Annotated in this window: 48 protein-coding genes and 1 pseudogene (1 of these 49 running past the window's edge); 21 read left to right on the top strand and 28 right to left on the bottom strand. The window is 64.7% G+C overall.

Translation table 11 applies throughout. The features are described from left to right. Nucleotides 1-1,687, bottom strand: the 5' portion of a protein-coding gene (locus FDW84_RS09305; protein ID WP_138608765.1) for a nitrite/sulfite reductase. 59 nt of this gene lie to the left of the window's left edge; the window shows 1,687 of its 1,746 coding nt (coding positions 1-1,687); the start codon lies at nucleotides 1,685-1,687; the stop codon falls past the left edge of the window. Nucleotides 1,688-1,741: 54 nt separating this feature from the next. Continuing rightward, nucleotides 1,742-2,647 (bottom strand): sirohydrochlorin chelatase, encoded by a 906-nt coding sequence (locus FDW84_RS09300; protein ID WP_138608763.1) that lies wholly within the window; start codon nucleotides 2,645-2,647, stop codon nucleotides 1,742-1,744. Nucleotides 2,648-2,707: 60 nt separating this feature from the next. Between FDW84_RS09300 and FDW84_RS09295 the strand changes: the two genes are divergently transcribed. Together FDW84_RS09295 and FDW84_RS09290 are read left to right on the top strand one after the other, a co-directional pair. After that, nucleotides 2,708-3,361, top strand: coding sequence for a trimeric intracellular cation channel family protein (locus FDW84_RS09295; RefSeq protein ID WP_138608761.1), 654 nt, complete (start codon nucleotides 2,708-2,710; stop codon nucleotides 3,359-3,361). A gap of 62 nt (nucleotides 3,362-3,423) precedes the next feature. Further along, on the top strand, nucleotides 3,424-3,849 hold the full coding sequence (locus FDW84_RS09290; RefSeq protein ID WP_138608760.1) for a hypothetical protein: 426 nt from the start codon (nucleotides 3,424-3,426) through the stop codon (nucleotides 3,847-3,849). A gap of 457 nt (nucleotides 3,850-4,306) precedes the next feature. Here FDW84_RS09290 and FDW84_RS09285 read toward each other — a convergent pair whose 3' ends face one another. Genes FDW84_RS09285 through FDW84_RS09275 form a run of 3 tightly spaced genes read right to left on the bottom strand, consistent with a single transcriptional unit; the run spans nucleotide 4,307 to nucleotide 7,517 of the window. Beyond that, nucleotides 4,307-5,407, bottom strand: coding sequence for a polyprenyl synthetase family protein (locus FDW84_RS09285; RefSeq protein WP_138608758.1), 1,101 nt, complete (start codon nucleotides 5,405-5,407; stop codon nucleotides 4,307-4,309). Then, nucleotides 5,404-6,735, bottom strand: a complete 1,332-nt coding sequence (locus FDW84_RS09280) for a geranylgeranyl reductase family protein (RefSeq protein ID WP_138608756.1) — start codon at nucleotides 6,733-6,735, stop codon at nucleotides 5,404-5,406. Before FDW84_RS09280 ends, FDW84_RS09285 begins: the two co-directional genes overlap by 4 nt. A 5-nt stretch (nucleotides 6,736-6,740) precedes the next feature. After that, complete coding sequence (locus FDW84_RS09275; RefSeq protein ID WP_240721473.1) at nucleotides 6,741-7,517, bottom strand: demethylmenaquinone methyltransferase; 777 nt, start codon at nucleotides 7,515-7,517, stop codon at nucleotides 6,741-6,743. A gap of 145 nt (nucleotides 7,518-7,662) precedes the next feature. On the opposite strand from FDW84_RS09275, the gene FDW84_RS09270 reads away from it, so the two are divergent. From FDW84_RS09270 to FDW84_RS09255, 4 genes are all read left to right on the top strand, one after another. Then, nucleotides 7,663-9,054 (top strand): isochorismate synthase, encoded by a 1,392-nt coding sequence (locus tag FDW84_RS09270; protein ID WP_138608752.1) that lies wholly within the window; start codon nucleotides 7,663-7,665, stop codon nucleotides 9,052-9,054. Nucleotides 9,055-9,215: 161 nt separating this feature from the next. Continuing rightward, nucleotides 9,216-10,019, top strand: coding sequence for an ABC transporter substrate-binding protein (locus FDW84_RS09265; RefSeq protein ID WP_138608750.1), 804 nt, complete (start codon nucleotides 9,216-9,218; stop codon nucleotides 10,017-10,019). Nucleotides 10,020-10,168: 149 nt separating this feature from the next. Then, nucleotides 10,169-10,960, top strand: a complete 792-nt coding sequence (locus FDW84_RS09260) for an amino acid ABC transporter permease (RefSeq protein ID WP_138608748.1) — start codon at nucleotides 10,169-10,171, stop codon at nucleotides 10,958-10,960. Between the two features lie 12 nt (nucleotides 10,961-10,972). After that, entirely contained in the window at nucleotides 10,973-11,773 is an 801-nt protein-coding gene (locus tag FDW84_RS09255; RefSeq protein WP_138608746.1) for an amino acid ABC transporter ATP-binding protein, read from the top strand. Nucleotides 11,774-11,919: 146 nt separating this feature from the next. On the opposite strand, the gene menD is transcribed toward FDW84_RS09255, so the two are convergent. The 3 genes from menD to FDW84_RS09240 form a co-directional block, all read right to left on the bottom strand. Then, complete coding sequence (menD, locus tag FDW84_RS09250; RefSeq protein ID WP_171046737.1) at nucleotides 11,920-13,692, bottom strand: 2-succinyl-5-enolpyruvyl-6-hydroxy-3-cyclohexene-1-carboxylic-acid synthase; 1,773 nt, start codon at nucleotides 13,690-13,692, stop codon at nucleotides 11,920-11,922. A 185-nt stretch (nucleotides 13,693-13,877) separates the two neighbouring features. Further along, nucleotides 13,878-15,953, bottom strand: coding sequence for a PhoX family protein (locus tag FDW84_RS09245; protein WP_138608744.1), 2,076 nt, complete (start codon nucleotides 15,951-15,953; stop codon nucleotides 13,878-13,880). 219 nt (nucleotides 15,954-16,172) lie between these two features. Beyond that, complete coding sequence (locus FDW84_RS09240) at nucleotides 16,173-17,180, bottom strand: o-succinylbenzoate synthase (protein WP_138608742.1); 1,008 nt, start codon at nucleotides 17,178-17,180, stop codon at nucleotides 16,173-16,175. A gap of 87 nt (nucleotides 17,181-17,267) precedes the next feature. Between FDW84_RS09240 and FDW84_RS09235 the strand changes: the two genes are divergently transcribed. After that, nucleotides 17,268-18,173 (top strand): phosphatase PAP2 family protein, encoded by a 906-nt coding sequence (locus tag FDW84_RS09235; RefSeq protein WP_138608740.1) that lies wholly within the window; start codon nucleotides 17,268-17,270, stop codon nucleotides 18,171-18,173. A 56-nt stretch (nucleotides 18,174-18,229) separates the two neighbouring features. On the opposite strand, the gene FDW84_RS09230 is transcribed toward FDW84_RS09235, so the two are convergent. From FDW84_RS09230 to FDW84_RS09195, 8 genes are all read right to left on the bottom strand, one after another. Then, the gene (locus tag FDW84_RS09230; protein WP_138608737.1) at nucleotides 18,230-20,008 is read right to left on the bottom strand and encodes an N-acetylglutaminylglutamine amidotransferase; all 1,779 of its coding nucleotides are present in this window, start codon (nucleotides 20,006-20,008) and stop codon (nucleotides 18,230-18,232) included. 206 nt (nucleotides 20,009-20,214) lie between these two features. Beyond that, nucleotides 20,215-21,366: a glutamate--cysteine ligase gene (locus FDW84_RS09225; RefSeq protein WP_138608735.1), complete on the bottom strand. Its 1,152-nt coding sequence runs from the start codon at nucleotides 21,364-21,366 to the stop codon at nucleotides 20,215-20,217. 238 nt (nucleotides 21,367-21,604) lie between these two features. Further along, nucleotides 21,605-22,528 carry a gamma-glutamyl-gamma-aminobutyrate hydrolase family protein gene (locus tag FDW84_RS09220; RefSeq protein WP_240721461.1) on the bottom strand — a complete coding sequence of 308 codons (924 nt, stop codon included), beginning with the start codon at nucleotides 22,526-22,528 and terminating at the stop codon, nucleotides 21,605-21,607. 407 nt (nucleotides 22,529-22,935) lie between these two features. Further along, entirely contained in the window at nucleotides 22,936-23,628 is a 693-nt protein-coding gene (locus FDW84_RS09215) for a class I SAM-dependent methyltransferase (RefSeq protein ID WP_138608730.1), read from the bottom strand. A gap of 37 nt (nucleotides 23,629-23,665) precedes the next feature. Then, nucleotides 23,666-24,589, bottom strand: a complete 924-nt coding sequence (locus tag FDW84_RS09210; RefSeq protein WP_138608728.1) for an LssY C-terminal domain-containing protein — start codon at nucleotides 24,587-24,589, stop codon at nucleotides 23,666-23,668. Further along, the gene (locus FDW84_RS09205; protein WP_138608726.1) at nucleotides 24,586-25,290 is read right to left on the bottom strand and encodes an esterase/lipase family protein; all 705 of its coding nucleotides are present in this window, start codon (nucleotides 25,288-25,290) and stop codon (nucleotides 24,586-24,588) included. Before FDW84_RS09205 ends, FDW84_RS09210 begins: the two co-directional genes overlap by 4 nt. A 26-nt stretch (nucleotides 25,291-25,316) precedes the next feature. Then, on the bottom strand, nucleotides 25,317-26,534 hold the full coding sequence (locus FDW84_RS09200) for an MFS transporter (protein ID WP_138608724.1): 1,218 nt from the start codon (nucleotides 26,532-26,534) through the stop codon (nucleotides 25,317-25,319). Nucleotides 26,535-26,603: 69 nt separating this feature from the next. Continuing rightward, on the bottom strand, nucleotides 26,604-27,224 hold the full coding sequence (locus tag FDW84_RS09195; protein ID WP_240721460.1) for a PAS and ANTAR domain-containing protein: 621 nt from the start codon (nucleotides 27,222-27,224) through the stop codon (nucleotides 26,604-26,606). A 197-nt stretch (nucleotides 27,225-27,421) separates the two neighbouring features. Between FDW84_RS09195 and FDW84_RS09190 the strand changes: the two genes are divergently transcribed. Next, the gene (locus FDW84_RS09190) at nucleotides 27,422-27,784 is read left to right on the top strand and encodes a hypothetical protein (protein WP_138608722.1); all 363 of its coding nucleotides are present in this window, start codon (nucleotides 27,422-27,424) and stop codon (nucleotides 27,782-27,784) included. Nucleotides 27,785-27,957: 173 nt separating this feature from the next. Further along, the gene (locus tag FDW84_RS09185; RefSeq protein WP_138608721.1) at nucleotides 27,958-28,293 is read left to right on the top strand and encodes a hypothetical protein; all 336 of its coding nucleotides are present in this window, start codon (nucleotides 27,958-27,960) and stop codon (nucleotides 28,291-28,293) included. Nucleotides 28,294-28,450: 157 nt separating this feature from the next. Here the strand turns inward: FDW84_RS09185 and FDW84_RS09180 are convergent, their stop codons facing one another. Beyond that, nucleotides 28,451-28,642, bottom strand: a complete 192-nt coding sequence (locus FDW84_RS09180; protein ID WP_138608719.1) for a hypothetical protein — start codon at nucleotides 28,640-28,642, stop codon at nucleotides 28,451-28,453. Between the two features lie 462 nt (nucleotides 28,643-29,104). On the opposite strand from FDW84_RS09180, the gene FDW84_RS09175 reads away from it, so the two are divergent. The 3 genes from FDW84_RS09175 (at nucleotide 29,105) to FDW84_RS09165 (ending at nucleotide 31,327) form a co-directional block, all read left to right on the top strand. Further along, nucleotides 29,105-29,869 (top strand): SDR family oxidoreductase, encoded by a 765-nt coding sequence (locus FDW84_RS09175; protein ID WP_138608717.1) that lies wholly within the window; start codon nucleotides 29,105-29,107, stop codon nucleotides 29,867-29,869. Nucleotides 29,870-29,966: 97 nt separating this feature from the next. After that, the gene (locus FDW84_RS09170) at nucleotides 29,967-30,722 is read left to right on the top strand and encodes an ANTAR domain-containing protein (protein WP_240721459.1); all 756 of its coding nucleotides are present in this window, start codon (nucleotides 29,967-29,969) and stop codon (nucleotides 30,720-30,722) included. A gap of 410 nt (nucleotides 30,723-31,132) precedes the next feature. Next, complete coding sequence (locus FDW84_RS09165) at nucleotides 31,133-31,327, top strand: three-helix bundle dimerization domain-containing protein (RefSeq protein ID WP_138608715.1); 195 nt, start codon at nucleotides 31,133-31,135, stop codon at nucleotides 31,325-31,327. A 399-nt stretch (nucleotides 31,328-31,726) separates the two neighbouring features. On the opposite strand, the gene FDW84_RS19710 is transcribed toward FDW84_RS09165, so the two are convergent. Then, nucleotides 31,727-32,212, bottom strand: coding sequence for an acyltransferase family protein (locus tag FDW84_RS19710; RefSeq protein WP_240721458.1), 486 nt, complete (start codon nucleotides 32,210-32,212; stop codon nucleotides 31,727-31,729). A 100-nt stretch (nucleotides 32,213-32,312) separates the two neighbouring features. Here FDW84_RS19710 and FDW84_RS09155 point away from each other — a divergent pair, with 100 nt between their 5' ends. The 8 genes from FDW84_RS09155 to FDW84_RS19325 all read left to right on the top strand — a co-directional run bounded on the left by FDW84_RS09155 (nucleotide 32,313) and on the right by FDW84_RS19325 (nucleotide 42,555). After that, the gene (locus tag FDW84_RS09155; protein WP_138608713.1) at nucleotides 32,313-33,074 is read left to right on the top strand and encodes a GAF domain-containing protein; all 762 of its coding nucleotides are present in this window, start codon (nucleotides 32,313-32,315) and stop codon (nucleotides 33,072-33,074) included. A 23-nt stretch (nucleotides 33,075-33,097) separates the two neighbouring features. Next, nucleotides 33,098-33,976, top strand: coding sequence for a F510_1955 family glycosylhydrolase (locus FDW84_RS09150; protein WP_138608711.1), 879 nt, complete (start codon nucleotides 33,098-33,100; stop codon nucleotides 33,974-33,976). 273 nt (nucleotides 33,977-34,249) lie between these two features. After that, nucleotides 34,250-35,986 (top strand): putative bifunctional diguanylate cyclase/phosphodiesterase, encoded by a 1,737-nt coding sequence (locus FDW84_RS09145; protein ID WP_138608708.1) that lies wholly within the window; start codon nucleotides 34,250-34,252, stop codon nucleotides 35,984-35,986. Nucleotides 35,987-36,219: 233 nt separating this feature from the next. Beyond that, entirely contained in the window at nucleotides 36,220-37,719 is a 1,500-nt protein-coding gene (locus FDW84_RS09135; RefSeq protein WP_138608704.1) for a sensor histidine kinase, read from the top strand. Continuing rightward, complete coding sequence (locus FDW84_RS09130) at nucleotides 37,697-38,368, top strand: response regulator (RefSeq protein ID WP_138608702.1); 672 nt, start codon at nucleotides 37,697-37,699, stop codon at nucleotides 38,366-38,368. The genes FDW84_RS09135 and FDW84_RS09130 overlap by 23 nt, the downstream gene beginning before the upstream one ends. A 192-nt stretch (nucleotides 38,369-38,560) precedes the next feature. After that, nucleotides 38,561-40,546: an APC family permease gene (locus FDW84_RS09125; protein WP_138608700.1), complete on the top strand. Its 1,986-nt coding sequence runs from the start codon at nucleotides 38,561-38,563 to the stop codon at nucleotides 40,544-40,546. Between the two features lie 422 nt (nucleotides 40,547-40,968). Then, nucleotides 40,969-42,243 carry a glycoside hydrolase family 26 protein gene (locus tag FDW84_RS09120; RefSeq protein WP_371419156.1) on the top strand — a complete coding sequence of 425 codons (1,275 nt, stop codon included), beginning with the start codon at nucleotides 40,969-40,971 and terminating at the stop codon, nucleotides 42,241-42,243. Between the two features lie 144 nt (nucleotides 42,244-42,387). Then, nucleotides 42,388-42,555: a hypothetical protein gene (locus FDW84_RS19325; RefSeq protein WP_171046736.1), complete on the top strand. Its 168-nt coding sequence runs from the start codon at nucleotides 42,388-42,390 to the stop codon at nucleotides 42,553-42,555. 36 nt (nucleotides 42,556-42,591) lie between these two features. On the opposite strand, the gene FDW84_RS09115 is transcribed toward FDW84_RS19325, so the two are convergent. From FDW84_RS09115 to FDW84_RS09085, 7 genes are all read right to left on the bottom strand, one after another. Then, complete coding sequence (locus FDW84_RS09115; protein WP_138608698.1) at nucleotides 42,592-43,524, bottom strand: lipid kinase; 933 nt, start codon at nucleotides 43,522-43,524, stop codon at nucleotides 42,592-42,594. Nucleotides 43,525-43,644: 120 nt separating this feature from the next. Then, nucleotides 43,645-44,460, bottom strand: coding sequence for an MBL fold metallo-hydrolase (locus tag FDW84_RS09110; protein WP_138608696.1), 816 nt, complete (start codon nucleotides 44,458-44,460; stop codon nucleotides 43,645-43,647). 109 nt (nucleotides 44,461-44,569) lie between these two features. Beyond that, nucleotides 44,570-45,310 (bottom strand): glycoside hydrolase family 16 protein, encoded by a 741-nt coding sequence (locus FDW84_RS09105; protein ID WP_240721457.1) that lies wholly within the window; start codon nucleotides 45,308-45,310, stop codon nucleotides 44,570-44,572. Between the two features lie 646 nt (nucleotides 45,311-45,956). After that, a complete protein-coding gene (locus FDW84_RS09100) occupies nucleotides 45,957-46,460 on the bottom strand; it encodes an SRPBCC family protein (protein ID WP_138608694.1) in 504 nt (167 codons plus the stop codon). A gap of 266 nt (nucleotides 46,461-46,726) precedes the next feature. Continuing rightward, nucleotides 46,727-48,268, bottom strand: coding sequence for a dihydrolipoamide acetyltransferase family protein (locus FDW84_RS09095; protein WP_138608692.1), 1,542 nt, complete (start codon nucleotides 48,266-48,268; stop codon nucleotides 46,727-46,729). A gap of 2 nt (nucleotides 48,269-48,270) precedes the next feature. Further along, nucleotides 48,271-49,398 carry an alpha-ketoacid dehydrogenase subunit beta gene (locus FDW84_RS09090; RefSeq protein WP_138608690.1) on the bottom strand — a complete coding sequence of 376 codons (1,128 nt, stop codon included), beginning with the start codon at nucleotides 49,396-49,398 and terminating at the stop codon, nucleotides 48,271-48,273. After that, nucleotides 49,395-50,639: a thiamine pyrophosphate-dependent enzyme gene (locus FDW84_RS09085; protein ID WP_138608688.1), complete on the bottom strand. Its 1,245-nt coding sequence runs from the start codon at nucleotides 50,637-50,639 to the stop codon at nucleotides 49,395-49,397. Before FDW84_RS09085 ends, FDW84_RS09090 begins: the two co-directional genes overlap by 4 nt. 160 nt (nucleotides 50,640-50,799) lie before the next feature. Here FDW84_RS09085 and FDW84_RS09080 point away from each other — a divergent pair, with 160 nt between their 5' ends. Further along, nucleotides 50,800-51,264, top strand: a complete 465-nt coding sequence (locus FDW84_RS09080) for an Lrp/AsnC family transcriptional regulator (RefSeq protein ID WP_138609028.1) — start codon at nucleotides 50,800-50,802, stop codon at nucleotides 51,262-51,264. Between the two features lie 60 nt (nucleotides 51,265-51,324). Here the strand turns inward: FDW84_RS09080 and FDW84_RS09075 are convergent, their stop codons facing one another. From FDW84_RS09075 to FDW84_RS09065, 3 genes and pseudogenes are all read right to left on the bottom strand, one after another. Further along, nucleotides 51,325-52,545, bottom strand: a complete 1,221-nt coding sequence (locus FDW84_RS09075) for a MinD/ParA family ATP-binding protein (RefSeq protein ID WP_371419155.1) — start codon at nucleotides 52,543-52,545, stop codon at nucleotides 51,325-51,327. Between the two features lie 989 nt (nucleotides 52,546-53,534). Continuing rightward, nucleotides 53,535-54,643, bottom strand: a pseudogene (locus FDW84_RS09070) (IS30 family transposase). Nucleotides 54,644-55,229: 586 nt separating this feature from the next. Next, on the bottom strand, nucleotides 55,230-57,383 hold the full coding sequence (locus tag FDW84_RS09065) for an acyltransferase family protein (RefSeq protein ID WP_138608684.1): 2,154 nt from the start codon (nucleotides 57,381-57,383) through the stop codon (nucleotides 55,230-55,232). Between the last annotated feature and the right edge of the window lie 288 nt (nucleotides 57,384-57,671).

Genomic DNA, 57,671 nt, shown 5'->3' with positions numbered 1-57,671 from the left:
CCCGGTCGGCGACAAACCGGCGGACCACGCGCTCCACGTAGTCGGGCAGGTCGTCGACGTAGACCTTGAGTCCGCGGACGGTGCGGCCCAGCCCTGCCTCCTCGCGGTCCTTCGACGCCAGCCCGCCGCCCAGGTGGACCTGGAAACCCGGGGAGGGGTCGCCGTCGGGCGTTGGCAGCATCATGCCCTTGAGGCCGATGTCCGCCGTCTGGATGCGGGCGCAGGAGTTGGGGCAGCCGTTGATGTGCAGGGACAGCGCCTGCGGCAGTTGACCGGACTCAGTGAGGTCAGCCAGGCGGCGCTCCAGCTCTGCGACCGCGGTGGCGGCGGTGTGCTTGGTCTCCACGATGGCCAGCTTGCAGTACTCGATGCCGGTGCAGGCGATGGTGCCGCGGCGGAACACGGACGGGCGGGCGGACAGGCCCAGGGCGTCCAGCTCGGCCACCAGCGGCTCCACCTGGTCCTTTTCGACGTCCAGGACCACGAGCTTCTGGTGCGGCGTGGTGCGCAGCCGGTAGGAGCCGCGGGCCTCCAGGGTGTCTGCGAGCTTGACCAACGCGGCGCCGGACAGGCGGCCGGCTACGGGGGTGGCGCCGATGAAGAACTTGCCGTTTTTCTGCTCGTGCACGCCTACGTGGTCGCCGGGGGTGGTGGGCTTGGGCGCGGCGGGACCGTCGGACAGCTTGTAGCCCAGGTATTCGTCCTCCAGGATCTGGCGGAACTTCTCCGGACCCCAGTCGGCCATCAGGAACTTCAGGCGGGCCTTGGTGCGCATGCGCCGGTAGCCGTAGTCGCGGAAGATGCTGGTGACGCCGAGCCATACGTCGGCGGCCTGCTCCGGCTTAACGAATGCGCCGAGGCGCTTGCCGAGCATCGGGTTGGTGGACAGTGCGCCGCCGGCCCAGAGGTCATAGCCAATCCCGAGTTCGGGGTGGCGGACGCCCACCAGGGCGAAGTCGTTGATCTCGTGCACCACGTCCTGGCTGGGATGCCCGGTGATGGCGGTCTTGTATTTGCGCGGCAGGTTGGACAGCAGCGGATTGCCGATGAACCGCTCCCCCAGCTCCTCGATCAGCGGGGTGGGGTCGATGATCTCGTCCTTGGCGATGCCGGCCACGGGCGAGCCAAGGATCACGCGGGGAACGTCACCGCAGGCTTCGGTGGTGGACAGGCCAACGCCTTCCAGGCGGTTCCAAATCTCGGGGATGTCCTCCACGCGGATCCAGTGCAGCTGGATATTCTGGCGGTCGGTGAGGTCGGCGGAGTCCCGGGCAAAGTCCACGGAGATCTGGCCGATGACGCGCAGCTGCTCGGTGGTGAGGGCACCGCCGTCGATCCGCACGCGGAGCATGAAGTATTTGTCCTCGAGCTCGTGCGGCTCAAGGGTTGCGGTCTTGCCGCCGTCGATCCCGGGCTTGCGCTGGGTGTACAGGCCCCACCAGCGGAAGCGCCCGTGCAGGTCCTGGCCGGGGATGGCGTCGAAGCCCTCTTTGGCGTAGATGGTTTCGATACGCTCGCGCACGTTGAGGCCGTCGTCTTCCTGTTTCCAGGTTTCGTTGGCGTTCAGGGGCGTCTTGCCGTCCACTTTCCACTGCCCGTGCGGCTTCGCGGCGGGGCGGGACGGGCGGGCCGGGCGCTTGGCGGCAGCGGAGTCCGCGGACGCTCCGGCTAGAGCTGTATCAGTCATGCATCGACTGTAGGTCCCGCCCGAATTGCGTCACAAAGGCCCGGAAACGCTAAGTCACCAAGGGAAATATTTCGTCACGAAACGCCGGACGGCCTTGAACAAGCCACCCTGCTGTGCATTTGCCGACGGTCCTGAGGGGGCGTCCTGAGGAGCCTCCGACGGTGTCCGCGGCTCCGCTTCAGCCCGTACCTTCCCCGGTTCCCCGGCTGATGCGCGGGCCGCCGATTCCCGGGCCTTTTCGACGGCGGCGTCGTACCGTTCCAGCGCGATCTCGGCGAGCACCGGGGACGGCAGGAGCGGCTCGGTGACGAGGTCAGCGCCGGCCTTGGCCAGCTGGTCGTGGAAGTAGCCCGGTGCCAACAGGTAGGAGGCAATCACCACGCGCCCGCCGACGTCGACCGCCCCGGCGGACTCCCCCGCCCCGGCACCTCCGGCAAGTTCCTCCCGAAGCATCGCGACGGCGTCGGGCACCGAAGGCGTGGCCGAGGCGCCATAGGCGGCCACCATCCTGTTGGACCGCAGCTCCCCAAGCTGGCCCAGCAGCTCCTCCACGCTCTTGGCCGCGTTGGGGTTCGAGGAGCCGGCGGCCGCGAGCACCACCACGTCGTTGTCCGTGACGCCGGCCTCGCGCAACCGCTGGTCAAGCAGCGCGGCCAGACGCGGATCGGGGCCAAGCGGCGCGGCTGCGGCGCTGCCCGGCCTGCTCTTCACGGCCCGCGCAATGTCCACCTTCACGTGGAAGCCGACGCTCAGCAGCAGCGGAACCACGACGGCGGACTCCCCCTCCGGCAGCCCCGCCATCACGTCCACCAGGTCCGGCTGCTGGACATCCACATATGCTTCGCGGACGTCGAGGCCGGGGCGGAGGGCCGCGATGTTCTCACGCAGTGCATTGACCTCGGCGGCTCCCTGTGTGCTGGACGTCCCATGGGCGCAGGCGATCATGATGGGGCTGTTCATAGGGGCTAGCGTAACGTTGGAGCCGCCCTGTCCGCCCTCTTTGAATTACCGGGACGCCCCATGACATTCGCCTTTGACAACGCGCCGGTATGGCTGGATCTGCTGGGCGTGTTTTTCTTTGCCGTCTCGGGTTCCCTGCTGGCGGCGAGGAAGCAGATCGATATCGTGGGCTCCCTGCTGCTGGCCTCACTGGTGGGCCTTGGCGGAGGCGTGATACGGGACATCATCCTGGCCGTTGTCCCCGCCGCTTTCTCCAACCCGGCCTACCTGGTCCCGCCGGTACTCGCCACCGCCCTGGTGTACTTTCTGTTCTCCAGTGTCCAGCGCTTCACGTCGCTGCTGACCCTGTTCGACGCCGGCGGGCTGGCCCTGTTCTGCATGACGGGCACGTTGAAAGCACTCTCGTTCGGGGTTAATCCGGTTGCATCGGTGCTGCTGGGCGTGACCACTGCCGTGGGCGGGGGCCTGCTGCGGGACATTACCGCCAACGAGGTTCCCGAACTCTTCAACCAAAAGGACATCTACGCGCTGCCCGCGTTCGTAGGGGCTGCCATGACTGCCGTGCTGTGGGTGCTCGGGATGTTCAACGCGCTGACCGCGGCCGCCATCGCGGCTGTGGTTTTCGCCTTCCGGGTCCTGGCGTGGCGGCGCTCCTGGCAGGCGCCCCTGGCCGTTCGCGGGTGGCACCGGCGGGGTGACGAACCCGGGCTGTGAGGTGGTTCCCGGCGGGTGTCCCGTGGCATTTTCCGGCCCCCGCAATTGGCTAGGATATGAGCATGACTGACATGTTCCTCGAGAAGTTCCGCGCGCTTGTTCCGAAGTATCTCGAGGATGAATGGCAGGAAGAGGACGGGCTGTCCCCCGAGGAGCTGGACAAGGCCCTGGCCGACCACCAGTTTCAGATTCCCCTGGTCCTCCGTGAGTTCTACCTTGCCCTCGGCGGCTGCGAGGACCTGATGGAGGCGTACCACTACTTCTGGGATCCGGACGAGCTCGAAGTCGATGACGAAGGCTTCCTAATGTTCCTCGAGGATGAGGAAGAGGAATACACCTGGGGCTTCCGGGTGGGAGACCTCAGCATTCCGGACCCCATCGTCTACCGCCGCAACAACGTCCGCGGCCAGTGGAAATCCGAAGAGGGCACGTTCTCGGAGTTCGTGTTCGACATGTTTGAGTGGGCCTTCGGGGAAGACGAAGACTAGGAATCTCCTGCTTCGCTTCCAGCCTTGTGCTGAAACGGGGCACTTTGGCGCGGACTCGCCGGACATCGCGCCCGACCCAGGGCTCCCACGACCCGAAGTGTCCCACGACGGCGGCCCTCACCTTCCGCTGAAGGCTCCCCGCCTGCTCAATACAGTCCAGCCAGGCGGGCGAAAGTGCCTCAAGAAGGAAGTGAAACTCTATGACAAAACTGGTAATTGCCACTTGCGGGTTGTGACAAACCTGTCATAGACTGTTTCCGGATCCGCTAAACGCCTCCGGCGGGTCTGATGCGAACGGAGAGACAACCCCGTTTCGAAGCAGCGTATGACTCGTATCGTTGCCGAGAACCGGGGTTGTCCCGTTTAACGGGCCCGCACCGGCAGTCACCCAACCTGGAGCAGCACAAAAAGGAGAAGCCCGGCACCTTCGAGGCACCGGGCTTCAGGCAAGCAGCAGTCAGCTGGCGCGGTCCACCACGGCCAGCGCGAAGTTGGACAGCGACTCCTTGACCACGCCTTCCGGCAGCGGGGCAAGGGCGGCGATGGCTTCGTTGGCCCACTCGCGCGCCACAACCCACGACTCCGCCGTGACCGGGTGCTCGCGCAGGCCCGCGACTGCCTCAGCCAGTGCCTCGTCGGAGGTCAGGTCGCCGTCAATGAGCTTGAGAAGGTCGACGGCGGACTGGTCACCTTCAGAGGCAGCGCGGCGCAGGAGCAGGACAGGCAGGGTGGGGACGCCTTCGCGGAGATCCGTGCCCGGCGACTTGCCGGACTTGACCTTGATGCCGGTGACATCGATGACGTCGTCGGCCAGCTGGAAAGCAACACCCACCTTCTCGCCGTACTCCACCAGGACCGCCTCATACGCGGGATCGGCCTCGGCGAAGATCGCGCCAAGCTGGCCGGAGGCAGCCACCAGCGAGCCGGTCTTGTCGGCAATAACGGACAGGTAGTGCTCCACGGGGTCCTCATCCGGGCGCGGACCCACGGTTTCGTGCAGCTGGCCCAGGCACAGCCGCTCGAAGGTGCGGGCCTGGATGCCCAGCGCGCGCGAGCCCAGCTCGGACACGAGGATGGAGGCGCGGGCAAAGATCAGGTCGCCCGTGAGGACCGCCACCGAGTTGCCCCACACCTCATGGGCGGTGGGGGCGCCGCGGCGGAAAGGTGCGGAATCCATCACGTCGTCGTGATACAGGGTTGCCAGGTGCGTCAGTTCCACCACGACGGCGGCCTGCACCACGGCGGGCAGGGAGGCGTTGCCGAGGTGTGCGCAGAGCAGGGTCAGCAGCGGGCGGATGCGCTTGCCGCCGGCTTCCACCAGGTGACGCGACGTTGCGTCGGCCAGCGGGTCCGAGTTGGCAATGGCTTCGCGGAGTTTTTTCTCCACCTTGGCCAGGTTGTTGGTAATGGCAGGCCCCAGCTCTGCATCCCCGGCGATGGCCGCGAAGCCAGCGGGCAGCTGGAGGCCGGTGGCTATGGCGGTGGTATTGAGGCTGGGTTCGGAGTCCGGCAGGCCGTGCCCGGCGTGCGTCCAGCTGTGGTCTGCGGGGGTGTTCACTGGTTAACCCTAACTTTTTGTTGCGGATACCGCTGATTCGAAGCCGAGAGGGTGTTGGATGTAGCCGGTACCAGTGTCTCCAGCACCCGGATCACCCGGTCCTCGAAACCCTTCGCCGAGGGGTCGGTGAGGTTGGCCAGCAGCCGGACCACGAACCGCATCAGCACCGGAACGGGCATGCCGGTCCGCAGCGCGAGCTTCATGACCGCCGGCTTCCCGATCAGCGCCGCGAACGCGCGACCCAGGGTGAAATGCGATCCCCACTGTTCGCGCACATAGTCCGCATACCGCCCAAGATGGGCATCGGCGTCGTACGTTCCACCCGAAGAAGCCGAGCGGGAGGAGGCGTCGATAATGAACTCGGCCGCGAACCGCGCCGATTCCATGGCGTAGGAAATGCCCTCCCCGTTGAAGGGGGAAACCATGCCGCCCGCATCGCCGAGCAGGAGCAGTCCGGGTGAATAGTGCGGGGTGCGGTTGAAGCCCATGGGCAGTGCGGCACCGCGGATCTCGCCCACCTGGTTCTCGGGAGTGAAGCCCCACTCTGCGGGCATCCCGGCGGTCCATTCGCGCAGGACCTGCTTGTAGTCCAGCTTGCCGAACTCCTTGGACGAGTTGAGGATGCCCAGGCCGACGTTGGAAGTGCCGTCGCCCACGCCGAAAACCCAGCCGTAGCCGGGCAGCAGTTTGCCGTCCCGGCCGGGGAGCTCCAGCCAGCCCTCCATCCAGTCGTCGTCGGTGCGTGGCGACGTGAAGTAGGTGCGGACGGCCACGCCCAGCGGGCGGTCGTCGCGCTTCTGGATGCCAAGGGACACGGCCGTGCGCGTGGAGTTTCCGTCCGCGGCGAGGACGACGTCGGCGCTGAACTCGCGCGTCTCGCCCGTCTTGCGTCCGGACGCGTCCAGGAGCGCTGCGCGGACTCCGGTGACGCGGCCGTCGTCGTTGTGCAGGGCGTCGGTGACGCTGTGCCGCTCCAGGATGGTGGCGCCGGCGGACTGCGCGTGCCGGGCCAGTTCCTCGTCGAAGCCCAGCCGGGTGCGGATCAGGCCGTACTGCGGAAAGTCCGAAACTTCAGGCCAGGGCAGTTCAATGGTCCGGCCGCCTGCAATCAGGCGCAGGCCCTTGTTGCGGCGCCATCCGTCGTTTTCGGGATGCGGCAGGCCGAGCTTCTGGATCTCGCGCACCGCGCGGGGGGTCAGCCCGTCGCCGCATACCTTCTCGCGCGGGAAGCTGGTCTTTTCCAGGACGGTGACTTCGATGCCGCCCTTGGCGAGGTAGTAGGCGGCGGTGGATCCGGCCGGGCCCGCCCCAACAATCAGTACCTTCACGCGGGTCAGCGGACGATGTTGCGGCGCAGTTTGGCCACCGGGCCCTTGTGGGCGGCGATGGCGGCAGCAGCGCCGTCGGGCGTTGTGTCGGCAGGTTTGAACGCCCGGTGCACGGCGACGATGCCGCCGGTGAGGTTGCGGTAGGTCACGTTTTCCCAGCCGGTTTCCTGCAGCCATGCGGCGAGGTGGTCCTGGTCCGGCCAGGCGCGGATGGATTCGGCGAGGTAGACGTAGGCGTCCGGGTTGGAGGCGACCTTGGTGGCAATGGCCGGAAGCGCGCGCATCAGGTACTCGGTGTACATGGTGCGCCAGAGCGGAACGACGGGCTGGGAGAACTCGGCGATGACCAGGCGGCCGCCGGGCTTGGTGACGCGGAGCATCTCGGCCAGCGCCTTTTTCGGCTCATTGACGTTGCGCAGGCCGAAGGAGATGGTGGTCGCCTCGAAGGTGTTGTCCGCGAACGGCAGGTTGGTGGCGTCACCGGCGATGAAGTCGATGTCCGGGCGGCGGCGCTTGCCTACCTTTAGCATGCCGAGGGAAAAGTCGCAGGCCACCACATCTATGCCCGCATCAGCATATGGCTCGCTGGACGTGCCGGTACCCGCAGCCAGATCCAGGACGCGCTGCCCCTTGGAGACCTCCATGGCTTCCACCACGACTTTGCGCCAGCGGCGGGTCTGCCCCATCGAGAGGACATCGTTGACGACGTCGTATTTCGGTGCGACGTCGTCAAACATCGTGGCTACTTCGTCCGGACGCTTATCCAAGGATGCTCGGTTCACCATGACATTGTCTCAAACGTTCGGCAGGGCCCCGACCACGAGGCGTTGAACCTCCAGCCACCTGCAAGGGACTGCGCACCGATGCCCACTTGTACCCAGTTCGCAGGGTATCTTCGGGTACTTTTCGGGTAGCGTTGGGGCAATCATGACGAGCACGCTCCGCACCTTGACAGTTCCCTTGGATGGCGAAAAATTCCCCGGGGGGCTGCCTGCGTTTCTGGTGCGGGACGACGTTCTTTGCTGGACCCGCCGCGAGTCCGGGCTGGCCGGCTTCGGCCAAATTGCACGCTTCACCGCCTCCGGCCCGGAACGCTTTTTGGAGGCGGACATCTGGTGGCGCCACCTGGTCCTCGAGGCCGAGATCACAGATGCCATTGAACTTCCCGGCACGGGCCCTGTGGCATTCGGTTCTTTCGCCTTTTCCAAAACGTCAGCGCATGAGTCCCGGCTGATCGTGCCCGAGATCGTGGTGGGCGTCCGTGACAACCAGGCCTGGCTCACCCAACTGGCGCTCAACGACGGCCTCCTCACCGAGGAGGGCGCCCACGCGGCTCTTGCCCGCTGGCTGGGCATGAGTTTCACCTCAGCTGAAAGCACGACGGCGGCAGCGGACTCCGCCGGGGACCCCGGCCAAGGTACCGTGCCCGCCAAGGCGGGCGGCGCCGTCGTACGTCCCCTTCCCCTTGCCGCCGGGGCCACCCTGCACACCGGCTCGCTCAGTGAGGAGGCCTGGATGGAAGCCGTGGCAGCGGGGGTGGCGAAAATCCGGACCGGGGCGCTGGAGAAACTCGTGCTCGCACGGGATGTGGTTGCAAGCATTCCCACGGGCGTACACGCGGCGACGGTGCTGCGTGAGCTCGCTGCCCGGTACCGCGAGTGCTGGACGTACGGGGTGGACGGGCTGGTGGGCGCCACTCCCGAGATGTTGATCCAGGTGGAGGGCCGCACTGCCCAGGCACGAGTACTGGCGGGAACACTTGACCGCCGCGACGCGCACGGCGAGGACGGCCTGCCGATGGACTACGCCACCCGGGTGCTGGCGGGCTCCGAAAAGCAGCGGCACGAGCATGAAATCGCGATCCAGTCGCTGACGAGCCAGCTGGCACCGTTCTCCGAGGCGATGAATGCGCACGATGAGCCCTTCATCCTTGAGCTGCCGAATGTGTGGCACCTGGCGTCCGACGTCAAGGCTGAACTCACGGAGGTGGAAGGACATGTCCCCACCTGCCTTGCCCTCATCAACGCACTGCATCCAACTGCAGCCGTTTGTGGAACGCCTACCCAGGTGGCCGGCGCGCTGATCCGCAAGCTGGAGCACCTGGACCGCGGGCCGTATGCCGGGCCAGTGGGCTGGCTGGACGCGGCGGGAAACGGCGAATGGGGTATTGCGCTGCGCGGCGCAGTAATCGAAGCCCCGGACACCGTTCGGCTGTATGCCGGGTGCGGAATTGTGGATGGCTCGCAGCCGGAGACGGAACTCGCTGAGACCTGGGCCAAGTTCCGTCCGATGCTGGAGTCACTGGGTATCAGCAGCTGAGTCCCAAATCAGAGACATCGGCTTCCTCGACACGCTTGATTTCTTCTGTGGTTTAGTTATCCAATATTGAAACTAAGTTTCCTGTGATGCACCTCTCATAATCGGCGCTACACTATGAACCGATTAAGTACCGCATACTCCTGCAACAAAAGGTAAGAAAAATGCAGCTCAAGTCCCTGGCCACGGCCAAAATGACCGCCAAGGCAGCAGCACTCTTCGCCGTCGGCGCCCTCACCCTCACGGCCTGCGGCGGCGGGGGCTCCACCCCGGCCGCGCCTGAAGGCGGCATCCAGCTCATCAACGCCGGCAAGCTCACGGTGTGCTCCGACATCCCCTACGAGCCGTTCGAATTCGAGAAGGACGGCCAGACGGTCGGCTTCGACGTGGACATCGCCAAGGAGCTCGCCAAGGACTTCGGCGCCGAACTGAGCATCGTGGACAGCTCCTTCGAGGCCATCGAAACCGGCACCGCCCTTACCCAGTGCGACCTGGGCCTCTCCTCCATCTCCATCACGGACACCCGCAAATCCGTCATGGACTTCTCCAACCCGTACCTGGACGATGACCTGGCCCTGGTGGCCAGCGAGGACTCCGGCATCAGCAGCCTCGACGACGCGAAGGGCAAGAAGGTGGGAGTCCAGCAGGCCACCACCGGCGCCGACTACGCCGAGGAGCAGGGCCTTGACGCCCAGCAGTTCGAGGACACCGGCCTCCTGGTCCAGGCACTGCAGGCCGGCACCATCGATGCCGCCCTGGGCAACCAGTCGGTCCTGGGCTACGCCATCAAGGACAACCCCAAGTTCAAGAGCGTTGAGGAATTTGCCACGGGCGAGCAGCTGGGCATTTCCGTGAAGAAGGGCAACACCGCGATGCTGGAGAAGGTCAACGGCACGCTCGAGCGGCTGCAGGAAGACGGCTCCCTCGAGAAGTTCAAGACCACCTGGTTCGGCGAAACCGCCAAGTAGCCAAGACCGTCCAGTAGTTGCCGGGAAGGCCTGAGGCTCCCCCGCCTGGTTACCTCCCAGCCCTGAGAACTACCCAGCCGGGGCCCCGGACGAGCTGTACCGCAGTCCGTTCGGGGCCTCTGCCACGCATAACGAATGTGAGCACCCCCATGGCAATGACCGCACGTCAACGAGCCAGAGTAAGCCTCTACGTCCAGGCCGGAATCTTTGTGGTGGCCGTCGCCGCGCTGATCCTGGCCACCGACTGGCAGGCCATCGGCAACAGCGTCTTCAACTTCGCCAAGATCGGCCCCATGTTCCCGGGCATTTTCGCCACAGGCCTCGTGAACACCCTGATCTACACCTTCCTCGGCTTCATCGTCGGCCTTTCCGGCGGCCTGCTGCTGGCCCTGATGAAGCTCTCCAGCTTCCCGCTGTACCGCTGGATAGCCACCGGTTACATCGAGTTTTTCCGCGGCATTCCCGCACTGCTGGTCTTCATCGCCTTCGGTTACGGCGTGCCCTTGGCCTTCGGTGTCTCGTGGAACATCACCGTAATCGTGATGATTTCGCTCGGCATCGTAGCCTCGGCCTACATCGCCGAAACCCTCCGCGCGGGCCTGCAGGCAGTACCCAAGGGCCAGTTGGAAGCCGCCCGCTCCCTGGGCATGCCGCAGTGGCGGGCCATGGTCACCATCGTGATCCCGCAGGCTTTCAAGATTGTCCTGCCACCGCTGACCAACGAGGTCATCCTGCTCACCAAGGACTCCTCGCTGATCTACGTCCTGGGCCTCACCGCTTCCCAGTACGAACTCACCAAGTTCGGCCGCGACGGCATCTCCAGCCTGGGCGCGGGCCTGACCCCGCTGCTGGTGGCCGGCGCCTTCTACCTGGTGATCACCATCCCGCTGAGCCTCCTGGCCAGGAAGTTCGAAAGCCGCACCGCGCGGACCAAGCGATAGGCAGGGAAGACCATGAACGACGTCGTAAATTCCTCCGGCAGCACCAGCACCATCCACGCCGCGGGCGTAGCCATAAAGGACCTGCGCAAGTCCTATGGCTCCAACGAAGTCCTGAAGGGCATCAGCCTGGACGTGGCGCCCGGCGAAGTGGTGTGCCTGATCGGGCCCTCCGGTTCCGGCAAGTCCACCCTCCTGCGCTGCGTCAACCTCCTGGAACAGCCCAACCAGGGCAGCATCCACGTGGGCGGTTTCGAAGCCACTGACCCGGACGTGGACATCGATAAGATGCGCCGCAAGGTAGGCATGGTGTTCCAGCAGTTCAACCTGTTCCCGCACCTCGATGCCAAACGCAACTGCTCCATCGCCCAGACCAAGGTGCTCAAGCGCTCCCAGGCCGAGGCGGACAAGGTGTCCATGCACAACCTGGAGCGTGTGGGGCTGGGACACCTCGCGGACCGTTTTCCGGACCAGCTCTCCGGCGGCCAGCAGCAGCGCGTGGCCATCGCCCGTGCGTTGAGCATGGATCCGGAGCTGATGCTCTTCGATGAGCCCACTTCCGCCCTGGACCCGGAAACTGTGGGCGATGTCCTTTCCGTCATGCGCCACCTCGCCCAGGAGGGCATGACCATGCTGGTGGTGACGCACGAGATGGGCTTCGCCCGTGAAGTGGCGGATCGTGTGGTGTTCATGGACGGCGGTGTGGTGGTGGAGGAAGGCCCTGCCGAAGAGGTCATTGGCTCCCCCTCGCAGCCGCGCACCAAGGAGTTCCTGCGCCGCGTACTGGATCCGACGCACATCGATATCGAGCAGTAGGCGCCGCCCGGACGCGTTTGGTCGCCGGCGGGGCACAGATGCGTCAGGGACACGCAAATGCCCTGGCGCTACCGGAATACCGGTAGCGCCAGGGCATTTGCGCGTCGAGGGTTGCGCTGCCCATCCGGCTGCCGTCCCCCACCGGATTACCTGGCCAGCACTCCCGCGACAGCCGCTGCCACGGCTTCCTTGATCCGGGCGTGAAGGCTCCGCAGCGAACGCCTGTCCGTACGGACCTCCACGATGTTGCGGCCCTCGTTCGGCTGGGCGAGCGCCTCGGCGAGTCCCGCCGTCGTACTGACCAGCGAATGCCGGACGCCGTATGCTGCGGCGAGAGCCGCGATGTCCACAGTGTGCGGGGTGCCGAAAAGGCGCTCGACGGCGTCCCCGTACGTTCCGGCCTCGCGCACCGCCCCGTGCTCGAGCAGGTCGAAAATGGCCCCTCCGGAATCGTTGAGGACCACCATCCGCAGCTGCGGCTGCTCCTCTCCGGCGCCCAGGAGCAGTCCGCCGGCGTCGTGCAGGAACGTGACGTCGCCCAGGAGGACTGTGGTTTCTTGGCGTCCACCGAGTGCGATGCCTGTGGCGGTGGAAATGGTGCCGTCAATTCCTGCCAGGCCGCGGTTCGCATAGACCGTGGCGGCAGGATCGGGCGCAGGAAGGCCGGCCAGGTCAACGTCACGGATGCCGTTGGAGGAACCAAGCAGCAGCTGGCCGCGGGCATGTTTCCAAACCAGTGACGCAACAGAGGGGCCGGTCGCAGCTGCATCGGCCGAAAGTATTCCGTCCATGGCATGCTGGGCAGCACTGCCTGCCAGCAGCCAGGTATCCAGCCAATCGGGTGTCCCCCGGCCGGCGAAGTCAGCGAGGTCGGCGAGGTTTTCCAGTGGCAGTTCGGTGCGCCGCCCCGGCTCGTACCAAGCCACCGGAACAGGCTGGTACAGGGCGGAGGGGACTTCGGCGCGCGCCAGCAGGGCTGCCACCGGCCTGGACAGGGTGGGTCTGCCGAACAGCACCACGCGTTCAACGGGCTGTTCGGATTCAGGGCCGAAGTGCTCCAGCAGCAGCCGGTACGGACCTACCGCGTTCGGCCCGAAGCGCGCATTGGAGGACGGTTCGGCGAGCAGCGGGAGGTTATGGGCGCGGGCGAAGGCTTCGGCCACAGGGCCGGCGTCGTGCCCGGCGAGTACCACGGTGCGCCGCTCCGGCAGCTCAGCCGGTGCCGGCGGCAGGTTCATGATGAGCGGCTCGGTGCCGATGCGGTAGCGCTGCCGCTCGGCCGCCGTCGGGAGCTCCTCGCCTGGAGAGGGCACCAGCGGATCGCGGAAGGCGAGGTTGAGCTGGACCGGGCCGGGTGGAATCTCGGTAAACGCCCCGGTCGCGGCCGACAGCGCCGTCTGCACGGCACGTTCAGGGTTGCTGCCGGCAGGAATGTCGACGGCGAAGCGCACCTGTTCACCGAAGAGGTCCGGCTGGATGGTGGTCTGGTTGGCGCCGGTTCCGCGGAGCTCGTCGGGCCGGTCTGCGGACAGGACGATGAGCGGGACGGCGGCGTGGTTGGCCTCCATCACGGCCGGCATCAGGTTCCCGACGGCAGTCCCGGACGTCGTGAGCACCGCTGCGGGGGAACCGGTGGACAGCGCGAGGCCCAGTGCGGTGAATCCGGCGGAGCGCTCGTCAATCCGCACCAGCAGCTCAACCTTGCCTTCAGTGGATGCCTCGGCCAGGGCGTAGGCCATCGGAGCGGAACGGGAACCTGGCGACACCACCACGTGCTGCACGCCGCCGTCGAGCAGGACTCCGACGGCGATCCGCGCCGCTGCCAGGGCAGTCAGCTCAGGTGCCGTCCCCCGATCGTCGGTCCCGGAAGAATCTGCAGGGGCGGTGTGGGAGGCGTCAGGTTCGTTCAACGAGGTCACGAATCCAGTCTGCCACCCCCGGACGCCGCACCACCTCCCGAGCCAAAACAACCGACGCTCTCTCACTTAATGCAACAAAACGGCGGACGCTCTCTCACCGCTGCCGCAAAAGTAGCGGAAGGTGAGAGAGCGTCCGGTCAACCCCCCCCATCAACTGAGAGAGCGTCGCAGGGGGCGTCGGCAGCTTAGCCGTCGGTGCGGAACACCTGGATCACGGACGGGCGGGGCGCGCGCGCCTGGCCTGCCGCCGGCGTCGTGCCTGCCGCAACGTAGTCCGGGAAAAATGAGACCTGGTTTTCGAACGTGCCGTCCTCGCCCGGGTGCTGTACGGCGACGAACACTGTGCGCTCTTCATCGTGGATGATCGGACCGCACGTTTCGCCGTCGCGCGGAACGGCGAGGAACTGCTCAACCTTGCCGCGTTCTGCGCCTTCCAGGGTGACCTTGAACAGGCCGTCGGCACGGCCGATGCCGGAGGGGGCGCCGTCCGTTGAGATCCACAGGTTGCCCACGGAGTCGAAAGCCAAGTTGTCCGGGCAGGAGATGGGCGAGACCTTGTCCACCGGGAAGCCGGAGAAGTAGGTCACGTCGCCCTGGGCCGGATCACCGCAGACCATCAGCAGGTTCCAGGTGAAGGAGGTGGAGGTCTGGTCGCCAATTTCGGTGATTTCCACGATGTGGCCGTCGCGGTTCTGGTTGCGGGGGTTGACCTCGGTGGCGCCCTCGTTGGAACCCGTGCCGCGGTTGGAGTTGTTGGTGCAGGCTACGTAAACCTTGCCCGTGTGCAGGCTGGGCTCCACGTCCTCGCAGCGGTCCATCTTGGTGGGGCCCACCTTGTCGGCGGCAAGGCGGGTGTACACGAGTACTTCCTCAACGGACATCCCCGGCACGGCAGACTTGCCGTCCACAACCAGGGGCAGCCACTCGCCGATGCCGTCGAAGGCGCCGTCGGAGGGAACAGCGCCGGTGCCGGTAATCTCGGCGGCCGGGGAGTTGCCGGTGAACCGGGCCACGTAGAGGCTGCCGGCGGACAGCAGTGTCATGTTGTGCTTGCGGTCGCCCTCGCGGTACTTGTCCTTGGAGACGAACTTGTACAGGTAGTCGAAACGCTCGTCGTCGCCCGAGTAGGCCACCACGTGACCGGACTTGGCGATGATGACGTTGGCGCCCTCGTGCTTGAAGCGGCCGAGCATGGAGTGCTTCTTTGGAGTGGACGCGGGGTCGAACGGGTCGACTTCCACAATCCACCCGAAGCGGTTCGACTCGTTCTCGTAGCCGGCGTTGCGGGTGTCCCAGCGATCCTCGTCCAGTTCCCACTGGCGGGCGGTGGGCTTGGACGTGATGCCGTAGCGCTTGTCGCCGGCAGAGGTGCCGTTGCCCACGAAGTAGCCCTGGAAGTTCTCCTCGCCCGAGAGGATAGTGCCCCACGGGGTGGTGCCGCCGGCGCAGTTGCCCAGGGTTCCCTTGATGAAGCGGCCGTCCTTGTCCTCAACCGTCTTCACCAGGGAAGAACCGGCGGCCGGTCCCGTCAGCTCGTACACGGTGGAGTTCAGGAAGCGGCGGTTCAGCGGCGCACCCTTAACGTAGGTCCACGGCTTGTTCTTGTTCTTGCGCTCCAGTTCCACAACCGACAGGCCATGTGCGGCTGCCCCCACGGCACGCATCTGCTCAGCCGGCATGGTGGGAGGGAACATGATGTTCTCGTTCGTGTACTCGTGGTTGGAGAACAACACGGCGCGGCGGCCCTTGCTGCCCGGGAGTTCCAGGATGTCCGTGTAGTCGTTGTTGTAGCCGAACTGCTTTTCCTGGGCGGCAGCGGTCTGGTTGTTCAGGTCGAACTCCGGGGCACCGTTGAAGATGGGGTCACCCCAGCGGATGACCGGCTGCCAGGTGAAGCCCTCCGGGACGGTGACGGCGTCCACCATGGCGTCAATGGACGGTATGGCCGTGAACTGGAGCTTGGACTTGCCGAAGCCTTCCTTCGCTGCCTTGGAGAGCCCGGTGGCGGAGGCGGGTTCGGCGGAGGTCACTGCAGAACCGAGGACGACGGCGAGGGCACCGGCGGTGCCGAAGCCCAGGGCGGCACGGCGGGACATGGTGGCCGAGGCGATATCGCGGAAGTAGCTGTTCGAGCTGGTGTTGCAGACGTCGCCGGCGCACGCGTTGTCGCATTTAAGGGCGCAGGTGACGGCACTGCGCTTGCCCTTGGTATGGCCGAGCATCGGCAAAAGAGTGAACTTGCGGGCAGTCGTTTCAGACATGGGGGCCTTCCAGGGAAAATCGATGCGGTTCACACACCCTGTCAAGCACTTCCTACGGGCAGTCATCCATGAAGTGAAGTTCGGGTTAACCGCTCGTGACGTGCAGTTATGTGCGAGAGGGTCTGGGGGAAACCGACATCGAGTGAGAGAGCGTGCCGGAAAACCCCGCATCGAGTGAGAGAGCGTCCCAGGAAACCCCGCATCAAGTGAGAGAGGGTGTCAGCGGGGCAGCAGCGCGTGGACGCGTCGCAGCCGGGCCAGCCACCACTCCCGCCGTTCCAGGGAAGCGGCATACTGCTCCAGCAGCCCTGCATCGGCGGCCACATCGCGCATGCGGATGGCGCCGTCGTCTGCCACCAGGGGATCCAAGGTGACGTCCTGCTCGAACAGGGACACCGTCCCCAGCCCGCATGCGTACGGAAGTTCCGGCAGGGATGCTGCCAGCGCGAGCCCGGCGCGGATGCCGACCGAGGTGTCCAGCGCGGAACTGACGACGGCGGGCAGCCCGGCCTGGGCCACGATGTCCAGGGCGCGCCGCACTCCCCCGAGCGGCGCCACCTTGACCACGATCAGGTCGGCAGCGCCCGCCCGGGCAACCCGGAGTGGATCAGTTTCCTTGCGCACGCTCTCGTCCGCCGCGATCAGCACCGGACTGCCGGCGGCGCGAAGCTGCGAGCGCACCTCGGCAAGCCCATCGATGGTGGGAGCAGGTTGCTCCGCGTATTCGAGCCCGACGGCGGAAAGCCGGGTGAGTGCCGCCACTGCGGCGGGGACGTCCCAGCCTCCGTTGGCGTCAACGCGGAGGGCTGCGTCGGGGAGGGCGGAGCGGACGGCGGCCAGGCGGGCGGCGTCGTCGTCGAGCGTCTGGCCCGGCTCGGCCACCTTGACCTTGACGGCGTCCACCCGGCCGAAGCGGGCCAGGATCTCCGGCACGCGGCCAGCGGGAACGGCCGGGACGGTGGCGTTGACAGGAATTACTGACCGCAGCGGCGGAGGAAAGCCAGCCCAGGCGGCCTCGACGGCGGAGGCGAGCCAGCTGGAGGCCTCCTCATCCCCGTACTCGGGGAACGGACAGAACTCGCCCCAGCCGGCAGGGCCGCGCAACAGCAGCGATTCACGCTCCATGATGCCCCGGAACCTCACGCGCATGGGCAGGCTGACCACGTGCGCATTCGCCAGAAGCTCGTCCAGCGGAGGGAGCAGCGGCGGCGCGGTTTCCGGGGGCATGGGTTCACTGTACCGGCGGCCCGGACGCCCCGCCGCCGCGGCCCGGCTTGAAGCAGCCTTCCAGCTTTCTGTGCCACCCTTTAACCGATGACTTTTCAACGGCAGGCACCAGGCAGGACGGCAGCCCGACCCGCACCGGGCTCAGGCTTCCTCTTCGTGCTTGCCACCCTGGCCTGCGTGGCGGGGTTGATCGCCACCTATTACTACTTCGTGCAGACCACCACGGGCCAGTTCATCGACGAGTCGGCGCTGGTGGAAGCCGTGGAACTGCATGGTCCTGCAGGCAAGGCGAGCACCAAGTTCCTGGACCTGCTGCCCACCATCTCGCTGGTGATGGCCGCCGTCGTGGTTCTGTTTGTCACGGTGATCCGGAAACACTGGGCGGAGGCCGGGATAGCAGTGGCCGCCTGCATCGGCGCGAACATTGCCACCCAGGTGCTCAAGGATCTGCTGCCCGCCCGCCCGGACAAGGGCGTGATAACCCTGGAGATGAATTCCCTGCCGTCCGGCCACACCACGCTGGCGGCGTCGGCCGCAGCCGCGGTGTTCCTGATGGCCTCGCCGCGCTGGCGCCCGATGGCCGGCTTTGTGGGTGGGACGTTCGCCATTGCGTCCGGCGTGTCAACGCTGATCAACCAGTGGCACCGGCCGGCAGACGTTGTGGCGGCGTTCCTGCTGGTGGGCGCGTTCATGGTTCCCGCGGGCTGGCTCATCATCAAGCGCGGCTCCTGGAATGCGTGGGACGGGTTCGGCGGGCATATTGGCTCGGCCCGGATCTGGCTGACGCTGCCGGTGGTCATCGGCCTAGCCTCGGCAGCCGTGGCCGCGTATTCGCTGATCCGGATTGCGCCGAGCCCCTGGCAGGAGGCCAGCACCACCCACTATTTCTGGGCCGGGATCTCGCTGATCGTTATCTCCGGGTACCTGGCCACGGTGGCCACCACCTCGCTGTTCGCCTTCGCAGCACGACGGCGCCACCCACTAGGGCGCTGACAGTTACGTCTATTGCCGGAGCAGGCCGGCCACCTCGGTGGCTTTGTCGCCGGTGGTCAGCCCACCCCGTGCCGCTGCAGCCACATCTCCAGCAGGGCAAACTGCCACAGCACATTGCTGTTCACGGGCGTCCGCTGGGTGTTCGGGTCTGACAGCAGCCCGTCGATGTACCCGGGCCGGAAGAGTCCCCGCTGCTTGGCCTCGGGCGCGTGGAGGGCGTCACGGACCATGGAGGTGAACGGTTCCTCAAGATGCCGGAGGGTGGGGACGGGGAAGTACCCCTTGGGCCGGTCCACGACGGCGGCGGGCAACATCTGGCGGCCCAGGTCCTTCAGGATTGCCTTGCCGCCCTGTGAGGCCTTGAACTCCGGCGGGCAGGCTGCGGCAAGCTCCACCAGTTCGTGGTCCAGGAAGGGAACACGGGCCTCGATGCCCCAGGCCATGGACATGTTGTCCAGCCGCTTCACGGGGTCGTCCACCATCAGCAGATGGGTGTCGAGCCGAAGCACTGCATCCAGCGCCGTTTCGGCACCAGGGGCCGCCAGGTTCGAGGCCAGGACCTCGCGGCTGACATCTGCCCCGGTAAACCATTCAGGCTCCAGAATACCGACCAGGTCCTCATGGGTATGGTCAACAAAGGAGGCGGAAAAAGCTGCCAAAGCGTCCTGCCGGCCGACCGATGCCAGCGGCTGGTGGTAGCCGTAGCCGCCGAAGACCTCGTCCGCACCCTGCCCGCACTGGACCACCTTCAGATGCTGGGTAACGGTCCTGGAGAGCAGGTGGAATGCCGTGACGTCATGGCTGGACATCGGCTCGGACATCGCGTCCACGGCGTCCCCGATGGATGGCGCGAACTCGGACGTACTGACGTGCAGGCGCTCATGCCGCGTGCCGAACTCCCGGGCCACCAGGTCCGAGTACTCGAACTCGTTTCCGATATCGCCGCCGGCACCGTCGAAACCGATGCTGAAGGTGGACAGCCCGTGCTGGCCCTCCTCGGCGAGCAGGGCAACCAGCAGGCTCGAATCCAGTCCCCCGGACAAAAGGACGCCTACCGGCACATCGGCAACCATCCGCCGTCGTACTGCGGTGTGCAGCGAATCCCGCACCGCTTCCTGCCAGTCACGGGCGGACCAGCCGGCATGCTCGGCCCGGCGGGTGTAGGTAGGTTTCCAGTATTCGCGGTCGTGCCAGCTCCCGTCAGCGCGGACGGTGCGGATGGTAGCGGCGGGGAGCTTCCGCACCCCGCGAAGGATGGTCCTGGGCGCCGGAACGATCGAGTGCCAGCTCAGGTAATGGTGCAGCGCCACCTCGTCGAGGCTGGTGTCGATGCCGCCCGAGGCCACCAAAGCCGGCAGGGACGAAGCAAAACGCAGCCTTCCCTGGAGCTCAGCCATGTACAGCGGCTTGATGCCCAGCCGGTCACGGACCAGCAGGACTTCACCCCGCCGGGCGTCGTACAGGGCGATCGCGAACATGCCCACGAGGTGGTGGACAAAGTCGTCTCCCCATTTCCGGTACGCCTTGAGGATCACCTCGGTGTCGCTGGTGGACCGGAAGCTGAACTCGGGCTCGAGTTCGCGCCGCAGTTCCTTGTAGTTGTAGATGCAGCCGTTGAAGCTGATGGCCAGGCTGCCGTCATCCAGCATCGGCTGCGTACCGGCTTCGGAAAGGTCGATGATGCTGAGCCGCTGGTGCCCCAGCGCCACCCAGCCGCCGTCCCATGTCCCCCGGCCGTCCGGCCCGCGCGACGTCATGGCCCCCATCATTTTCAGCACCGGCTCCCGGGAGGCTGTTCTTCCGTTGAAGGCGATTTCGCCTGCTATTCCGCACATGGTGACTTCCTCGTTCCTTTGCGGCTGGGGTCTTTGCAACGTGGGCTGCTGCGCGTCGGGACCCGGTGGTTGCATCGGCCTCCAGGACGTGCAAGCCGGACGGAGCATGCTGGGATGCTGCCCAGCAGGCCGCGGGCCAGTCCGAGCGGCAGTGCGTCCAGCACCGGCGTTTCATTCTGGTCCATGTGCCCTCCCTGTCCCGCTCTTCAGATCGTCTGGTCGGTCGCGATCTGGCCGGTGGTCACCAGCGGCGAACCGGCGGAGTCAGCCAGCGGTGTGACCGGCAGGTTGGTCACATGCACGGCATCGGCCACCGTTTCGCCTAAGCTCCCGGTGCGGACGTAGACCTCCCGCTGCCGGGCCGCGCCGGTCCCCCTGGACAAGACCTGGAAGAGCAGGAATTCCACCGTGGCCAGCTCGCCCTGGTCTACCAGCACGGACCGGATGTGGTCCACCAGTGCTGTCACTACCTCGACGGCGGCGCGCGGAGTGCCCGTTTCCGGATCCAGCAGATCGCCTTCCAGGCCGAACCGGCTGGCCTGCCAGGAGGCAAGGCCCAGTTGCACCGCGGACAGGGGAACCGGGGGCACACCCGCGCGCCACTGGCGCGCAGCGGTTTCCACCAGGCCCCGCACCAACGCTGCGAGGAGTACCGTGTCATCGGCAAAGAGGCAGACGTCAGCGACCCGGACCTCCACAGTGGGATGGTGATGGCTGAGCCGGGAATCGAAGTACAGGTTCGCTTTGTCCAGCGGGACCCCGGAGTTGAGGATCTGCTGGATCTGGCGGTGGTAGGCCTCAGCCGAACCGTATATTCCCGCCGGCCCGGTGGTTGGCCACCGGTTCCAGGCCTGTGAGCGGTAGCTCGCGTAGGCAGAGTCCACGCCGTTCCAGTAGGGCGAGTTGGAGCTGATGGCCATCAGGACGGGCAGCCAGTTCCGGATACGGTCAAGGACGGCCACGCCCTCCTCGTCCGATTCGACCTCCACGTGCACATGGCAGCCGCAGGTCAGTTGCTCCACCGCGGTGAGGCCGAACCTTTGCATCAAGCGGTCGCAGCGTTCCCCGGGAGCCACGGTGGAATCAACAGGGAGCGGTGAGGCAGCGAGTGCCGCGGACCGTGCTCCGGCCAGCCGCGCGGCAGCATCCGCGCTCTTCCTTCCTGCGGTGATGTCCCCGGCGAGTTCCTGGAGACTGATCCTGGGATGGGTGCAGGTCTCAATCTGCTCCTGCTTCATCTCGCTGCTCAGGCAAGGGTAATCGCTGAGGCGCTCAAGCACGCCGCCCAGCGCCACGGGAAGGCCGCTGACGCTGTCCACGATCAGGAACTCTTCTTCAACACCTACCCGGCGCGTCATCGTATACCTGCAGATCGGTGCGATTTCGCGCTCGGGTCCCAGCCGCCGTCGGACGTGAAATTGCCATAGTTAAGGTAAGCCACATCGCTCCTCGGCTCGTATCCGTGAAGCGTTTGCTCAACTTCAGTTGTCAGTCACAGCATAGTAAGCATGCTTACTTCTCAACCGCAAGCGAAAATGCCAAATTGCAGCCCCGGAACATACGACTGAAGGGGCCGCTGCTGGTTGGCGGCGGGACTCAGAAGGCGCTTGGCTGGCCCGAGTTATCCGCCAGGGGCAGTGCTGCTGCAGCCAGTTCGGCAGCCGGGGTTTGGGCGGCGGGAACCGGCGCTGCAGCAGTTGCAGAAGCGGCCAACTGTGAGGCAGCGGACGACGGCGTTGCCTGCCACAGGCGGGACAGGAGCTTCGCGCGGGCTGCTTCGATGAACCCGCGGAAGAGCCCGAAGTCCTCCGGGAGCTCCTCGGGGTGCCACTGGATGCCCATCGCGAAGGTGCTGGCGGGGTGCTCGATGGCTTCCACCACCTGATCCTCGCTCCAGGCAGCGGCAATCAGGCCCTCCCCCAGCTTGTCCACGGCCTGGTGGTGGGACACAGGGACCGGGCCGGGGTTGGCGCCGATCAGCTGCTCCAGGCGGGAACCCTGCCGGATCTCCACCTGGATTTTGTTGAATTCGAAGCCGCCCAGTTGATAGTGGCCGTTGCCGACGACGTCCGGCAGGTGCTGGTGCAGGGTGCCTCCGAGGGTAACGTTCAGGAGCTGCTCGCCGCGGCAGATGCACAGGAGCGGGATGTCCTGCCGCAGGGCCTCGCGGATGAGGGCCTGCTCCCAGGCGTCGCGTTCGGGCCGCGGCGCGTCCGTCTCGGCGTGGGCTTCCTGCCCGTAGAGCGCCGGGTTGACGTCCCAGCCGCCGGGAATGACCAGCCCGTCCAGCCGGCTTACGAGGTGTTCGATGACGCCCGGGACAACAGGCTGGGGCGGAAGAAGGGTGGGTACGCCCCCTGCCGCGATGATGGGGGCAAGGTACGTCTCAGGCAGGAACGCCGCGCTTACGGTGCCACAACCATCGGTGCCCGCATTCTCCAAATAGGTTGCGAGTCCAATGATGGGCTTCACGGCGGCGTCGGTTGTTTCCAAGGGTTCCTCCAGCTGATTTCTCTGCATTCAAGGATATGAGACAGCTGGGAGTGGAATGTTTCGCGCAGATCAAAATCACGTATCTTGTTCGTCACTCCCGCCCAGACCTTGAGGGAACTTTGATCTATTACCGGCGGGTAACTTGATGCGGGCGGGGCATAGTTGCGGTAGCAGGAGATCCGTCCAACCGGAGCATCCTGGGCCGGCGGGACGGTGGGCATGACTACCTTTCCGCGGCCCGTCATCCTCCTGGCGGAGTCTTGAAGTGGGCTCCGCCAGGTACTCCTGCAGCCGACTGTCTTCCTTGCAGCCGCGACGACGGCGGGGCGGGTTGTCCCCCTGCTACAGGATGACGCGTTCCTCACACCGTCCCGGCGCCGCCTTTCCCCCCAAAGGCGGCGTCGGGACTTCCACTCCCGCCGAAGCCTGCCGCGCTAGCTGGATGCCAGAGGGCCGGAACTTACCGCTGTGCCCAGGACGTGCGCCACCGGCGGGGACAGCGGATGGACAGCAAAGTTGAAGCGCCTGCTGTTCACGGGGGCGAAGCTGGCTGCTTCAATGGCAGCCACCGTGTCCCGGTTAGGGTGGCAGCCGCCGGCGAACCGCTGCCAGGCCGGGGTCATCATGTCTTCAATAGCAGCGAAGAACGGCCTGTTCGAGCGGACGTGTTCATAAAAGGCCAAGGTTCCGCCCGGGCGCAGGACGCGCCTGACCTCGGCCAGCACGGGCACCTGCTCGCCGACGCTGCACAGGACCAGGCTGCTCACCAGGGCATCGGCGCTGGCGTCCTCCGCGGGTATGTGCTCAGCCGCCCCGGCGCGTACGGTGACCGGCACGGTCGCCGAGGCGGCTTTGGCGGTGGCGATCTTTCGCAGATAGTCATCCGGCTCGATGGCCAGCACCTTTGTCACCGTCGGCGGATAGAAGGCAAAGCTCGAGCCCTCGCCTGCGCCGATCTCGATGACGAAGCCATGGAGCTTGGCGAGCAGCTCGCGCCGGTGCTCCGCTGCGCCGCGGCGGTCGATGCCTTCAACCGCTTCCGCGAAGGCGCGGGCGAAGCGGGGATGCTGCAGTTCAGCGGGCCCCTGCCCGCCGGCGGAGTCCCCGCCCTGCCCACTGCCTGCCATGCCTGCTCCTTAGTCCGCCGGACCGACGCTCACCTATTTACCCCCGCGTGTTAACGCCGGGCCGGCCCGGCTCAAACAGATCAATGATGGGCAGGTGCCCGTCGGTGCGGATGGCGTCGCCGCCGCCGTTGCGGTGATGGTAGCCGCTGGAGTAGTTGAGGATGATGTGGACGGACTGTACTGCGCTGGCCGCCTGCAGGGTCTGGATGATGAAGTCCCGTTCCTCGTCGGTGCGGTCGGCGATCTTGTGGGTGATCTGGAATGTGAACAGGGACAGGCCCACGCTTCTGTCGTAAGTACCCGCACCCACCCAGTCCACCGAGAGCCCGCCCGGCAGCATCCACCCGTCCGGGCATTTCCAGAACCGTACGTGGTGCCGTTTGCGCGGGTTCCCGTCAATCTCGCGCTGGAACGCCAGGTCCTGCTTGTTGCCGAAGACGTAGAGCGAGCTGACCGGCGCCTGCGGGTAGCTCCTGCCCAGCACGGTAGAGGTAAGGGTCCGCCACGCGGTAGCCGGGGTGATGGGATCGGCTTCCACCCAGCCGGCGGACAGCATCGCCCGCCGCAGCTCCTCCTGCGTTCCCACCACCGCAAGGTTCACCGGATCGCCGAGCACCCCGTCCCCGGTTCGGGCCCTGCCGATGAAGTACTCCGGAATGTAGAGGCTGCTGAGGATCTTATGGATGCGCGGAAGGAGTGCGTACGCCAGGATCAGCCACACGGGCAGGAACACCCATGCCTGGTCCGGGCCGCGGGACAGCCGGGACAGCAGGAAAAACCACACTGCCCACCCCACAGCCACAGTGACCAGCATGTAGAGCAGCCGTTGCAGCACCGCGAGTACCGTGGCCCAGCGGCTCTGGCGCCGTTCCACCGCGTCTGCGGCACGCGAGTGGTCGGGCTCCTCTGGAACCGGAGCCCCGCCGTCGTACCTTGCTCCGGGATCGTAAGCAGCGCTCACGGCTTACCGGGGGTCAGCTGCTCAACAATAATCCGCGCCGTTTCCGGCTCCCCCAGGATCCGGAAATGCCCGGCCACGGGCAGCTCAATGTTCGTGGCCCCCGGCAGGACGCTGCCCTCGGGGATGTGCGGGTCGAAGGGGCCGTAGATGGAGGTGATTTTGCTGTTGATCGTCTCCTCGCGGGCCAACTGGAGTGTCAGGGCGTTCCGCGGGGAGAAGATCCGCAGGCTCGGCAGCAGCATGTACTTTGCATAGCGCGATCCGGAAAACGGCGTGCACACCGTGATCATCCTGTCGATCCGCTGTTCCGGGTCCAGGTTCAGCATGGTGTACTTCCCGATCAGCCCGCCCTTGCTGTGGGCCACGATCGCCGCACCCTGCAGGCCGGCCTCCTCCAGGTGCTGGGCCACCAGCCGGGCGGCCACGGGTACGTCCAGCTTGTTCCGCTGCAGCACCGTGACCACGTGGACGGGATGGCCGGCGTCGTGGATGGTCTGAATGAGCGGCAGCATGAACTGCCAGTTCTCATACACGCCCGGGATGATCACCACGGGGTCGCGGTGGCCCTGGTGGAAGGACCCGGGCTGCACCCGGGACAGCATGCCTTCCACCTGGCACACCGCGGCGTACACGTAGTCCTGCGCCCACCACAGAGCCTTCTGCAGCGGACTTATCCGGGTGGCCATGCCCGTTTCGCTCATCTGATGAGGATATCCCCTACCCGGTGTCAGTAGTTCCGGCGGTGCTTGACCCGCGGAATCACGACGGCGAACACGGCCGCCGCCGCGAACCCCAGTACTCCTGTGGCTGAGATCCCCGCGCCCAGGGTGGCAGCGGCCGTCACCGCCGAGAGCAGCACCGGCCCTCCCGTGGACCCGGCATCGGCCATGAAACGCCACAGCCCCAAGAACTGGCCGCGGCCGCGGTCCGGCGAGAAGTCGGCGCCCAGCGTCATCACCAGCCCGGAGCTGATCCCGTTGCCGAACCCGATCAGCAGCGCCGCCAACAGCAGCCCAACAAACGTCCCGGTCAGCGGAATCAGCAGCAGGGCCGCACCCATGAGCAGGGTGGAAGGCACCGCCACGAATTGCCGTCCCTTCCGGTCCATGAGCTTCCCCGCGGGGTAGAACACCAGCATGTCGATCGCTCCGGACAGCCCGTAGATCAGGGAAGCGGACGTGGCGTCCATGCCCAAGTGGTCCGCCCACAGCGGGATCACCACCTGCCGGGAGGACCGCAGGGCGCTGAGCAGTAATATGCCAGTGCCCAAGGATAGGAACACTCCGGAATGGGACACCGCGACGCTCCGGAGCGTGGGCTCGGGGCCCTGGTGTCCGCCGTCGGGCACCTGCCCATCGGCCAGGTCCGGGATGGTGAGGGACAGCAAAGCGGCGGCCACCATGGCCACCACGCCCACCCAGTAGGCTCCGCCGATGCCGAGGAACTGCATCACGGCCGCGCCCAGGAACGGGCCGATGAACACGCCGATCCGGTTCACCCCACCCAGCGTGGACAGCGCCCTCGCCCGGAACTGCACCGGCACAGCTTCGGTGAGGTACTTCTGCCGTGCCAGGCCAAAGACCGCCCCGGACATTCCGACGACGGCCATCGCCACGGCGAGCAGCCACAGGCCGTTGGGGACCAGGGAGGTCAGCCCGGCGGCCGCGAGCGCAAGGCCGGCGGCGACGGCGGCGCCCACTATGGACCAGCGCTCACCAAACTTGAGGGTGACCAGGGAGGCCGGCAGGTTGAAGAACCAGGATCCCAGGCCGATCAGCGTGACGATCAGCGCCGCAACGGCCACCGAGGCGCCCAGATCGCGGGCCGTCAGCGCCACCACCGGGAGGATGGCACCCGTGCCGATTCCGTACAGCAGTGTAGGGCCGAAGGCGGCCACGGCAATGCCGCGCAGGTTGAACGGCTGGGGGTCATCCGGGGAAGTCATCAGATTTATCCTAGGGCCGCCCCTGATACCCCTGTCCCCGGGCCGGCAAGGTTCACTGGCGGGCGCGCTTTACCGGAAGCTTTCCAGTGCCTCCCTGGCTTTGCCTGCTGCTGCCGCTTTGGCAAGTTCCCCTGCCACACCGTGAAGCTTTGTGTTGGTGTGCTGGCTGTGGTCGGCCAGGATCTTGAAGGCGCATTCTGCATCGACGCCGCGCAGGGCCATCACAATGCCCTTGGCCTGTTCAATGACCGCTTTGTGGGCGTAGGCACCCTCTATGGCTTCCGAGGCGGCGGCTTGGGACTCGATGCGCAGGCTCTGGGTGACGTCCACCATGAACCCGCGGATACAGTTGACGTGCCCTGATGGGTCAGCCTGGGCGTGGATCGCCGAGAAGACGCGCCGTTCCTTGCCGCGGGTGTCAATCACGCGGTGCAGCAACGCCCCATGGCCTCCGGCTTCCATCAGGTTCAGCCATGCCGCGCGCACCGGCCCGCGGTCCTGTGGATGCTTGTGTGCCATCAGCAGTTCGAACGTGGGAACCACCTCGCCCTGGCCCAACCCGTGAATAGCGAACAGGCCCCGGGACCACTGCATCTGGCCGGAGGCTACGTCCATCTCGAAAGTCCCTGATGCAGCTTCGGTGGAAAGCGACAGCGGAAACAGATAAGTATCCAGCTTTGACCACGTCACTGATTCCTCCTCGGCAAGGCAAACCCCCTGTTGTCTAACGGCCCCACTTTAACTGACTGCTGCCGGCAGCCCTTCTCATGTCCGTTCCGTGGTGCCGAAATCACGGGAAATTCGGGGGTCACAAATACCCCGCAGAGGAGTAGCGTTCGCATTATAGGGCACTGATCCGTGCCCGCTGCCAAAGGGGAGGTCAATCCATGGGTGAAGTGTGGATCCGCACGCTCGGCAACGGGCTGGTCCGGGCAGACAGAGTCACCGAAATTTCATCCACCCGCGGCTCGCTCCATGAGGACCAGGGGTACTCCGTGAAGGTCATCGTGGGCGGCAAGAGCCACGTGCTGATTGACGACGCCGGCCTGCAGGGCACACTGGCCGAGCGGCTCGAGTATGCACGGCATGTGGAGGACGCCCTCCTGCTTGCGATGGACGAGGCACGGCAAAGTGGAGTCGCCGTGGTGATTTCCTACGAGCCGGAGCGCGAGCGGTGGTCCGCTGCGCCGGTCACGGTATTAGCTGCGCCGGTCACGGTATTAACAGGAAGACTGCCTGAATCGGTCTGAAGAGCTTGGGAGCAGCTTTGCTCCAGCGTCACGCGGGCAGCATCCTAATCGATGTAATAAATACGTAACTGTTGCGTGCATCACATTCGGCCCCTACTCTGGATGAGGCTGATGCAAACGGCCACATGCAAGAAGCTGCAGCGTCGCAGCCAATGCCGGGGAAGGCTTTACTTTTGAATTCCAAACTGAATGTTGTTGTCCGTGTAGATCTCGACCACGCTCGTGCACAGGTGATTGCAAAGGGGCATATCACCGTCCACAGCGTCAATGCTCTTTATGTAGTGGTTAAGCGCGCCAATTCTTTGAAGGAAGGGCTGGACGTGGAGCTGGACGTCTCCCACGCCCATGTCGACCGGGAAGCCCTGGAGATGCTCCATACGGCCTCGGAATCCCATCACCTGCCGCAGAAGATCGATCCGCAGCAGGCACCGTGCACCATCAGCGTCCTGGCACCGCGGCGGGTCACCTCTGAGCTCCGGGCCCAGCGGCCGGCGCTGATCGCCGCATAGGCCACCCAGGCAAAGGCACGCGAAGCGCCCAATAGTCGGGCCAGAGTGTCAGCCGCAATTATTCTTTCCTGATTTTCCACTGGCTGGGAGTGCAGCTGTATCCGAAGAGACGGGTAGCTGCACTCCCGGCCGGGTGGAACCTTTTCACGAGTTCAGTTCAGAATTTGGGCCAGTAATCCGGGTTGAAGCCCGGCGCGTGCGGATAGGTTGGGGGATCCTCCCACCGGTCCCGTGATACTTCCGGCTCCTCGTCCTGCTCCGGCTCAGACTGGTCCTTCTGCCCCGGCCCTGGTTCGTCCTTTACTTCAGCCTCGGCATTGTCACCGCGGCCGGCTTTATCCTTCATCATGCTGCCCCCCTTGCGGTGCCATGATTGCCAGCGGTGCCGCTCTGGCCGGCCATCAGTGGGCACCTTCCCGCCTGCGCGCAAGTTCCGCCGTCACAAGCTTCAACAGGGAACGGGCCGGTTCAGAGAGGTGGTGCTCCCTGCCGTGATGCCCTTTCTGCAGGCCTTGGAGAAGTGCGTTCCGGATGCGTTCCAGTTCGCGGGACGGCACGTGCGGCCATCTAAGGGAAACGGAAGCCACAGCGACCTCCCGATGTGTGGTTCGAGATAGCCAAACTGCATGACTAACCTCAGAATAGGTAGCCCGATACGTCCGGAGTCAAGGGTTTGGCCTCCCCATTTGCAACCGTACGGCACCGGCGCGGGCGGCCCCCGGGATACTCCAGCACAGGCGGGGCAACCTTGAAGAACTGAAACGGCAGGGCATCGAGGCCATTGACCGACCCCGGGCATAAGATTTTTCCCATGAGGATCGCCGTAGCAGGGGGAACCGGAACTGTCGGGCGCCACGTGGTGGAGCTCGCCAAGGAGCGCGGCCATGAAGTGGTGAGCCTGAGCCGTGCCGAGGGTGTGGACCTGGTCAACGGCAGGGGCCTGGCCCAGGCCTTAGACCAGGTTAAGGCGGTCATAGACGTTTCAGGCATCCAGACCACGTCCACCAAAAAAGCCGTGGACTTTTTTACCAATGCCACGCAGAACCTGCTGGCAGCGGAAAAAGACGCCGGCGTGCAGCACCACGTAGCACTGTCCATCGTGGGCATCGACGGCGCCACGTCGGGGCTCTACGCCGGAAAGCTGGTGCAGGAAGACGAAGTACGCCACGGCGGCATCCCTTGGACCCTGCTGCGCTCCACACAGTTCCACGAGTTCGTGCCGCTGACGGTGAAGCTTGGAACCGTTGGCCCGTTGGTCGCGGTTCCCAAGATGTTTACCCAGCCCGTGGCTGCCCGGGAGGTGGCCGAGGCGTTGGTGAAGGCGGCGGAGGCAGGACCCGCTCAAAGGATGAACGACCTGGGCGGACCGCGCACTGAGAACCTCGCAGACCTCGTCCGCGCGTATCTCGCTAAGAACGGCCGGCGCAAAAAGGTAGTCGAGGCAGTGCTGCCCGGTCCCATGGGGAAAGCCATGCGCAGCGGTGCCCTGATTCCGGCGCCCGGAGCCGCCGTCGGCCGCCAGACGTTCGCTGAATGGCTGGAAGCAAGTAGTGGCCGCGACAGCAAGGAAGAGTAGTAGAGTACCCGCTACTCGTGCCCTTTCCGCCGGGCGCCCCTAAATTCGAGGAAAGCCTGCGTATTGGTGATTCGCCGGCTCGAGTTTAGGGGGAAGCGTGACACAGCATGCGGCGGTTGGCAGCAGGCGGCTGGACCGGCAGGGGCTCCTGCTGGACCTCATCACAGGCGCCGAGACGGACCTGGACTCGGCGCAGAGGCTGAGCGAAGCTGCCGCTGAGGCGATGAGTGGGTTGTCGGGTGCCAGGGTGGAGTGTGCCGTTCTGGTCATGCGCGGGGAATCAGCGCCACTCGGTGCCGGCACCGATGAGAATGCCGTAAGGCTGGCAGTTTGTGGGGGCCGGGATGGTGACGGTCCCGTGGCCCAGGCGGTGCGGGGGGCAACGGCAATAACGGTCGACGGCGGCGCTTCCGTCCAGTGGCAGGCTTACCTGCAGCGGCTGGTGGCAGCGGGCTACCAGCGTGCTTTGGCTGTTCCCTTGCGGCTGGACGGCCCGGTGTCAGGTGCCCTGCTGTTCCTGGCACGGACCGGCAAGGATCTGGGGCATGAGGTGGTGCCCGAGGCAATGTGGTTCGCCGGGGTAGCGTCGCACAGCCTGAAGCTGGCGCTTGAGGTGCACAGCGTCCGCTCCGCCGGGGACAACCTTAAGGCCGTGCTGGAAAGCCGGACCTCCATCGATGTGGCGTGCGGGGTGATCATGGCGCAGAACCGCTGCTCCTACTCTGACGCCTTCGGCAAGCTCGCGGGGATGTCCCGGCAGCGGAACCTCAAGGTCCGCAGCATGGCAGAAAACATCCTCAAAGCATTGCCCAGCCGCTCTCCGGCGCCCCGGTTCGGTTCTGCTCTGGCCTGAAACGTTGAGGGTTTGGGTTCCTCTACGCGCATCTGCCCGGCCGTTGGCGCAGTGGCGCCGGCACGCCATTCGCATGATGAGGCGTGCCGAACGACGGCTCGGGGAGCCGCCGTTCTACTGCGGAAAACCGCAGACTTTCAGCGTTCTCCTGACGTTCATGCATCGCCTCCGTATTATTCATGCATGTGGACTAAGCAGCATCAGACTTTTTGCCCCGCCTGCGGCAGGGCCACCAACCATGTCACGCACTACAAGAAGGACGACGTTGGCGCTTTGATCGCGTTCGTCCAGTGTGTCGAGTGTTCCAAATCTCCCGACGTTGCGGCCTAGGGGTCTGGTTCCGGCTGGCACGATTCCCTGCCAGCAGTACCTCCAACTGGTTATTCACTCTCCCCTGAACAGGTGCGGTAATGATCAAAGAAACGGAAGTCCAGGCCCTCGTAGGTGTGGTGGAGCGGCTGGCCCAGCGCTTCCCCAATCATGAACGCTCGATCATTGAGGACGTGGTCGCTGAGGAGCACAGCCTCCTGGACGGGGGCCGCGTCCGGGACTACATACCGATCCTGGTGGAGCGGGCAGCAAAGCTTCGCCTCACGCGCGCGTAGCCTTCACCGCGCACGAGGCCGGGCTCCAGCCTTTCGTTGGCCCAGCGGCGGAGCGGGCGCTCCACCAGGCGGAAGGACACAGCGGCCAGCAGCATGGTCAGCGCCGCAGTCAGCGGGATCAGAAGACACTGAACCAGGGCCCGGGCGTCTCCGGTTCCTTCAGCAGGAACACTGCGGCGGCCAGGACGAGCGCCGCAAGCGGGGCGCCCCAGCGCGCACTTGCCTGCAAGAGTCTGTGGAGCACCGAGCCCTGGCGGACGCAGGTGACCATCAGGGCCAGTGCGCAGCCGATCAGCAGTTCGTCGGCGCGGGTCCGTTATAGAGCCTCCCCAGCGGTGCCCCGAGTAAGACCAGCACCCACCGCTCCAGCAGGAAAGCCGCGGCCAGGCCGGCTGTAGCTTATGCGGCGGTACGGACCTTCCAGAACCTCAGCATCGCCAGGAGGAGCAGCGGCCATACCAGGTAAAACTGCTCCTCGACGGCCAGGGTCCAGGTGGGCCCCAACGTTTCGCCTGTGATGGAGTGGCCGAACACTCCGACGTGCGCGAGATTCATGACGTACGTGACCGCCGGCAGGACGAATGCCGCCTGGCCGCCCCACGCTGATGCGGGAAGAGCCAAGCCGACAATGACGATCACGCCGCACAGGGCCAGCAGTGCAGGCCACACCCTGGCCAGGCGCCTGGCGTAAAAGACGCCCAGGCACAGCCGACCTGTGGCCATGTGTTCCTTCATGATCAGCAGCGTGATCACAAACCCGCTGAGGGTGAAGAAGACATCCACCCCGATGAAGCCGCCGGGTACCAGTCCGGTCGCCGTGTGGAAGAGAAACACGCCGGCGACGTGGGCTGAGATGAACGGCTCGGCAGAACATACTTCAGCCATTACCCATGGGCGCAAATAGTAAGTAAACTGATCAAGTGGCTTTGTACTTCCGCAATGGTATTGCCTCCAAGAAGCGCGTTTTTGGGTCGGGGTGGTCAGCATGAGCAATGAGTCAGAGCGGCGCCTTGAACTTGCGGCCTTGGTGGTTGCGGGGATGGACCCCCGCGAGGCCTGGCCTGCCTACTTTGGCCAGACGAAGTTTTCCGAGTTCGAGCTTCATGCCTACCTGCACGGGGCCCTGGCATTGCCCGAATTTGAACAGGGTCATGCCGGCGGCAACGGCGGTCGATCCGCGGTCCCGCGCAGCCAACCACGCCCGCTGGCTCCCCCGAGCGCCAGGGAGGACGCGCTCGCGGGCCTGGGCGCCGCAGGCAGGTTTCTGCTTTCGCCGGGAAGGGCTGAGGAGGAGCGGTTACGGTCTCTTGGTGAAACCGACCTCCTCCATACCGGGCGCGAGGAGATTTTTGACCGGGTGGTGTCCATGGCAAAGGAGTATTTCGGGGTTGGTGCGGCCTCACTGTCACTGATCGCCGAGAATGCCCAGTTCCTCAAATCAGTGGTCGGCCCCCTGAATGTGGAGACGCCGCGGGAAATCGCACTCTGCACCCATACCGTGCGGGAGGACTCGATGCTGATCATCAACGACACCCTTACTGATGACCGGTTCGCCAATAATCCGCTCGTCGTCGGTGAGCCCTTTATCCGCTTCTACGCCGGCTATCCCCTCCACGGACCGCGCGGCTGGAACATCGGAACACTGTGCGTCATAGACCAACAACCGCGCGAGTTCAGCCCGTCGGATCAGCAGGTATTGCGCACACTCGCAACAATCGTCCAGAACAACATCGACGCCCGCACCTGACCGGACAAAGTACCCGTAAGCAGATGCCCCTCCCATGCGCCAGCAAAACCAAGAATTCCATAATGCTGTCCGCCGTGGCTGCTGCCCTTTTAGCTCTTGCAGGATGCACAGCCCCGGCCGGCCCAGCCCCGGAAGCGACAGCGACGGCCGACAGCATAATGCCCAGCTCGCACGTCCACGGAATCACCGTCAGCGGCGAAACCAGCCAGGTACTCCTGGCCACCCACGATGGCCTGTTTGACGTTACCACCGCGCCAGCCACAAAGATCGGTGAAACCCTGGACCTGATGGGTTTCACCCCCGGCCCGTCCGACGGTGTCTTCTACGCCTCCGGCCACCCCGGTCCCGGCTCGGACCTGCCCAACCCCATGGGCCTGCTCAAGTCATCGGACGGCGGCAAAACCTGGGAACAGCTCTCACGGCAGGGCGAATCGGACTTTCACGCGATGGCCACCACCAAGTCGGGAATCGTGGCATTCGACGGAACCCTGAGAACCAGCCCCGACGGCACGGCGTGGCAGACAGCCACCGCGGGCTTCGCACCGGCCGCCCTCGCCGGACACCCCGACAGCAACACGGTCCTTGCGACCACCCCAGATGGCATCCAGCGCTCCACGGATGCCGGCGCCACCTGGAAACCGCTAAGCAACGGTCCGGTGATTCAATTCGCTGCCTTCGCCCACCCGGCAGAGGCCGTGGGCGTCGAACCGGACGGCACGGTCCACTACTCCGCGGATGCTGGGGAAACGTGGACCACAAAGGGGCGCATCGACAGCGAGGTCATGGCCATCGCCTCCATCAAGGGCGAAGACGGCCGCCCGTGGGTGTGGGCCGCCACGGCGGACGGGGTGGTGGTTTCCACGGACGGCGGGATGACCTTCCGGCCCGCGGACGCGGCCTGACGCTTAAGTAAGGGGCGGGAGAGGCAAAGGGAAAGCCCCTCCTAGGAGGGGCTTTCAACGTAATGGTCAATTGTCATGCGGTAACGGTCAGTGGTGATGCGCTCCCCCTTTCCGGACGCCCCCCGGCGCCCATCCGGACTATGACAAGACCACACTTTAATACCCTTGCCCGGGCCAGTAAAGAGGCCAGTTTTTGGCAAGCTGTTCAGGTTCCGTTCGCTTTTGCCTGATAAGCAGAACCCGTGCCCACACCCCTTAAGTCCCGCCCGTGCTGTGAAGCCGTCCACGCCTGCACTGGGTGATCTCGGCGTTGAGGCGATAGTCCTGCCCGGCAACACGTCCACAGCAGATATCGAAGCGATGTTCAGGAATGACCGCGGTCTTCGGGCCGTCGTGGTCGAGATCAGGGGAACACTCTCCCTGTTGACCAGGGACCAGCTTGACCACCGGATGACGGGGCGGCTGGGCTACGGGCGGGCACTGAGCGCCCGTTTGACCGCGGAGGCGCTGGTGCCGGCCACCACCTTCAGGTTGCCGCCGTCGCTGGATCTCCGGGCAGCCGCCTCCGCGCTGCTGGAGCGGCCTGAGGAGAGCAGGTACCAGGATGTGCTCGTGGTACCGGAATCGGGAGCCCCCAGGGTGGTTCCGGTATCAGAGATTTTCGAGGGCCTTTCTGCTGTGTTCCGGCATGCCGCCCTCCATGACCCGTTGACGGGCCTGGCGAACAGGCTGGGGTTGGAGGAGTCGGGGTCAGCCTTACTGACCGGCAACGGGTCAACCCGGGCGGCGGCGCTCTATGTGGACCTGGATGATTTCAAGGTCATCAACAATACCTTCGGGCATAGGGCTGGAGACAGTGTGCTCACCGCTTTTGCCGCCAGGCTGCAGCGGTGTACCAGCCCGGCGGACAGGGTGGCCCGCCTGGGCGGCGACGAATTCGCAGTGCTGCTTGCCGACGTCGACGAAGCCGGGGCCCTCACCCTCGCGGACCAAATCCTCGATGCCCTGGCTGAGCCCTTCACCCATGACGGGCACGCTCTTAGGGTAACCGCCACCCTGGGCCTGGCCCTGGCAAGCGATATCGGTGTGGACGGGCAGGACCCGGGGTCGCACCTTGAAGACCTGCTCCGCCAAGCTGACGCGGCGATGCTGCAGGCCAAACACGAAGGCAAAAGGAGGCTGGGGCGGATCGATCCATCCCTGCCTGCCAGCCGTTTCGCCCGCCAGGCCCTCATCCGGCGCCGCCTGCCGCAGGCCCTCGACAATGCCGGCTTCACCCTCCACTACCAGCCGCTGATGGATATCGGCACCGGGTTGTGTCCCGCCGTCGAGGCGCTGCTGCGCTGGGAAGACCCGGAACTGGGCCGTGTTTCCCCGGACGAGTTCATCCACGTTGCCGAACACACCGGCATGATCCATGCGCTTGGCCTGTGGGTCATCAATGAGGCCTGCGCGCAGGCACGCCGCTGGGCGGACGCCGGCAGGTCCCGCGCAGTTTCCGTCAATATCTCGCCCCTGCAGCTGGCCGCCGGGAGTCTGGTCAGGGATATCCATGCCTGCCTGCAGCGGCACAACCTGCCACCAGCCTTGCTGAATATCGAGATCACCGAAAGCGCCGCCATTACCGATCCCGCGTCCGCCGCGGCGCAGCTGCGCGCGCTCATCAATGCCGGCATCGGGGTGGACCTGGACGATTATGGGACGGCCTACTCGTCCCTGTCCCTTCTGCGGGAGCTTCCCCTCACCGGGCTGAAGCTGGACAAGTCATTGGTCGACACCATTGACACCGACCCCACCTCAGCAGTTCTGCTTGCCGCCGCCTTGGCCTCTGCCAGGGCCCTGGGCCTCAAAACCACAGCAGAAGGGGTGGAACGGGAAACGCAGCTGGCAGTCCTGGAGGACCTGGGATGTGACATCGCCCAGGGCTACCTCGTCGCGCGTCCGCTGCCGCCAGCCGATCTCGATGCAGCCTGGGCAGCACGCAGCGACGGCGGGCAGGCGCCGGTCTAGCGTGTCAGTGCGAAGGCAACGACCGCCAGGACAACCACCAGGACCACACCGAGGACGGCGAGCTGCCTGCTGCCCCCTTTGGCCGGCCCTGGCCCTCTTCGGCGCCCGTGCTTCCGCTCAATCACCAGGACCTCCCGAATCCGGACCTGGGCCCGCGTGCGACGCCGATGGGCGGATACCCGGGCGGTGTCCGACTTTCGGTGCGGGGCAGGACGTGATGTGATTTTCAGGCTATGGATACTATGCACCCAGTGGAGTCCCTTCCGGGCGGGAGAAGGCGGCAAGTGCTGTCGTTCGTGCTTGCGATTGGGTTGCCTCCGGCGCTGCAGTTTGTGTTGGAGCGGCTGCCCCATGACCAGTTGTCAACGGACATGCTGGTCCATCTAACGGGCATTGTTGGGGTGTCGCTGGTTGGCGGGCTCTGGCCGGCAGTTGCCGCTGCGGTCCTGGCCGGGCTGATCGTGAACTACTTCAGTGTTCAGCCAGTGGGGTCTTTGTCGGTGATTGACCCCGAGAATCTATTGGCGCTGCTGATCTTTGTTCTGGTGGCCGTGGCCGTTTCGCTGGTTGTAGACCGGGCAGCGAGGCTGCGCCAGGAAGCGCGCATCGCCGGGGCTGAAGCTGCAATCCTCGGCGAGCTGAGCCGCAGGGCTGTCGCGGAGGGTACCAGCATTCCCGAGTTCCTGGATCAGGTGCGTGGGCACTTCGGTGCAGAGTCGGCCGGCTTGTGGGTACTGGACGAGTCCGCTCCTGGGAAAAGACCGTCGTGGCTGCTTCAGGAGCTTTCGGGTAGCCCACGGCCGGAAGATTTTTGGGAGGCTGGCATTGTCGAGCAGTTGGACGGCAAGCGGATGCTGTCGCTGAAAGGCCGGGCGTTGTCCGGCAATGAACGGCGGTTGCTTTCGGCCTTCGGCGCTCACTTGCTGGCTATGGTTCAGCGGGAGCAACTCACTGCCAGCCAGCGCGAGAACGTTCGCTTGGCGGAGGGGAACACCATGCGCACGTCCATCCTACGGGCGGTTTCGCATGATCTGCGCACTCCCCTTGCTGGGATCAAGCTCGCGTCCAGCAGCCTTCGTGACAAGACCATTAGTTTCGACCCGGAAGAACAGGAGGAGTTACTGGCCACCATTGAGTCCGGCGCGGACCGTTTAGACGGGCTGGTCAGCAATCTGCTGGATATGTCACGGATTACGGCTGATTCCGTCTCTCCCCTGACTCAGCCAGTGTATTGGTCGGATGTCATCAGCGAGGCGCTGCGGGGCATCACCTCTGAGAGGCTCCATGTGTTGCTTCCGGACAACATGCCGCCCGTTGACGCTGACCCTGGAATGCTGGAACGGGTAATCGCCAACTTGGTTGAGAACGCCCTGAAGTATGCCGCAGATTCGGATGTGGTTGTCTCCGGTGCGGTGGGCGGTACCGGCAGCGCAACCATTGGGAACGCCCCCGCCAGCGAACTCATGGTGATCGATCATGGTTCAGGGATTCCTACAGATAAAGTGTTGACAATGTTCCAGCCCTTTCAGCGGGCCAACGACACCACACCGGGAACCGGCATTGGCCTGGGCCTCGCTGTTGCCAAAGGATTCACCGAAGCGATGGGCGGGGTACTGCTTGCCGAACCCACCCCGGGCGGGGGCCTGACGATGGTGGTCAGGTTACCGCTCTCCACCGGCGTACCGCCCTACCCCGGGATGGGAGGTGGCCATGGCAGCAGTGCTGATCGTTGACGACGAAGTTCAGATCCTCCGTGCCCTGCAGATCAATCTGAACGCCAGAGGGTATAGCACCCTGGCGGCCGTTACCGGACAGGCCGCTTTGGAAGCGGCCGCACAACACCCTGTGGACGTCGTTATCCTGGATCTGGGCTTGCCGGATATAGACGGGGTGGACGTAATCCGCGGACTGCGTCGGTGGAGCGAGGTACCGGTTGTGGTCCTTTCTGCACGGCACGGTTCTGATGACAAGATTGCGGCCCTCGATGCCGGCGCGGACGACTACGTGACCAAACCGTTCGGTATGGAGGAACTCCTCGCCAGGCTGCGTGCCGCACTGCGCAGGGGAACACGGACGGACGTCCCTGTAGTGGCTACCGATGACTTCGCCATAAATCTGGCCACCAAGCAGGTCACCCGACAGGGGATGGCAGTCAGCCTCACCCCCACTGAGTGGAACATTCTTGAACTGCTTGTAAGGAACAGGGGCGCCCTGGTTACCCACAACGAGTTGCTTACCACCGTATGGGGGCCCGCCTATACCGGCGAGACCTCCTATCTGCGGGTGTATTTGGCTCAGTTGCGGCGCAAACTCGAAACCGACCCTGCCAAGCCCCGGTACCTGTTGACCGACACCGGGCTAGGCTACCGCTTCAAGGATTGACCAGCTCATAGTCGTGGGGCCAAAAGGCGAGGTTTTGATGGCGCTAAAGGGCGTTAAGAAAGCATTAAGATCCGTGGAAAAGCCAGAAGGCAGCTACCGGCCCGGTGCTACGCTCCGGGAGTTATCAGCACAAAGGCGCGCCTGAAACAGGGCCTATCTGCCCAGTTCGGGCAGTACAGGAAGACACTCCCCTTGACGGCTCCCGCTCACTATTCCCTCCCCGCAACGGTCCCCAATCCGGAGCGAAACGGCGGCCACCCTGCCAATGCTGTGGTGCGCTGGCTTTTGGAACACCGGGTGCACCAGCCCATGGGCCCGGAAACGCCAGACAAAAACGCCGCGCAGCGAAGCTGGTGGAAGGTCATGTGCCTGACCGGGGTGGACTACTTCTCCACCCTCTCCTACCTGCCAGGTATCGCTGCCCTCGCTGCCGGCGCACTGTCCCCGCTGGCCACACTGCTGATCGTCGCCCTGACGCTGCTGGGAATGCTGCCGATGTACCGGCGGGTAGCCAAGGAAAGCCCTCACGGGCAGGGCTCCGTGGCAATGCTCGAGCGGCTCCTGCCGTTCTGGCGCGGAAAAATCTTTGTCCTGGTTCTCTTGGGTTTTGTTGCCACGTCCTGGATCATCACCATCACGCTGTCTGCAGCGGACGCCACTGTGCACCTGCTGGAGAACCCTTACCTGCCGCCCGTCCTGGAAGGGCAGGCCGTGGCCATCACCGTGGTGCTGCTGCTGATTCTTGGCGGGGTGTTCCTGCTGGGCTTTTCCGAAGCAGTTGCCGTCGCCATCCCGCTCGTTGCCGTCTTCCTGGGCATGAACGCCATCATCATCGGCGCGGGCGTAGTCGAGATCCTGACCGTGCCGGGCGCCGTCGCCAGTTGGACAGACGCTCTCACCTCTGCCGGCGGAGGCTTCTCCGGCATCATGGGCCCCGCGCTGCTGGCCTTCCCACTGCTGGTCCTGGGCCTGTCCGGCTTCGAAACCGGCGTCAGTATGATGCCCTTGGTGGCCGCGACAGGTGCTACACCAAAGGAAAAATTGGCGAGCAGGGTCAGGAACACCCGAAAGCTCCTCACTGCTGCGGCGCTGATCATGAGCGTCTACCTTCTGGGCAGCAGCTTCGTCACTACCCTCCTTATCCCGGCTAAGGAATTCCAGGTTGGCGGCGAAGCCAACGGCCGGGCCCTTGCCTACCTGGCCCACGAACACCTCGGCAACGGCTTCGGCTCCGTCTACGACATCAGCAGCATCCTGATCCTCTGGTTCGCCGGCGCTTCCGCAATGGCCGGGCTGATCAACATCGTCCCCCGATACCTTCCCTCGTATGGGATGGCACCGGACTGGACCCGGGCAGTCCGCCCCGTCGTCCTCGTCTACACGGCAATCAGCATTGGCATCACCATCGGTTTCAACGCCGACGTCAACGCCCAGGCCGGCGCCTACGCCACCGGCATCCTCGCGATGATGGTTTCGGCCGCTGTGGCCGTCACCATCTCGGCCGTCCGCAAAAGGCAGCGGGCCGCATCCGTCGGATTCACGGTCTTGACGGTCGTGATGCTTTACGCCCTGGCCGCCAACGTGATCGAAAAACCGGACGGCATAACCATCTCCGCGTTCTTTATCCTCGGCATCATCGCCATCTCCCTGGTCTCCCGGATCAGCCGCACCACCGAGCTGCGCGTGGAACGAATCGAATTCGACGAGAACGCAAGGCGCTTCATCCGGGACACCCTCGAGTACGACGGCCGCATCAACCTGATCGCCAACCGTCCTCAAGCCCGCGACGCGGCCGAATACTCCGCCAAGGAAGCAACGCAGCGGCAAAACAACCCCGTTCCCGGTAGCGCTGACGTGATCTTCCTCGAAATCGACGTCACGGATCCTTCCGGATTCAGCGAGGTCCTGGAAGTCAACGGCGTGGAAGTCGACGGTCACCGGGTCCTGCGGGCCCAGAGCCCCGCAGCGCCCAACGCCATCGCCGCGATCCTGCTGACCCTGCGCGACTGCACTGGTGTCCGCCCGCACGCCTACTTCGAATGGTCTGAGGGCAACCCCCTCGCTCACCTGATGCGGTACCTGCTCCTCGGACGCGGCGACACTGCACCGGTGGTCCGGGAAATCATCCGGGAGAACGAACCGGACCCGGACCACCGCCCAGCCATTCACGTGGGATGACCAGCACCGTAAAAAAATTTTGAGGAAGTCTTGAGGTTTTCCTGTGGCGAAGGACCCCGGCTCTTGAGGTCCGGAGTCCACAGTAGTGCTTGAAAGGCCTGGCGCATGGGGGTGCGGCTGGAACTGGGCCAGCAGTAACAGGCCTTGACCCGGGAAACCGAGGGTCTCAGCGCTTGGCGGTGTCAAGAAGCCGGCACCGGCAAGCGGACCCCGCATTCCCCGCGCCGCCACCCAGCACCCCTCAGACGCCATGCTGTGCAAACAGTGGGACAAAACTGGGCAGATCCTGCCCCCAATCGTCCCTCCACGACCCCACCCACCCTCCACACTTAACACGTGGGGGTTATCAGCCGGTCTCCTCCTTTGCTGCGCTCGACTGCCGTCACCTGTTCCCAGGACACGGCACAACAAACGGAGGTCCTGTGAGACTGCTCAGATATCTGCTGTGTTCGGTCCTGCTGCTGGCGTGGGCGCTGCCCCTCACCGCGGTGCCGGCGCAGGCGGCTACCCCCGTCATCACGCTCAGTCCGGACAGCGGTCCGGCCGGAACATCAGTGAAGATCACCGGAACGGGCTTCCCGAAGAAGACCTCCGGCACCGTCACGGCAGCAACCGCAAGCGCCCCCTTCAAGACCAGCGCCTCCGGCTACTTCACCGCGGAGCTCGTGATGCCCGAGAGCACCGAAGCCACCGTCGCGATCAAGGCCACGGCAGCGGCCGCGAGCGCATCAGCACCTTTCACCGTCACCTACAGCTCCCCCTCCGCCACCGAAGAGGAACCGGCGCCCGCGCCGGCACCCTCGCCCGCACCCACCACTGAACCCGCCCCAACGGCGCCGCCCGCGGCCACTCTGCGCTTCGGCGTCGGGACCCCCGGCGGGCCGCTTGCAGCTGCGGAACTGGACGAGGTTGCGGCACTCGCAGGCGAGGCGCCGTCGATCATCCTGTCCTACAAGGACTTCAGGCAGGCTCCCCCGCTGGCCGAGCTGGACGCCGCCCGCGCCCGCGGCGCCCTCACCCTGCTGACCTGGGAACCCTGGGCCTGGGGCGGCGGTACGGACCAGCCCGCGTACGCGCTGGACCGGATCACCGCCGGGGACTTCGATCCCTACCTGCAGCAGTGGGGCCAGGCGCTGGCAGGCTGGGGCCACCCGGTGATGCTGCGGTTCGGGCACGAGATGAACGGGAACTGGTACCCATGGTCGGAGCAGGTCAACGGCAACAGCGCCGGCGACTACGTGGCGGCCTGGCGGCATGTGCACAGCGTCGTAAGTGCAGCGGGTGCCACGAACGTCAACTGGGTGTGGAACCCGAACGTCCCCTACTGGGAAAGCATCCCGTTCACCGGCCTGTATCCGGGCGCCGCCTACGTGGACACCGTTGCCCTCGACGGCTACAACTGGGGCACCTCCGCGTTTTGGAGCAGCTGGCAAACGCCGTCCCAGCTCTTCGGGGACGGCCTCTCCCAGCTCCGCGCCCTCGCCCCGGGCAAGCAGATCCTCATTGCCGAAACCTCCTCGGCCGAGCAGGGCGGCTCCAAAGCGGACTGGAACACGGCACTCATCAGTTACCTCAGCTCCCAGCCGGACATCACCGCGGTCACCTGGTTCCACTTCAACAAGGAAACAGACTGGCGGATCAACAGCAGCACGGCCTCAGCGGACGCCTTCAAACAGGCACTGGCCGCCCGCAGGTAGCCAGCACATGGCAGGGGTGGGTTAAGTCCGACGGCGGTACGCGGCCGCCGTCGTAAGTCCTGCCTTCCACAGGAAAGTACTGGGTGCGGCGCGGTAAGCAGGCGTACGCTTGGGCACATCACTGCGAGTGTGAGGCGGAAGCTGATGAGAGCGCTGATAATCGCCATTGCCGTTGTCGCCGTCGTCCTCTTTATCCTGGGCCTGGCCGTCGAAGCGCTGGGGTACTTCCTGGGAGTGGCCCCGGTGCTGCTGATCGTGGCCCTGCTCCTGCTGCTCCTGACCCGGTTCAGGGGACGCCGCATCCCCCGCTGACTTCAGGCAAAAAGGCGTCGCAGGGCTGCAAGCGCCCTACCCGTCAAAGCGCGCGCTGTTGCTGCTGTGCGGCACCACGACGTGCACTGCGTTGCGGTCGATGGTGAATTCGGCAGGCGTGGCGGTGGCGATCTCGCCGTCAAGGTTCACCGGCATGGGCGGCTCGGTGACCAGCCGGACACGCTGGCAGGTCACGTGGTACACCCCGCGGCGCTCCACAAAGCTGCCGTCCTTGAGCAGCCGGGCGATCCTCACGTGCTCCCGGAGCGGCGCCCCGGGGATGGCGTAGACATCAAGGGTGTGGTCATCGATCCCGGCAGTCGGCGAGACCGCGTTGCCGCCGCCGTAATGCCGGCCGTTGCCCACGGCCACCTGCAGCATGTCCTCGAGCTCCAGTGTCTCGTGGTCCCCGTCGGGGAACTCGAGGCGGGCCCGGAACGGCTTGTGCCGGGCATAGGCGCGCACGGCGGCGACGCCGTAGGCCAGCGGCCCGAGGTACCGCTTCAGGCGCGGGCTGAGGGTTTCGGTCACCCCGACGGACAAGCCAACGGACGCGACGTTGAGGAACGGCTGGCCGTTCGCCCGCCCCAGGTCGATGTCCACCACCTTGCCGTCCGCGAGGGCAGCGCACGCCCCGGCGAGATCGCTGGGTATTTCCAGCGTGCGGGCAAGGTCGTTGGCTGTTCCCAGCGGAAGGACGCCCAGCACGATCCTTGTCCCGGCAAGCCGCCCGGCCGCGAAGGACACGGTCCCGTCACCGCCGCCGACCACCACCAGGTCGTGCCCGTCGGCCACCACCCGGTCCAGGGTGCCGGCCAGTTCCGTGCCGGACAGCACCTGGTGCACGGAGGATACGGACAGGCCAGCCCTTTGCAGGGTGTCCACCGCAAGCGCCGGCGCCCCCGCTCCCAGGCGTGCCCCGGCGTTGATCACCACGGCGGCGGACTTCGCCTCTCGGGCAGACTTCATGGGGAACATCCTAGGCTGAGCGGGCTGGGAATTCCCTGAGTCACCAGGCGGAAGGCCCGCCCCGGGAAAGGCAAGGCGCTCGACGGCGGCGCGCGGCCGCCGTCGTACGCTTCACTGCGCTTAGTGCTCCCGGCGCGTCTCCTGCAGCCGCTTGATGAACCAGCGCGACTGTTCCGGCCCGTAGGGCAGGACGGGGATGGCCTTGGTGGCGTCGTTCGGGGTGTCCCGGATGGACTGGCGCGCCTGGCGGACAGCGGTGGTCATGGTGTGCGCCATGGTCTTGACGAACTGGTCGCTGCACGGCTTCCCGTGCCCCGGAATCAGGAACTCGTAGCGGTGCCGCAGCGCCGAGATGTGCCGGAGCGCGTCCGCCCACTCCTCCGGGTACGAGTCCTCGAAGGACGGATGGGCGCCCTGCTCCACGAGGTCGCCGACGTAAAGGGTGGTGGGGGTTCCCACCAGCAGGTCGCCGTCGGTGTGGCCGCGGCCCAGGTAGAACAGGGTGGCGGTCAGCCCGCCCAGGTCCACCAGTACCGGCTGGTCCTTCACGATGGCGTTGGGGACCACGAGCTCCACATTCTCACCCTCACCGGCGGACATCTCCGGTTCCAGCGTCCCCACGAAGCGGCGCTGGAGGTCCCCGCGTTCATCAATCTCGGTGGCGCAGTTCTGGTGCGCCCAAAACTCGCTCACGCCGGCTTCCGCGAACACCGCGTTGCCGAAGAAGTGGTCGTAATGGGCGTGGGTGTTGACGACGACGAGCGGCAGCCGGGTCTTCTCCCGCACCGCGTCCAGGATTTCGCGTCCCTGCCGCGGCCCGCAGCCCGTATCGATCACCATGGCCCGCTCGGAACCCACGATCAGTCCGGTGTTCAGCAGCGATCCTTCGGTGACCAGCACATGATTGTCCGCGCCGACTTCGAGCCATTCCGACATTGTTTCTCCGTACCTCCGGCAAAGCAGTGTTCGTTCGTCCAGGCGTCGATTCTATCCAGCAGGCCTTGGCTTGGGCCTGTGGGCACGCCCGCAGGGAGGTGCTGCGGAACTAGTTCCTTGCCCACATGGCTACCCAGTCCACGTACACATGACCCTCGGTTTCGGGCGCCGGACAGCCCGTCAGGCAGGACTCGGTCTGCAGGAGGTAGCGCATCGGCTTGTCCGGGACCATTGACGTGGCAACGCCGATGGATTTGCCGTCAAGGAAGAATTCGATGCGCCCGGGACTCCACTCTGTGGTTGCTACATGCCAGTCCGTGAACGGAACGCTGGGATCGGGACGAAAGAGGTCAAATTTGTGCCCGTCCGGACCGACGCCATGCAGGGCAGCGTAGATGACCTTGGACAGATCACCTTCCGGGTAATCGATCTCCCCGTCCTGCGGCCACTGCTTACTGACGGGCCAGAGCAGCCAGGCCACTTTGTAACCCGGCAGGGAATCGGCCTTGAAACGAACGGAGTAGCGCCCGTAGAGCTGGCTGTTGTATGGCGACTGAGTGGCTCCGTTAAGTCTTGGGGAGGGCGCCGCGCCCATGGAAACGCCGTTTTCCGAGTGCAGGTACATGTCCAGGACGCCATCGTGGACACTCAGGACCTTCGATGGATAGTACCCGGACGTCCTCTGCCCCTTTGGCTGCTTCTGGGCGGCTGTATCCGGCGTGCCGTCCTTATAGTTCGCGCTCCACCGCTGGCCGTAGATGGGGCCGGGAAATTCGCCGATGCCAACATCTCCGTCGGTGAAGTCCTCTGCAAAGACCTGCCGCCAGCCAGGCAGGTCACCCAGTGGCAACGCATGGGAGAACGAAGGACTGGTGTCCGTATTTGGCTGACCAGAACCGGCGTCCGCAATCGGTTCCGGAGAACCGCTATCCGCCGTCGGCTCCGGAGAACCGCCATCCGCCGTCGGCTCCGGGGAATTGCCACCCTCGGTCGGCTCGGGCGAACTGCTAGCTGCAGTCGGCTCAGGAGAACCGGCATCCGCAGTGGGCGATGCAGAACCGGACACCGGGGCCACCGGGTCCCGGCCTTCCGCTTCAGCAGCTTTGGACCCCGTTGAATCAGCAGCAACGCTGAGCGTGCCGGAAGTTAGAGCCAACAAGGCTATCAACACCACGAAACTCCGAATTCGCGGACGGCGCTGGATGGCCTCGAGGGGAGACACTCCATCCCCAGGGACAAGATGGCGCGCCCTCCGACGCGCGCTAATCCATGCAAGTAGGTACTTGCGGCGACTGCTTGCCAAGGTGTCCTCCCAGCCTGGTCCTGCAGGGGACTCGGGCAAGAACGGTGCACCCCGGACGCGTCCCCTTTCATTCAGTGTAGGAGCGGCACCAAAGGGGGTCACGAGTAGCGAGTACTCATCTTTCGGCTCCAACCCCTTGCCCGGGTACTTGTTTTCGGCCGCGCAAGACGGCGGCAAGAGTGTTGTGAATGCACTAGAGGTTGACCTGTTTCTCCTCGTGGGAATAGTTGCCGACAAGGCGAGCGCCCAGGTAGCGCGCCAGTTGTTCGCCTCCTTCGTCCATCACCTTCTTGTGGTTCAGGGCGAAAATGCCCCGGAGCAGCGGAGCAGTCACGTTCATCCATGGCTTAGTTGTCCGCACGTACCAGTGGAACACTGCCGACGTGACGCCATTTTCTTCCGTCAGGTCCCACCTCCCGGACCCTTCCAACTCCCCCGCGGATGTCACTTCGAGCAAGTGGGGCGGGATCCTGCGCACCGTTTCCAGCTCGAATGACAGGGAGTAGGGGAGCTTGCTGTTGACGTGCGTCCGGTACACGGAACCGACGCCCGTTTCCCTGTCCCCCTCCCTGACCAGGGAAACGGAGGAGACGAGGGAAAACCACTGCGGGTACGACGCGGAATCTCCCACTGCTTCCCATACTTTGCCTATGGGCGCTACAAACTTCCAGGTGGTGATGAACCAGTAGCTGGCCATGCTTCCTCCTCTGTTTGTGCCGCCCCTGACCGTCAGGGTCGGGAGGGTACGACGACGGCACGCGGCCGCCGCCGTACACTTCCCCTTCACGGGGGTTTCAATCCCGGCATGAAGCGAAAGGGTTTGAGTAAAACCCGCATCGTGTGAAAGAGGGTTTGAAGTAAAACCCGCATCAAGTGAGAGAGGGCTTGAATTAAACCGACGTTAAGTGAGAGAGCGTCCGGGGGTGAGTGGTGGGATGTCCAGGGTTGGGTGTGGGTGGTTGGTTATAGGTCGGCGAGGAGGGTGGTGGGGTTCTCGATGGCGTCCGCTACGAAGCGGAGGAAGCCGGCTGCCGTGCCGCCGTCGCAGACGCGGTGGTCGAAAGTGAGCGTCAGCTCGGTGACCTTCCGGACGGCCAGCTCGCCGTTCACCACCCACGGCTTGTCGATGATCCGGCCCACGCCCAGGATGGCTACCTCGGGGTAATTGATGATCGCCGCCGACCCGTCCACGCCGAACACTCCGTAGTTGTTTAGGGTGAAGGTGCCGCTGCCGAGTTCCGTCGGGGTTGCCTTGCCCTGGCGTGCGACGTCGGCAAGCCGGCGGATCTCCGCGTCCAGTTCCCGGGCACTGAGCTTTTCCGCCGACCGGACCGAGGGCACCACCAGCCCCCGGTCCGTCTGGGCGGCGATCCCGAGGTTGATCCCGTCGAAGGAGACGATCTCCTGCGAGCCGTCCTGAGCGGTTTCGATCCGGGTGTTCAGCTCCGGGTACTTCTTCAGCCCTGCCGTGACAAAGCGGGCGATGAACGCGAGCAGGCCGGGCGCCTGGGCGTCACCGCTCTTGAGTCCTTCGCGGAGCTCGAGCAGTGCAGTCGCGTCGACGTCCACCCATACCGTTGCCTCCGGAATTTCCGAGCGGCTGCGGGACATGTTGGCCGCCACTGCCTTGCGCACTCCCCGGACCGGAGTGCGGGCGGAGATGCCCAGGCCGGTGCGGCCATCCACATCCGTCGCCGGCTGGGCTCGCCGGGGTGCCGCAGGTTCCTGGACTTTTGCGGTCTCGGGTTCAGACGGTGCTGCGGGAGCAGTTGTCCGCAGGGCCGCTTCAACGTCCCGGCGCATGATCAGTCCGCTTTCGCCGGAGCCGTGCAGCTCGCCGAGATCAACACCGTGCTCGCGGGCCATCCGCCGCACCAGCGGGGAGATCACCGCGCCGAGCTTGCCGGGGACGCGGGTTCGCAGGAGCGAAAGGTCCACGTCGGCATCCGGTGCGGGACCGCCGTCGGCCGCGCCGTCCTCCAAGGGAAGGGTCTCCACAGAACCGGCCGCCGGCACTTTCCGCGCGCGGGTCCGGCGGGCAACCCCGTGACCGCCCGGCGTGCCGTACCCGATCAGCACGTTGCCGGACCCGGCCTTTTCCTCTTCGCGGTAACTCTGGGCAGCCGCCGGGGCTCCAACAGGCTCCACCTCAGGTTCGGCCGGCTCGCCCAGTTCGTTCTCGGCAGGGGTGGTTTCAGGTTCGGCAGGCTCCGGGACTTCCCCAGCCTCCGCAGGCTCAGGCACAGAAGCAGGTCCAGCCCCAACCGGCCGCACCGAAATCAGCGGCTTCCCCACGTCCAGGGTCTCCCCCGGCTGCCCATGCAGCTCCTCAACAATCCCGGCGTACGGGGACGGCACCTCCACGGCGGACTTGGCGGTCTCCACCTCGGCAATGGGCTGGTCAACGGCAATCTCGTCGCCAACAGCAACATGCCAGGACACGAGCTCGGCTTCGGTGAGCCCCTCGCCCAGGTCCGGCAACAAAAACACACGCGTTTCACTCATGGTCAGTTCTCCCACTGAAGGTCGTCGACGGCGTCGAGGATCCGGTCCACGCCGGGCAGGTAGTACTTCTCAAGCTTGGGCGCCGGATACGGGATGTCGAACCCGGTGACGCGTCGGATAGGGGCGGCCAGGTAGTGGAAGCAGCGCTCCTGCACCCGGGCCACGATTTCGGAGGACACGGACGCAAACCCGTGGGCCTCGGCGATCACCACGGCCCGGCCGGTCTTCCGCACGGACTCGCAAACGGTGGCATCGTCAAAGGGAACAAGAGTCCGCACGTCGATGACCTCCAAAGACCGTCCTTCCAGCGCCGCTGCCTCAGCGGCGGCGAGCGCGGTGGGGACGGAGGGACCGTAGGCAATAAGCGTGGCGTCCGCGCCGGGACGCGCGACGGCGGCGCGGCCCTCAGTGCTACGTCCCGCCGTCGTACCTCCCGCGCCAAGCCCTTCCTCGTGAAGGCGCCGCAGCTCCGAAAGGTCCACCAGGTCCTTTGACCAGTAGAGCTTCTTGGGCTCCATGAAGACGACGGGATCGTCCGAGTCGATGGCCTCGCGGAGCATCCGGTAGCCGTCGGCCACGGTGGCGGGGGTGTAGACCTTCAGGCCGGCGGTGTGGGCGTAGTAGGACTCGGAGGAGTCGCAGTGGTGCTCCACTCCCCCGATGCCGCCGCCGTAGGGGATCCGGATCACCATGGGCAGCTTCACGGCGCCCTTGGTGCGGTTGTGCATCTTGGCCACGTGGCTGACGATCTGCTCGAACGCCGGGTAGGCGAACGCGTCGAACTGCATCTCGATCACCGGGCGCATGCCGTTGATGGCCATGCCCACGGCCATGCCCGCGATGCCGGACTCGGCCAGCGGGGTGTCAAAGCAGCGCTGCTCGCCGAAGGTCTTGGTGAGCCCGTCGGTGATGCGGAAGACGCCGCCCAGCGTGCCCACGTCCTCGCCGAACACCAGGACGGAGGAATCGGCGTGCATGGCGTCGGCGAGCGCGGTGTTCAGCGCCTTGGCCAGGGTCACCGGCTGCGGGCCGGCGGCTTCGGCTGAGGCTGCGGCTGACGCGGCGGCCCGGGCGGTGGCGGCGGAAACGTTGCCGTTGGCCTCGGACGACGTGGTGATGGTGGGGCTCACTTGCCGGCCTCCTGTGCTGCGTTCTGGGATGCTGCGTCGCGGGCGAGTTCGTCGGCGAGCATGGCAGACTGTTCCTTCAACTGCGGCGTGGTCCGGGCGAAGACGTAACGGAAGAGTTCCTGCGGGTCCACGGGGACATCCTCGCTGAGGCCTTCACGCAGCTGCGCGGCAACCGCCTCAGCGTGGGCAGCGATCCGGGCCTCGCCCTCGTCGTCCAGCAGGCCGCGGTCCCGCAGGTAGGTGCGCATCCGGTTCACCGGGTCCTTGGCCCGCCACTCGGCAACCTCAGCGCTCTCGCGGTAGCGCGTGTCGTCGTCGGCATTGGTGTGGGCCTGCATGCGGTAGGTGTTGGCCTCCACCAGCAGGGGGCCGGAGCCTTCCCGGGCCAGTTTCACGCCGCGGTCCAGGACGGCGAGGAGCGCGACGACGTCGTTGCCGTCCACGCGTTCACCGGCCATGCCGTAGCCCACGGCCTTGTGCGCGAGCGACGGCGCCACGGACTGGTGTGCCAGCGGCACCGAGATGGCGTATTTGTTGTTCTGGACGAAGAAAATGACGGGCAGGTGGAAGACGGCGGCGAAGTTCAAGGCCTCGTGGAAGTCGCCTTCGCTGGTGGCGCCGTCGCCGCACATGGCCAGCACCACGGTGTCCTCACCGCGGAGCTTGGCGGCATGGGCAACGCCCACGGCGTGCAGCAGCTGGGTGGTCAGCGGAGTGCACTGGATCCCCACCTTGTGCTTGAGCGGATCGAACCCGCCGTGCCAGTCGCCGCGGAAGATGGTCATCACCTGCACGGGGTCCACACCGCGGGTCATCACGGCGACGGCGTCGCGGTAGGTGGGGAACATCCAGTCACCGTCGGAGAGGCACAAGGCTGCGGCCACCTGGCAGGCCTCCTGGCCGTGGCTGGACGGGTAGACGGCCATGCGGCCCTGCCGGACGAGGGCCGAGTTCTGGTCGTTGACGCGGCGGCCGACGACGAGCTGTTCGTAGGCTGCCAGCAGTTCCTCATCGCCGGGCAAAGGGTATTCGTGGCCGGGTTCGGTGCCCTGCTCACCTTCCGGGATGAGCCGGCCGTCCGGGCCCACCATCTGGATCTGGTGCCGGGCCGGGAGCATGTAGTCCTCGGCTGTGATGCCGAACTTCTTGACTGCCTCGGTGAGGGCGTCCTCGTGCGGTTGGGTGCTGCCCTGGCGCGCGCCGGCGGTGCCCGGCGCGGTGTGGTCTGCGGAGATCGTCATTGTTCCGTCCTTCTGTTGCCACTATTCCTTCCCAGTATCTGCCTATGGCCGGTTTCGTATCCAGCATCTTGGGCAATCGTGGAGAAGCTGCCCGGTTCTGCCTACACTGGGAGACGAATTGTAAATGTGAGCCAGCTTACTGACAGGGTGCGTGGACAAATTGGCAACGAGGGATCCCGGGACCGAGCCCGTACCGCTGGATGAGATCGACCAGAGGATCATTTCGGAGCTGACCAGGGACGGCAGGATGTCCGTGACCCAGGTGGCGGAGAACGTCCACATCTCCCGGGCACACGCGTACACTCGGATCGGCCGGCTCACCTCAGAGGGGGTGCTGTCCAGATTCACGGCGCTGGTGGACCCGATCAAAGCCGGGCTCCGCTCCTCCGCCTACGTGACGCTGAAGCTGAAGCAGGATGCCTGGCGGGAGCTGCGCGACCAGCTGGGCGCCATCCCGGAGGTCCACCACGTGGCCCTGGTGGGCGGGGACTTCGACGTGATCCTGCTGGTCCGCGCCGTGGACAACATCGACCTGCGCCGGGTCATCTTTGACCAGCTGCAGTCCATGCCGGGCGTGCTGGATACCCAGACGTTCCTGGTGTTCGAGGATCTGGATACGCGGTAGGTGGCTAGCGGGCTCATAACGAGCCCGCCCAGCTCAAACGGCTGCTGCCGCTAGCACGTTTTACTGGTAGCCGTCCACAATGGCCGCAGCAATTTCCTTGTAGGCACGCCGTGTTTCCGGCTTCAGCACGTCGAGCGTGACGAGGTCGCCATCGGCGACGCCGCGGTCATGCGGGACCGCGATCAGTTCTCGGCAGATGCCGGAGAGGTGCTCCTCGATGGCATCTTTGTCCACGCGGCTGGACACCTCGTCCTTGTCGGTGATGACAACGATGGCGTTCCGCGCCAGTTCCTCGTAGCCGTGACTTGCCAGCCAGTGCAGTGTACTGCGCGCACGCTTTGCACCGCTCACTGCGTAGCCGGCGGCGATGACCAGGTTGTCCGCGGACTGCAAAATCCCGCTCATGGCGTTGTGGGTGACGCCGGTGCCGCAGTCGGTCAGCGCCACAGAGTAGTAGGCACCGATCAGCTTGCGGATCCGCAGGTATTCCTCGGCCGTCAACGAGTCGGAGACCTCGGGGTCCTGCTCTCCCGCGATGAGGTGCAGCCGGCCAGCGTGATGCATGTAGCGTGCAAGGGCAGTAAGCGAGTCGATGGAGTCGATGTTTTTGAGGAGGTCCGTAATGCTGCGCGGGCTGGACTGCTGGTAGATCCCCTCGCCCAGCGCGCGCTCCACCAGGTCACCGGAATCCGGGTTGGCATCGATAGCGCACGGGGCGTCCCCACGGTACTCAGCCAGCGTCAGGCCTACCCCCACGGTGGTGGATGTCTTACCGATACCGCCCTTGAGGCTGAGGATGGCCGTGTTGTAACTCCCCTGGAGCTGCCGGGAGATGCGGCGGGCCAGCTCGTCCTCCTGGCGCTGCCTCGGTCCTGGCCCCAGATTCCAGGCTCCGGCTGTCAGCTTGTACAGTGCACCACGGAAACCACCGACGGGACGGGGCTTCTGTTCCTTCACAAACAGCCCTGGGGAGCTGATGAAATCCGGCATGGGGCTTTCTGCAATGGCGTCGGCCACGGTTGGCCTGCTCCGTCGGAAGCCGGTGGTTGCAGTGCCGGTGTTCGGCGGCAACGTTTCACCGGCATCAGCTGGCGTGGCGGCGGTTGCAGGGTCGGCTGCCTCTGCCGTTGCGGAGGCTGGCCGTCGGGTGGGAGCAGGTACATGCGTGGCAGGCTTTGCGACGTCTGCGGCCGCGGCAGCCTCGGCCCTGGAAGTCCTTCTAGTGGCCGGCTGATTGGCCTCTGCCTGGCTGGATGTTTCGGAGTGCGTTGCTGCTGGCATGGTTCCTGTCCGGACATCGGCCGTCTCGCCCTCGGCACGACGAAGGTCGCGACGTCGGCGAGGATGACTTTTATCCTCTACGTTGGCGCGTGCGTTCTGATCCGCCGGATCGGGCATGTCTGTCCCCCAGGACTTTCGGCAAAATGTTCTGCGGCACTGGTCAAACAGTAAGTCTAGGGGTTCGCGCGAAATCGCTTGCTCAGATGCCGGTAAGCGCAGCACCCACTACGGCTGCAGTAAGCGCGATGAGAACGACCAGAACGATATAGCCCTGCCACTTGGGGCGGCCTTTGTGGGGATTGATATCAACGTACGGCATGGCTAGCGGTGCTCACCTTCTGGCGCGACGGAGCACTGACCCGGACGGCCCGGCGCTTAAGCCTGAGCATCTGGTAGAGCACGAAAAAAGGAACCAGCATTGTGCCCAGTAGCGCTAAGAGCGCTTGGGCGAAGTCGGAAACAGCCACAAGAGCCTCCATCGGTCATAGTGATCCCCATCGACCATGACCTAACCACGTGACGAGTGCCATGACAAGTCATGCCCACTGCAGGAGCAACCCTGAAGTATCTATCTTCGCAACGCCACCAACGCGACAGTCACCGTCACAACGGCCAAAGTAATAAGCAAGAAATAGGCAAGTACCCTTATTTTCCGCTGTTTTAGCTCACGTCGCGAATAGCGCTCCGCGTACCAATTGCCGTTTCTCCCCATGGTGGAATGCTATGAACACGCCCTCAAGATTTGATCAAGTCACGACGTTTATTACGGACCAGCCTCCTATGCTGATGAGATCTCGGGGCCACCGGAAGGGCGGCAGTAAGTGGGCTCGGTACGCGCACACATCCGGATGCTACGTCGACCCTTTCGGTCCGTAAAAACGCCCTGAATGCGTGTCGGTGACGGTTGAAAAGTGAACCATTGTGACGGCGGCGGAGTTCAGCGGTCGTTGCAACAAATTATGGTTCGGTCGAAGGTGCGACCAGTCTAGTCAGGCGCTCCAAAGGCTATGCCACCCGTGGATTTCACGTTGTCGCTGATCGAGTTCGGCGGCGACCACAGCCAGGTGTTCCCGAGAATGGATGCCGAGATCTGTTCCTTGCGGAAAGTATTGGCGAAGCAGGCCATTGGTGTTCTCGTTCGAGCCGCGTTGCCACAGGGACTGGCGGGGTCGCAAAAGTACACAGGGATGAGTGTTTGCCGTGTGAAATCTTGGTGGCAGGCCATCTCAGTGCCCTGATCCTAGGTCAGTGATCGGCGTAGATGGGCTGGGAGCGGCATCATCGCTTCGGTCAGTCGATCGCGCAGATTCTCAGCCCCGCGGTTACCCGCCAGGTGCATCAGGATGATGAAGCGCGTGGTCCGTTCGACCAGCGTGCCGATGGCAAAGCGGCCCCCCTTGCCAATGATTAGATCCCCTTCCCAATGCCCTGGCACTAACCTGCCGATCGCTTCTGCTGGCCGATCCCGGATCATGACCATGTCCGGGAAGCGCCTGGTTCGGTGTTCCTTCCGACGACGCGGCCGGCGACCGGTCCGTCCGGTGCGCAGAGAGACTGCAAGATCGACGGCCAATTCCAGGCTTCCGCGCCCATAGAGGGCCTGATAGACAGTCTCCGGAACAACGTGCATTCCCGGTTGCCCAGTAAAAACAGCGCGCAGGCGATTGCTGATCTGACGGGGACTCCAGCGCTGTTTCAGGTGTTCGCGCACGAATTCAAGCAGCTCAGGACTGGACGCGATCTTCCCGCTCCGCTGGCGACTCCGTCGACGCTTGGCACTACGCTGAGCCGTGCGAGGACGGTAGTTACCGGAGGGCTCGTGCACGTTCCGGCGGGTTTCCCGGCTCACTGTCGATGGACTACGCCCGAGCTCTGTGGCGATAGCGCGAATGCTGCGCCCGGCATGCAATAGGTCTGCGATCGTGATCCGTTCCAACTCCGAGAGAAGCCGGGCGGGGATATCGACCGGCCTCTGATGCGAGATGGGAGCAACCTTTTTGATGTCTCCGGACTTCAGGACAACCGAGTGGCCGTGCCGCCATCGCGTCCCCGAACTACGGCTGATTCCCACAATCCGGCAGGCCTCAGAATTGCCCATATCCTGTTTCATCAGCTGATCATAGTGAGCTCGTGCACCGTTCTTTGGAGGGGCGCCCCGGGGCTTTCTTGCTCTTTTCATCTCTGCCAAGTGCAACTCCTACAAGCTCAGGTGTTGCAACGACCACTAGACGCCAAGCCCGCAAAACGGCTCACTTTTTGACCATCGCTGACAATGCGTACAAGTCGCGCTGTAACTACGTGGTCTGTAGCCAAGCCGGAAGAGGCACTGCGCCAAATGCTGGGCCAAAGCTAGAAAGAGGTCTTGGTTCTCCATCAACCCTGAAGCTGTGGGCGGGACGGCAAAATCAACCCATACCTGCTGTCCAAGCGGAGCGGGTGCTTTCTCGCCGCTCGTACTCGCATGGTTTGTTCGTGGCGGACGGGGGCAGCACTGCTGCACGGCGGATTACCACCTGTAGGCGTTCCGATGGACAGTTGGCAGGGTTAGGTATGCAGGTGGAGACAGAGGCTGCAATGCAAGCTACTAAGAATTACCCACGTACGTAAGGAAGAACCATCAAGAAGCTTTGCGCCTTTGTCCATCGCAGGACCCTATGCTGCAGCGCAACAACGTACCCTTCTCCCTACAGCCGGGGATGAGCAGTGACTAACGGCTCTTCCAGGCGTGGGGTAAGAGATCGCACGTACGTTGCCGTCAAGTGGTCACTGTCTCGGTAAACGAGTACTTCGCCAATAACCGGTGCACATAAATCGGCGGGGCAGATGAAGTCGTTGAGATCAATAAATTTGACGCCTTCAAACCCAGATGCAGCAGCCACTTGGGCTAATCCCTTGTCGTCTGCAGCTTGGCTACGGGGAACGGCGCACTTCTTGAGGTCGCCGAGATTTGCTGCAACGCAGTCTGGAATATTTCTCGCCGGGGCTGGCGTGTCCCTGATAACGGCAACAGAAATGCCCGACTGGATCAGGGTCCCCCACGAAGACCTGTATGCCTCGGCCATCGCCGAGACCTCGTCGCTAGCTCCGGCAATGCCGGCACTCTTCGTATAGTTGCTGGTGATAACCATTTTGATTCTGTCATCGTTCACCAACGCGTCCAGCATCTTGGAATTCCACTCGATACATGCTGTGTAGGCAACTCCTTCGCGCACGAGTTGACCTGTAGCGAAAGGGCACGCATCGTGTATGTACGCCGTAAGGCGCCACCCCTTCGACCTAGCTATGTACTCCAGTGCGGGAATCCACTGCTTTGCATGGGAGTCTCCCACCAACGCAACGTGCGAAGTCGAATCTGCTATTCCGTATTCGCACGTGCGGACGTCGCTCTCGTCAACCTTTGCGGAGATGCAATCAGGAAAGTCATTCGCGGCTGCTACCGGGGCAGGTTGTATATTTTCAGCTGTGCTCAAGATGTCTTGTATTGCCGCACGTGGTTCGGCTGGCAAGGTCATGGCACCGAAGGCAACAGCCGGCTCCTGCACCTGCCCGTCCAGCGAGAACTTGGGTAGCGTCGCGTTATAGGCTGCAGCCGCAGCTGTGGCTTCTTGGCTTCGCGTTGATTGAACCAATGCTCCGCCTACTAAACAGGCTGCCACCATACATGCAAGACCAACTTGTAAGCCTCTCGAAGGGCTGACACTCAGGACGTACGACTTGCTGAACGGCACTTCTACAAACCTGTATGTGAGATACGCGAGAAGTAGCGATAGGCACAGGACGCCCGCCCCAACTGGCACTGTTAGTTCGCCGAACACATCACCCGCAATGACAATGAAAGGCCAATGCCATAAATAGAGCGAGTATGAGATGTCCCCGATAAATCGCATGGGAGTAGATCCGAGTATAAATTCAGGGCCTCCAAAGCGGCGCCGCACACCAGAAGCGATAACAAGAGCGGCAGCGAAGGTGGGGACCATAGCAACAATGCCTGGATATGGCACCGTCTCGTCGATCGTAATGACAGCGAAAATTATTCCAGCGGTACCCAACCAGCCCATCACGGCTGCAGGAAGGGCCGGGACCCGTTCAAGGTAGTTGATGCTGATGGCTAGGAGCGCCCCAGTCGCCAGCTGCCAGAACCTTGTTGTGGAAGCAAAATATGCTGGTCCGGCTGCCGTTTCTGTGTAGTAAACGGACCAGATCAGTGATGCCGATATGACAAGACATAGTACGAATACGAGCACGCGGAAAAGGCGTCGGGAATCGACAAGCTTGCTTTTTTTACCTCGCCGCCAAGTAAGAACCACGGCGGAAATCATAAGCAGCAAGGGCCAGACGACGTAGTACTGCTCCTCAACACCCAGGGACCAGAAATGTTGGAGCGGACTCGGGGCGGCATCGCTCCGTAGGTAGTCGACTGAATCGGCTGCGAGACGCCAGTTTTGGACATAAAGCGTAGAGGCTACGACATCCCAACCGATGGAAGCCCATCGGGTCACGGGCACGAAAGCTAGTGTTAGCCCTGCAGTAGCGAGCAAAACAACGGTAGCCGCGGGAAGGAGCCGTTTTGCCCTTCTCGAGTAGAACTCGACAAGGGAAATACTTCCCTCCGTTGTGAGTTGTCGAACCAGAATCCCAGTTATGAGGTAACCGGAGATGACAAAGAAGACATCCACGCCCACGAACCCCCCAGGCATGAACGGTAACTTCAAGTGGTAAAGGAAAACCGCAAGAATCGCGACACTCCGGAGCCCCTGTATATCCCCACGATAGGAGCGGCTTGGTTTTAGGGATACCTGGGGCCTGAGAAGCGTAGCTGTAGACAAAATTTCCCCCACTTGAAAGACGTGACCGGCCGATTCTACCTGTCCGCTTGGGTGTTACCCTGCTGTGACTACCGTTTGGAGAAGTACTAAAGTCACATCAAATAACCACCCTGTCTTCTCGAATGTGCCGCATCTGCCTTCAACGCGCACGTGACCAAGCCCCTGCATGCACGCGACGCTCTCTCGGGCAACCCTTTGGGGCAGTGCGAAGCGGGTCGTCGCGGACTGCGCACGCGTTGAGGGCGTGGCGCCGTAGACAGGCATATAAAAATAGCCCGCCTGTGCAGTAATTACTCGACG

It is taken from the genome of Pseudarthrobacter sp. NamE5 (assembly GCF_005796225.1).
Taxonomy (GTDB): domain Bacteria; phylum Actinomycetota; class Actinomycetes; order Actinomycetales; family Micrococcaceae; genus Arthrobacter.
Note: the sequence above shows the minus strand (reverse complement) of the source record. Positions and strands in the feature narration are given on the sequence as shown.

Bases quoted from the DNA above. Each gene is read 5' to 3' on its own strand.
- FDW84_RS09300 (WP_138608763.1), bottom strand. From the start codon at position 2,647: ATGAACAGCCCCATCATGATCGCCTGCGCCCATGGGACGTCCAGCACA.
- FDW84_RS09295 (WP_138608761.1), top strand. From the start codon at position 2,708: ATGACATTCGCCTTTGACAACGCGCCGGTATGGCTGGATCTGCTGGGC.
- FDW84_RS09290 (WP_138608760.1), top strand. From the start codon at position 3,424: ATGACTGACATGTTCCTCGAGAAGTTCCGCGCGCTTGTTCCGAAGTAT.
- FDW84_RS09270 (WP_138608752.1), top strand. From the start codon at position 7,663: ATGACGAGCACGCTCCGCACCTTGACAGTTCCCTTGGATGGCGAAAAA.
- FDW84_RS09265 (WP_138608750.1), top strand. From the start codon at position 9,216: ATGCAGCTCAAGTCCCTGGCCACGGCCAAAATGACCGCCAAGGCAGCA.
- FDW84_RS09260 (WP_138608748.1), top strand. From the start codon at position 10,169: ATGGCAATGACCGCACGTCAACGAGCCAGAGTAAGCCTCTACGTCCAG.
- FDW84_RS09255 (WP_138608746.1), top strand. From the start codon at position 10,973: ATGAACGACGTCGTAAATTCCTCCGGCAGCACCAGCACCATCCACGCC.
- FDW84_RS09245 (WP_138608744.1), bottom strand. From the start codon at position 15,953: ATGTCTGAAACGACTGCCCGCAAGTTCACTCTTTTGCCGATGCTCGGC.
- FDW84_RS09240 (WP_138608742.1), bottom strand. From the start codon at position 17,180: ATGCCCCCGGAAACCGCGCCGCCGCTGCTCCCTCCGCTGGACGAGCTT.
- FDW84_RS09235 (WP_138608740.1), top strand. From the start codon at position 17,268: ATGACTTTTCAACGGCAGGCACCAGGCAGGACGGCAGCCCGACCCGCA.
- FDW84_RS09230 (WP_138608737.1), bottom strand. From the start codon at position 20,008: ATGTGCGGAATAGCAGGCGAAATCGCCTTCAACGGAAGAACAGCCTCC.
- FDW84_RS09225 (WP_138608735.1), bottom strand. From the start codon at position 21,366: ATGACGCGCCGGGTAGGTGTTGAAGAAGAGTTCCTGATCGTGGACAGC.
- FDW84_RS09220 (WP_240721461.1), bottom strand. From the start codon at position 22,528: ATGCAGAGAAATCAGCTGGAGGAACCCTTGGAAACAACCGACGCCGCC.
- FDW84_RS09215 (WP_138608730.1), bottom strand. From the start codon at position 23,628: ATGGCAGGCAGTGGGCAGGGCGGGGACTCCGCCGGCGGGCAGGGGCCC.
- FDW84_RS09205 (WP_138608726.1), bottom strand. From the start codon at position 25,290: ATGAGCGAAACGGGCATGGCCACCCGGATAAGTCCGCTGCAGAAGGCT.
- FDW84_RS09200 (WP_138608724.1), bottom strand. From the start codon at position 26,534: ATGACTTCCCCGGATGACCCCCAGCCGTTCAACCTGCGCGGCATTGCC.
- FDW84_RS09190 (WP_138608722.1), top strand. From the start codon at position 27,422: ATGGGTGAAGTGTGGATCCGCACGCTCGGCAACGGGCTGGTCCGGGCA.
- FDW84_RS09180 (WP_138608719.1), bottom strand. From the start codon at position 28,642: ATGATGAAGGATAAAGCCGGCCGCGGTGACAATGCCGAGGCTGAAGTA.
- FDW84_RS09175 (WP_138608717.1), top strand. From the start codon at position 29,105: ATGAGGATCGCCGTAGCAGGGGGAACCGGAACTGTCGGGCGCCACGTG.
- FDW84_RS09165 (WP_138608715.1), top strand. From the start codon at position 31,133: ATGATCAAAGAAACGGAAGTCCAGGCCCTCGTAGGTGTGGTGGAGCGG.
- FDW84_RS19710 (WP_240721458.1), bottom strand. From the start codon at position 32,212: ATGGCTGAAGTATGTTCTGCCGAGCCGTTCATCTCAGCCCACGTCGCC.
- FDW84_RS09155 (WP_138608713.1), top strand. From the start codon at position 32,313: ATGAGCAATGAGTCAGAGCGGCGCCTTGAACTTGCGGCCTTGGTGGTT.
- FDW84_RS09150 (WP_138608711.1), top strand. From the start codon at position 33,098: ATGCCCCTCCCATGCGCCAGCAAAACCAAGAATTCCATAATGCTGTCC.
- FDW84_RS09135 (WP_138608704.1), top strand. From the start codon at position 36,220: ATGGATACTATGCACCCAGTGGAGTCCCTTCCGGGCGGGAGAAGGCGG.
- FDW84_RS09130 (WP_138608702.1), top strand. From the start codon at position 37,697: ATGGCAGCAGTGCTGATCGTTGACGACGAAGTTCAGATCCTCCGTGCC.
- FDW84_RS19325 (WP_171046736.1), top strand. From the start codon at position 42,388: ATGAGAGCGCTGATAATCGCCATTGCCGTTGTCGCCGTCGTCCTCTTT.
- FDW84_RS09115 (WP_138608698.1), bottom strand. From the start codon at position 43,524: ATGAAGTCTGCCCGAGAGGCGAAGTCCGCCGCCGTGGTGATCAACGCC.
- FDW84_RS09110 (WP_138608696.1), bottom strand. From the start codon at position 44,460: ATGTCGGAATGGCTCGAAGTCGGCGCGGACAATCATGTGCTGGTCACC.
- FDW84_RS09100 (WP_138608694.1), bottom strand. From the start codon at position 46,460: ATGGCCAGCTACTGGTTCATCACCACCTGGAAGTTTGTAGCGCCCATA.
- FDW84_RS09095 (WP_138608692.1), bottom strand. From the start codon at position 48,268: ATGAGTGAAACGCGTGTGTTTTTGTTGCCGGACCTGGGCGAGGGGCTC.
- FDW84_RS09085 (WP_138608688.1), bottom strand. From the start codon at position 50,639: ATGACGATCTCCGCAGACCACACCGCGCCGGGCACCGCCGGCGCGCGC.
- FDW84_RS09075 (WP_371419155.1), bottom strand. From the start codon at position 52,545: ATGCCAGCAGCAACGCACTCCGAAACATCCAGCCAGGCAGAGGCCAAT.